Source organism: uncultured Roseobacter sp. (genome assembly GCF_947501835.1).
Taxonomy (GTDB): Bacteria; Pseudomonadota; Alphaproteobacteria; order Rhodobacterales; family Rhodobacteraceae; genus Roseobacter.
This window is the reverse complement of the sequence record NZ_CANMXR010000003.1, coordinates 227,907-283,381: the sequence shown is the minus strand read 5'-3', so window position 1 is coordinate 283,381 and position 55,475 is coordinate 227,907. Positions and strand designations below refer to the sequence as shown.

General features: G+C 59.3%; 60 protein-coding genes (2 of these 60 cut by a window edge). 27 read left to right on the top strand and 33 right to left on the bottom strand.

Features of this window, described 5'->3' with window-relative positions; genetic code table 11:
* A protein-coding gene (locus tag Q1A20_RS08130) for an alpha/beta fold hydrolase (protein WP_298973879.1) crosses the window boundary here: on the bottom strand, positions 1-344 show its 5' portion. 448 nt of this gene lie to the left of the window's left edge; only the first 344 of its 792 coding nucleotides appear in the window; the start codon lies at positions 342-344; the stop codon falls past the left edge of the window.
* A gap of 72 nt (positions 345-416) precedes the next feature.
* Between Q1A20_RS08130 and Q1A20_RS08125 the strand changes: the two genes are divergently transcribed.
* Positions 417-872 (top strand): NUDIX hydrolase, encoded by a 456-nt coding sequence (locus tag Q1A20_RS08125; protein WP_299916714.1) that lies wholly within the window; start codon positions 417-419, stop codon positions 870-872.
* Here the strand turns inward: Q1A20_RS08125 and Q1A20_RS08120 are convergent.
* On the bottom strand, positions 838-1,686 hold the full coding sequence (locus Q1A20_RS08120) for a DMT family transporter (RefSeq protein WP_299916713.1): 849 nt from the start codon (positions 1,684-1,686) through the stop codon (positions 838-840). The two genes, Q1A20_RS08125 and Q1A20_RS08120, sit on opposite strands and share 35 nt — an antisense overlap.
* Positions 1,687-1,799: 113 nt before the next feature.
* The gene (locus Q1A20_RS08115) at positions 1,800-2,519 is read right to left on the bottom strand and encodes a HAMP domain-containing sensor histidine kinase (RefSeq protein WP_299402793.1); all 720 of its coding nucleotides are present in this window, start codon (positions 2,517-2,519) and stop codon (positions 1,800-1,802) included.
* A 261-nt stretch (positions 2,520-2,780) separates the two neighbouring features.
* On the opposite strand from Q1A20_RS08115, the gene Q1A20_RS08110 reads away from it, so the two are divergent.
* Positions 2,781-3,203, top strand: a complete 423-nt coding sequence (locus Q1A20_RS08110) for a response regulator (RefSeq protein ID WP_299916712.1) — start codon at positions 2,781-2,783, stop codon at positions 3,201-3,203.
* 134 nt (positions 3,204-3,337) lie between these two features.
* On the opposite strand, the gene groL is transcribed toward Q1A20_RS08110, so the two are convergent.
* From groL to Q1A20_RS08095, 3 genes are all read right to left on the bottom strand, one after another.
* Complete coding sequence (groL, locus tag Q1A20_RS08105) at positions 3,338-4,981, bottom strand: chaperonin GroEL (RefSeq protein ID WP_298973886.1); 1,644 nt, start codon at positions 4,979-4,981, stop codon at positions 3,338-3,340.
* Positions 4,982-5,048: 67 nt separating this feature from the next.
* On the bottom strand, positions 5,049-5,336 hold the full coding sequence (gene groES, locus Q1A20_RS08100; RefSeq protein WP_298973900.1) for a co-chaperone GroES: 288 nt from the start codon (positions 5,334-5,336) through the stop codon (positions 5,049-5,051).
* A gap of 189 nt (positions 5,337-5,525) precedes the next feature.
* Positions 5,526-6,188, bottom strand: a complete 663-nt coding sequence (locus tag Q1A20_RS08095) for a DUF2161 domain-containing phosphodiesterase (protein WP_299402789.1) — start codon at positions 6,186-6,188, stop codon at positions 5,526-5,528.
* A gap of 276 nt (positions 6,189-6,464) precedes the next feature.
* Between Q1A20_RS08095 and Q1A20_RS08090 the strand changes: the two genes are divergently transcribed.
* The 8 genes from Q1A20_RS08090 (at position 6,465) to Q1A20_RS08055 (ending at position 12,666) form a co-directional block, all read left to right on the top strand.
* The gene (locus Q1A20_RS08090; RefSeq protein ID WP_298973902.1) at positions 6,465-7,178 is read left to right on the top strand and encodes a VPLPA-CTERM sorting domain-containing protein; all 714 of its coding nucleotides are present in this window, start codon (positions 6,465-6,467) and stop codon (positions 7,176-7,178) included.
* 99 nt (positions 7,179-7,277) lie between these two features.
* Positions 7,278-7,631 (top strand): MmcQ/YjbR family DNA-binding protein, encoded by a 354-nt coding sequence (locus Q1A20_RS08085; protein ID WP_299402787.1) that lies wholly within the window; start codon positions 7,278-7,280, stop codon positions 7,629-7,631.
* Positions 7,632-7,722: 91 nt separating this feature from the next.
* Positions 7,723-8,643, top strand: coding sequence for a manganese-dependent inorganic pyrophosphatase (locus Q1A20_RS08080; RefSeq protein WP_298973904.1), 921 nt, complete (start codon positions 7,723-7,725; stop codon positions 8,641-8,643).
* A 96-nt stretch (positions 8,644-8,739) separates the two neighbouring features.
* A complete protein-coding gene (locus Q1A20_RS08075; RefSeq protein WP_299916711.1) occupies positions 8,740-9,612 on the top strand; it encodes a TIGR01459 family HAD-type hydrolase in 873 nt (290 codons plus the stop codon).
* 90 nt (positions 9,613-9,702) lie between these two features.
* Positions 9,703-10,146, top strand: a complete 444-nt coding sequence (locus Q1A20_RS08070; RefSeq protein WP_298973906.1) for a MaoC family dehydratase — start codon at positions 9,703-9,705, stop codon at positions 10,144-10,146.
* 80 nt (positions 10,147-10,226) lie between these two features.
* A complete protein-coding gene (locus Q1A20_RS08065; protein WP_299916710.1) occupies positions 10,227-11,159 on the top strand; it encodes a bifunctional riboflavin kinase/FAD synthetase in 933 nt (310 codons plus the stop codon).
* Positions 11,156-11,626, top strand: a complete 471-nt coding sequence (locus tag Q1A20_RS08060; protein ID WP_298973908.1) for a YcgN family cysteine cluster protein — start codon at positions 11,156-11,158, stop codon at positions 11,624-11,626. Before Q1A20_RS08065 ends, Q1A20_RS08060 begins: the two co-directional genes overlap by 4 nt.
* The gene (locus tag Q1A20_RS08055) at positions 11,626-12,666 is read left to right on the top strand and encodes a low specificity L-threonine aldolase (RefSeq protein ID WP_299916709.1); all 1,041 of its coding nucleotides are present in this window, start codon (positions 11,626-11,628) and stop codon (positions 12,664-12,666) included. The genes Q1A20_RS08060 and Q1A20_RS08055 overlap by 1 nt, the downstream gene beginning before the upstream one ends.
* Here the strand turns inward: Q1A20_RS08055 and Q1A20_RS08050 are convergent.
* Together Q1A20_RS08050 and Q1A20_RS08045 are read right to left on the bottom strand one after the other, a co-directional pair.
* Positions 12,643-13,443 carry an alpha/beta hydrolase gene (locus tag Q1A20_RS08050; protein ID WP_299402779.1) on the bottom strand — a complete coding sequence of 267 codons (801 nt, stop codon included), beginning with the start codon at positions 13,441-13,443 and terminating at the stop codon, positions 12,643-12,645. The genes Q1A20_RS08055 and Q1A20_RS08050 overlap by 24 nt on opposite strands.
* Positions 13,440-14,039: a 2-hydroxychromene-2-carboxylate isomerase gene (locus Q1A20_RS08045; protein ID WP_299402777.1), complete on the bottom strand. Its 600-nt coding sequence runs from the start codon at positions 14,037-14,039 to the stop codon at positions 13,440-13,442. The genes Q1A20_RS08050 and Q1A20_RS08045 overlap by 4 nt, the downstream gene beginning before the upstream one ends.
* 112 nt (positions 14,040-14,151) lie before the next feature.
* Here Q1A20_RS08045 and Q1A20_RS08040 point away from each other — a divergent pair, with 112 nt between their 5' ends.
* The 4 genes from Q1A20_RS08040 to Q1A20_RS08025 all read left to right on the top strand — a co-directional run bounded on the left by Q1A20_RS08040 (position 14,152) and on the right by Q1A20_RS08025 (position 17,965).
* A complete protein-coding gene (locus Q1A20_RS08040) occupies positions 14,152-15,171 on the top strand; it encodes a ribose-phosphate pyrophosphokinase (RefSeq protein WP_298973915.1) in 1,020 nt (339 codons plus the stop codon).
* 312 nt (positions 15,172-15,483) lie between these two features.
* The gene (locus tag Q1A20_RS08035) at positions 15,484-16,740 is read left to right on the top strand and encodes a PQQ-dependent sugar dehydrogenase (protein ID WP_299403234.1); all 1,257 of its coding nucleotides are present in this window, start codon (positions 15,484-15,486) and stop codon (positions 16,738-16,740) included.
* Entirely contained in the window at positions 16,737-17,312 is a 576-nt protein-coding gene (locus Q1A20_RS08030; RefSeq protein WP_299402775.1) for a c-type cytochrome, read from the top strand. Before Q1A20_RS08035 ends, Q1A20_RS08030 begins: the two co-directional genes overlap by 4 nt.
* Positions 17,313-17,566: 254 nt before the next feature.
* Entirely contained in the window at positions 17,567-17,965 is a 399-nt protein-coding gene (locus tag Q1A20_RS08025) for a hypothetical protein (protein ID WP_298973919.1), read from the top strand.
* Positions 17,966-18,220: 255 nt separating this feature from the next.
* Here the strand turns inward: Q1A20_RS08025 and Q1A20_RS08020 are convergent, their stop codons facing one another.
* The 6 genes from Q1A20_RS08020 to Q1A20_RS07995 form a co-directional block, all read right to left on the bottom strand.
* Entirely contained in the window at positions 18,221-18,646 is a 426-nt protein-coding gene (locus Q1A20_RS08020; protein ID WP_298973921.1) for a F0F1 ATP synthase subunit epsilon, read from the bottom strand.
* Between the two features lie 12 nt (positions 18,647-18,658).
* On the bottom strand, positions 18,659-20,083 hold the full coding sequence (gene atpD / locus Q1A20_RS08015; protein ID WP_298973924.1) for a F0F1 ATP synthase subunit beta: 1,425 nt from the start codon (positions 20,081-20,083) through the stop codon (positions 18,659-18,661).
* Positions 20,084-20,104: 21 nt separating this feature from the next.
* Complete coding sequence (locus Q1A20_RS08010; RefSeq protein WP_298973925.1) at positions 20,105-20,980, bottom strand: F0F1 ATP synthase subunit gamma; 876 nt, start codon at positions 20,978-20,980, stop codon at positions 20,105-20,107.
* Positions 20,981-20,991: 11 nt separating this feature from the next.
* Complete coding sequence (gene atpA, locus Q1A20_RS08005) at positions 20,992-22,530, bottom strand: F0F1 ATP synthase subunit alpha (RefSeq protein ID WP_298973926.1); 1,539 nt, start codon at positions 22,528-22,530, stop codon at positions 20,992-20,994.
* On the bottom strand, positions 22,531-23,091 hold the full coding sequence (locus Q1A20_RS08000; protein WP_299916706.1) for a F0F1 ATP synthase subunit delta: 561 nt from the start codon (positions 23,089-23,091) through the stop codon (positions 22,531-22,533).
* 314 nt (positions 23,092-23,405) lie between these two features.
* On the bottom strand, positions 23,406-24,140 hold the full coding sequence (locus Q1A20_RS07995) for a class I SAM-dependent methyltransferase (protein WP_299402767.1): 735 nt from the start codon (positions 24,138-24,140) through the stop codon (positions 23,406-23,408).
* Positions 24,141-24,202: 62 nt separating this feature from the next.
* On the opposite strand from Q1A20_RS07995, the gene gloB reads away from it, so the two are divergent.
* Together gloB and clpA are read left to right on the top strand one after the other, a co-directional pair.
* Positions 24,203-24,970: a hydroxyacylglutathione hydrolase gene (gene gloB, locus Q1A20_RS07990; protein ID WP_299916703.1), complete on the top strand. Its 768-nt coding sequence runs from the start codon at positions 24,203-24,205 to the stop codon at positions 24,968-24,970.
* Between the two features lie 175 nt (positions 24,971-25,145).
* Entirely contained in the window at positions 25,146-27,467 is a 2,322-nt protein-coding gene (clpA, locus tag Q1A20_RS07985; RefSeq protein ID WP_298973929.1) for an ATP-dependent Clp protease ATP-binding subunit ClpA, read from the top strand.
* Between the two features lie 165 nt (positions 27,468-27,632).
* Here the strand turns inward: clpA and Q1A20_RS07980 are convergent, their stop codons facing one another.
* The 3 genes from Q1A20_RS07980 to Q1A20_RS07970 all read right to left on the bottom strand — a co-directional run bounded on the left by Q1A20_RS07980 (position 27,633) and on the right by Q1A20_RS07970 (position 31,334).
* Positions 27,633-29,540, bottom strand: coding sequence for a peptidoglycan -binding protein (locus Q1A20_RS07980; protein WP_299916701.1), 1,908 nt, complete (start codon positions 29,538-29,540; stop codon positions 27,633-27,635).
* 2 nt (positions 29,541-29,542) lie between these two features.
* Positions 29,543-30,727, bottom strand: coding sequence for a biopolymer transporter ExbB (locus Q1A20_RS07975; protein WP_298973936.1), 1,185 nt, complete (start codon positions 30,725-30,727; stop codon positions 29,543-29,545).
* A 76-nt stretch (positions 30,728-30,803) separates the two neighbouring features.
* Positions 30,804-31,334 (bottom strand): gamma-glutamylcyclotransferase, encoded by a 531-nt coding sequence (locus tag Q1A20_RS07970; protein WP_299402763.1) that lies wholly within the window; start codon positions 31,332-31,334, stop codon positions 30,804-30,806.
* 65 nt (positions 31,335-31,399) lie between these two features.
* Here Q1A20_RS07970 and Q1A20_RS07965 point away from each other — a divergent pair, with 65 nt between their 5' ends.
* A complete protein-coding gene (locus tag Q1A20_RS07965) occupies positions 31,400-32,404 on the top strand; it encodes a DUF2125 domain-containing protein (RefSeq protein WP_299402761.1) in 1,005 nt (334 codons plus the stop codon).
* Here the strand turns inward: Q1A20_RS07965 and Q1A20_RS07960 are convergent.
* Genes Q1A20_RS07960 through hisC form a run of 3 tightly spaced genes read right to left on the bottom strand, consistent with a single transcriptional unit; the run spans position 32,401 to position 35,191 of the window.
* Complete coding sequence (locus tag Q1A20_RS07960; RefSeq protein ID WP_299916698.1) at positions 32,401-33,192, bottom strand: extensin family protein; 792 nt, start codon at positions 33,190-33,192, stop codon at positions 32,401-32,403. The genes Q1A20_RS07965 and Q1A20_RS07960 overlap by 4 nt on opposite strands.
* Entirely contained in the window at positions 33,189-34,109 is a 921-nt protein-coding gene (locus tag Q1A20_RS07955; protein WP_298973943.1) for a prephenate/arogenate dehydrogenase family protein, read from the bottom strand. Before Q1A20_RS07955 ends, Q1A20_RS07960 begins: the two co-directional genes overlap by 4 nt.
* Positions 34,106-35,191, bottom strand: a complete 1,086-nt coding sequence (gene hisC / locus Q1A20_RS07950) for a histidinol-phosphate transaminase (RefSeq protein ID WP_299916696.1) — start codon at positions 35,189-35,191, stop codon at positions 34,106-34,108. The genes Q1A20_RS07955 and hisC overlap by 4 nt, the downstream gene beginning before the upstream one ends.
* Before the next feature lie 286 nt (positions 35,192-35,477).
* Between hisC and Q1A20_RS07945 the strand changes: the two genes are divergently transcribed.
* Positions 35,478-36,080: a methyltransferase domain-containing protein gene (locus tag Q1A20_RS07945; protein ID WP_299916694.1), complete on the top strand. Its 603-nt coding sequence runs from the start codon at positions 35,478-35,480 to the stop codon at positions 36,078-36,080.
* A 70-nt stretch (positions 36,081-36,150) separates the two neighbouring features.
* Here the strand turns inward: Q1A20_RS07945 and rpsD are convergent, their stop codons facing one another.
* Together rpsD and Q1A20_RS07935 are read right to left on the bottom strand one after the other, a co-directional pair.
* Positions 36,151-36,771 (bottom strand): 30S ribosomal protein S4, encoded by a 621-nt coding sequence (rpsD, locus tag Q1A20_RS07940; protein ID WP_298973950.1) that lies wholly within the window; start codon positions 36,769-36,771, stop codon positions 36,151-36,153.
* Between the two features lie 133 nt (positions 36,772-36,904).
* A complete protein-coding gene (locus Q1A20_RS07935) occupies positions 36,905-37,486 on the bottom strand; it encodes a DNA-3-methyladenine glycosylase I (RefSeq protein WP_299916692.1) in 582 nt (193 codons plus the stop codon).
* Between the two features lie 151 nt (positions 37,487-37,637).
* Here Q1A20_RS07935 and Q1A20_RS07930 point away from each other — a divergent pair, with 151 nt between their 5' ends.
* From Q1A20_RS07930 to Q1A20_RS07910, 5 genes are all read left to right on the top strand, one after another.
* Positions 37,638-38,459, top strand: a complete 822-nt coding sequence (locus tag Q1A20_RS07930; protein WP_298973953.1) for an EAL domain-containing protein — start codon at positions 37,638-37,640, stop codon at positions 38,457-38,459.
* Positions 38,460-38,628: 169 nt separating this feature from the next.
* Positions 38,629-39,804, top strand: a complete 1,176-nt coding sequence (locus Q1A20_RS07925) for an acetyl-CoA C-acetyltransferase (protein WP_299402750.1) — start codon at positions 38,629-38,631, stop codon at positions 39,802-39,804.
* A 137-nt stretch (positions 39,805-39,941) separates the two neighbouring features.
* On the top strand, positions 39,942-40,664 hold the full coding sequence (gene phbB, locus Q1A20_RS07920; RefSeq protein ID WP_298973956.1) for an acetoacetyl-CoA reductase: 723 nt from the start codon (positions 39,942-39,944) through the stop codon (positions 40,662-40,664).
* Positions 40,665-40,971: 307 nt separating this feature from the next.
* The gene (locus Q1A20_RS07915) at positions 40,972-41,916 is read left to right on the top strand and encodes a transcriptional regulator GcvA (protein WP_298973957.1); all 945 of its coding nucleotides are present in this window, start codon (positions 40,972-40,974) and stop codon (positions 41,914-41,916) included.
* Entirely contained in the window at positions 41,913-42,782 is an 870-nt protein-coding gene (locus tag Q1A20_RS07910; RefSeq protein WP_299402747.1) for an EamA family transporter, read from the top strand. The genes Q1A20_RS07915 and Q1A20_RS07910 overlap by 4 nt, the downstream gene beginning before the upstream one ends.
* Here the strand turns inward: Q1A20_RS07910 and Q1A20_RS07905 are convergent.
* The 3 genes from Q1A20_RS07905 to Q1A20_RS07895 form a co-directional block, all read right to left on the bottom strand.
* On the bottom strand, positions 42,779-42,943 hold the full coding sequence (locus Q1A20_RS07905; protein WP_298973961.1) for a DUF465 domain-containing protein: 165 nt from the start codon (positions 42,941-42,943) through the stop codon (positions 42,779-42,781). The two genes, Q1A20_RS07910 and Q1A20_RS07905, sit on opposite strands and share 4 nt — an antisense overlap.
* A gap of 111 nt (positions 42,944-43,054) precedes the next feature.
* Positions 43,055-43,795, bottom strand: a complete 741-nt coding sequence (locus tag Q1A20_RS07900; protein WP_299402745.1) for a methyltransferase domain-containing protein — start codon at positions 43,793-43,795, stop codon at positions 43,055-43,057.
* Positions 43,792-44,007, bottom strand: a complete 216-nt coding sequence (locus Q1A20_RS07895) for a DUF2007 domain-containing protein (protein WP_298973964.1) — start codon at positions 44,005-44,007, stop codon at positions 43,792-43,794. Before Q1A20_RS07895 ends, Q1A20_RS07900 begins: the two co-directional genes overlap by 4 nt.
* A 55-nt stretch (positions 44,008-44,062) precedes the next feature.
* Here Q1A20_RS07895 and Q1A20_RS07890 point away from each other — a divergent pair, with 55 nt between their 5' ends.
* Positions 44,063-45,064 carry a polyprenyl synthetase family protein gene (locus tag Q1A20_RS07890; protein WP_299402743.1) on the top strand — a complete coding sequence of 334 codons (1,002 nt, stop codon included), beginning with the start codon at positions 44,063-44,065 and terminating at the stop codon, positions 45,062-45,064.
* Here the strand turns inward: Q1A20_RS07890 and Q1A20_RS07885 are convergent.
* The 4 genes from Q1A20_RS07885 to soxR form a co-directional block, all read right to left on the bottom strand.
* Entirely contained in the window at positions 45,040-45,933 is an 894-nt protein-coding gene (locus Q1A20_RS07885; protein ID WP_299402742.1) for a 4-(cytidine 5'-diphospho)-2-C-methyl-D-erythritol kinase, read from the bottom strand. The two genes, Q1A20_RS07890 and Q1A20_RS07885, sit on opposite strands and share 25 nt — an antisense overlap.
* A 9-nt stretch (positions 45,934-45,942) precedes the next feature.
* Positions 45,943-47,640 (bottom strand): tetratricopeptide repeat protein, encoded by a 1,698-nt coding sequence (locus Q1A20_RS07880; protein ID WP_299916785.1) that lies wholly within the window; start codon positions 47,638-47,640, stop codon positions 45,943-45,945.
* A 161-nt stretch (positions 47,641-47,801) separates the two neighbouring features.
* Positions 47,802-49,451 (bottom strand): electron transfer flavoprotein-ubiquinone oxidoreductase, encoded by a 1,650-nt coding sequence (locus Q1A20_RS07875; protein WP_299916689.1) that lies wholly within the window; start codon positions 49,449-49,451, stop codon positions 47,802-47,804.
* 148 nt (positions 49,452-49,599) lie between these two features.
* On the bottom strand, positions 49,600-50,058 hold the full coding sequence (soxR, locus tag Q1A20_RS07870; RefSeq protein WP_299402737.1) for a redox-sensitive transcriptional activator SoxR: 459 nt from the start codon (positions 50,056-50,058) through the stop codon (positions 49,600-49,602).
* A 76-nt stretch (positions 50,059-50,134) separates the two neighbouring features.
* Here soxR and Q1A20_RS07865 point away from each other — a divergent pair, with 76 nt between their 5' ends.
* From Q1A20_RS07865 to Q1A20_RS07855, 3 genes are all read left to right on the top strand, one after another.
* Positions 50,135-50,515: a VOC family protein gene (locus Q1A20_RS07865; protein WP_298973971.1), complete on the top strand. Its 381-nt coding sequence runs from the start codon at positions 50,135-50,137 to the stop codon at positions 50,513-50,515.
* A 127-nt stretch (positions 50,516-50,642) separates the two neighbouring features.
* Positions 50,643-51,113 carry a transcription elongation factor GreA gene (greA, locus tag Q1A20_RS07860; protein WP_298973973.1) on the top strand — a complete coding sequence of 157 codons (471 nt, stop codon included), beginning with the start codon at positions 50,643-50,645 and terminating at the stop codon, positions 51,111-51,113.
* A 14-nt stretch (positions 51,114-51,127) separates the two neighbouring features.
* Complete coding sequence (locus Q1A20_RS07855) at positions 51,128-52,168, top strand: hypothetical protein (protein WP_299402735.1); 1,041 nt, start codon at positions 51,128-51,130, stop codon at positions 52,166-52,168.
* A gap of 5 nt (positions 52,169-52,173) precedes the next feature.
* Here the strand turns inward: Q1A20_RS07855 and Q1A20_RS07850 are convergent, their stop codons facing one another.
* The 4 genes from Q1A20_RS07850 to mobA form a co-directional block, all read right to left on the bottom strand.
* On the bottom strand, positions 52,174-52,677 hold the full coding sequence (locus Q1A20_RS07850; protein ID WP_299402733.1) for an aggregation factor core: 504 nt from the start codon (positions 52,675-52,677) through the stop codon (positions 52,174-52,176).
* Between the two features lie 64 nt (positions 52,678-52,741).
* Positions 52,742-54,814, bottom strand: a complete 2,073-nt coding sequence (gene glp, locus Q1A20_RS07845; RefSeq protein ID WP_299402732.1) for a gephyrin-like molybdotransferase Glp — start codon at positions 54,812-54,814, stop codon at positions 52,742-52,744.
* Complete coding sequence (gene mobB, locus Q1A20_RS07840) at positions 54,811-55,302, bottom strand: molybdopterin-guanine dinucleotide biosynthesis protein B (RefSeq protein ID WP_299402730.1); 492 nt, start codon at positions 55,300-55,302, stop codon at positions 54,811-54,813. Before mobB ends, glp begins: the two co-directional genes overlap by 4 nt.
* On the bottom strand, positions 55,299-55,475 hold the 3' portion of the coding sequence (gene mobA / locus Q1A20_RS07835) for a molybdenum cofactor guanylyltransferase MobA (RefSeq protein WP_299402729.1). Its footprint extends 432 nt past the window's final position; 177 of the gene's 609 nt are visible here — the last part of the coding sequence; its start codon lies off the right edge, out of view — the gene reads right to left on this strand; its stop codon occupies positions 55,299-55,301. The genes mobB and mobA overlap by 4 nt, the downstream gene beginning before the upstream one ends.

Here is a 55,475-nt window from a genome sequence, read left to right as displayed (position 1 = left end):
ATCACCACGCGACCGATCCGATCCGGGTTGGCATCCGCAACCCATTGGCGCAACAGGATCCCCCCCATGGAGTGCGTCACGAAATCAACCTGCCCCCGCGGGCCGCATTTGGCCATGGCATCGGGCAAGGTCCGGGCAACGAGCTCCGCCACGGGCGCTGTTGTCGAGGGGTAACCGGGCCGCACAACGGTATAGCCCTCGGCCATCAAAGCCGTCTCCATCAGGGCAAATGAAAACTCCGTCCGCGCCAGCCCGTGCAAGAGCACGGCACATCGCGCATTGGCTGTGGTTGCTGCCAAGACGACGGCACAAGCGGCCAAAAGAATTCTCACGGTACTGGTCATGCTCCTTCAGATAGTGTCATTGTTGGCCTTGCGAAAGTGTAACGTCACGCGCTTTTAACGGAACCTGAATTTATGCCTCCAAACCCTGTTCGCCTGGCTGCCCGCGCAGTGATTGTTCATAACGCGCGCCTGCTGTTGGTGAATGCCTGGCCAAAGGGGCGCAGCACCCTGCTTTGCGCGCCCGGCGGCGGTGTCGAACCCGGGGCCTCCTTACCGGATAATCTGGCGCGTGAAGTCCACGAAGAAACCGGCCTGCGGGTTGATGTCACGGCGCCATGTCTTGTTAACGAGTTTCACGACCCGCGCAGCGGATTTCATCAGGTGGAGGTATTTTTCCGCTGCAAGATCATCGGCGGATCCCGGATTTCAGCGGATTGGCAGGATCCGGAGAATATTGTCACGCATCATATCTGGGCAACCCAGGAAGATATGGCAGGGCTTCATTTCAAGCCAAGCAGCCTTGCCCAAGTCGCTTTTGCGGACCCCGATGCGCTTAGCTACGATCCACTTGAGACGATCGTGATGTGACGGCGATGGCGATCCCGCTGATCACCAGAACCGTCGCCATAACAACAAGAATAGATACCGGCTCGCGCAGCAAAACAGCACCGCCCAGCAACGCGATGATCGGGACACTCAATTGCACCACAGCGGCGGTATTACCCTGCAACTGGGGCAACACCCGGTACCACAAGGCATATCCAAGGCCGGACGTCACGCCACCGCAGATGATGGCTAGAGCCCAACCGATGGGCGATGAATGGGTCGCCAACCCGGCCAGTATGATGGTGAGCACCGGCAGGCACAGGATGAAGTTCGCCGTTGTCGCCGCCAGCGGATCTTCGGCGGTACGGCCCGAAATCGTGTAGGCCGCCCATCCCAAACCCGCCAAGATCATGAACCCGGCGCCAATCGGGTCTGATTGTCCCCCAGGTCCAGGCCAGAGCGCAAAAAGCAGACCACAAAACGCAAGCGATGCACCACCAAGCTGGCGCGATGTGGGTCGCGCATTGGTGGCCGCGCCATAGGCAAACATTGACATCTGAACGACACCAAAAAGGATCAAGGCGCCGAGGCCTGCGTCCAGCGTCAGGTAGGCCAGTGAAAATCCTGCCATGTAAGCCGCCAGGCTGAAAGCCCCCACGAACCGCGCGCGCGCAAACAAATGCATCCTGCCGCCCCTGACTGACAAAATCATGCTAAGTACAACCGCGCCAGCCAAAACGCGGATCAGGGCAAAGCTGCTGGGATCAATGTAGCCGCCATCGACGGCAAACCGTGTCAGAACCGAGTTCGCCGCAAAAGCGACCATGGTAAAGGAAATCAGCAAAACCAAACGCATGTATGCGCCTTAGCGGTTCTTTTGAGCAAGGCCAACTACGTGTTGGGTGTCAGATCGCTTGCGAAGGCAACCCGCGTTCACTTTCACGGGAAGACTGCTGAAATTGGTGTCGCCTATGCAACAATCCGTACTTCGAGCGTTGTGCCACGGTTCTCCGTGTTTTCTATAACCTTCGCGTCACCGTCGTAGAGTTTCGCGATTTTTCTCGCAATCGCGAGCCCCATGCCGCTTCCCTCGACTTCATCGCGCGGTTTCAGCGTTGTCATCGCGCCAAATACGCGCGCGTGATAGCCAGACGGGATGCCCGGCCCATTGTCGCGCACCGTCAACACCACCTGGCTGCCTTCGCGGTAGCAGGACACAATGATTTTGCCGACCGAACGGTCATGATGTTTGACGGCATTCGAAATCAAGGCCGTCAACAGTGTCAGCACATCCCGTTCGCCCATTGTCAGCCGCGCGCAATCGAGGGCACGCACAACCTTGAAACCAGACGGAATGCGTACTTCTTCCAGCACCTCATCTAAGGCATCGTTTAGGTCCACCTCTTCGATGGCCTGCATGCGCCCGATCCGTGAAAAGGTCAGGAGATCGACCAGCATGCGGTCCAACCTGCCGGTATGCTTGTTCATGAGATCGATGCTTTCGGCGACAGAGCCATCAACTTTAACGCCTGCTTCCGCCAGATCATCTTCGATCCATTGCGGTAATTCGATCAGAGCACGGACAGAATTGCGCACATCGTGACTGATCAAATAGATGAAATCCTCAAAGTCCTGCGACCCCGCAGGCAAAGATGTTTCGATGTCGTTGATGGCAATATTGCGGGTCATGAAGTCGCGATCCTCAGAAGTGTCTTTTGCCGTACGCTAGCATCGCCCGCTGAATACACCGTTAACAGGTGACACTTCGGGGAGAGGCAAATCAAATCGGGTGACGTGGCCGCAGGACCTGCCCCTTTGCATGCATTTTTGCGATCTGAAACTGGCAATCATCCGTAAACAGGTTGTCAGGTATAATCCTGCAACGCCTGGCGCACGACCGGAGCCTAAGAACGACTTGGCCAGAATTAGACAGCCGCAGAGGATCACGATGTGATAACAGACGCGACATTCCTGCTGGTGGACGACGATGCGGTCGCCATTCTGGCCGTGCGGCGCGCGTTGAAAAGGCTGAAGATCACCAGCGCTACACTTACGGCAAGCGACGGCCAGGATGCTTTGGCTGTGCTGCGCGACGCTGAATCCGCAGAAAATAGCGCTGTGGTCCCGTTTATCGTCATCCTGGATTTGCAGATGCCGCGCATGGGCGGTTTGGAATTCCTGGATGCGCTGATTGGTGACGAGCGCCTGCAAGATGTCATGGTTCTGGTTTTTGCGCCTCCGGAAATGCACCACCTGATCAAATCCAGATATGGCCAACACGTTCGCGGTTTTTTGGACAAGGACAGGACCGAAGAGACGTTGGCGCAGGCGCTGACCAAACTTCGGGACAGCAGTGCGACCGTTTCGGGATAGGTGACCAGAACCCTCTCGATGCGAACAGCAAACGCTTTGAAACCATCCAAAGTCGCCGCTTGATTGACTGATCCTGGCCATAAAAAAGGGCCCGCCAGAAGGCGAGCCCAATTCTTTCACCAGATCGGCGTGGCTTACATCATGCCGCCCATGCCGCCCATGTCGGGCATGCCACCGGCAGGTGCCGCGCCTTCTTTTGCAGGCTTATCAGCAACCATAGCTTCGGTGGTGATCAGCAGACCGGCAATGGATGCCGCGTCCTGCAGCGCTGTGCGCACCACTTTGGCCGGGTCGATCACACCGAAGGCAAACATGTCGCCATACTCTTCGGTCTGAGCGTTGAAGCCAAAGGCTGCGTCGTCGCTTTCGCGGATCTTGCCCGCGACAACGGAACCGTCCACACCAGCGTTTTCAGCGATCTGACGCAGCGGTGCTTCCAGTGCCTTGCGCACGATGGAGATGCCGACGCTCTGATCGTTGTTTTCGCCAGCGAGGCCTTCGAGTGTCTTACCGGCCTGAACCAGTGCAACACCACCGCCCACAACGATGCCTTCTTGTACGGCAGCGCGTGTTGCGTTCAGCGCATCGTCCACACGGTCCTTGCGCTCTTTCACTTCCACTTCGGTCATGCCGCCAACACGGATCACAGCAACACCGCCTGCCAGTTTGGCAACGCGCTCTTGCAGCTTCTCACGGTCGTAATCGGAGGTAGTTTCTTCGATCTGCGTGCGGATTTGCGCCACACGTGCTTCGATTTCAGCCTTCTCGCCGGACCCATCAACGATGGTGGTCTCATCCTTGGTGATCTGAACTTTCTTGGCCGAGCCCAGCATGTCCATGGTCACGGATTCAAGCTTCATGCCCAGATCTTCGGAGATCACCTGACCGCCGGTGAGGATCGCAAGGTCCTGCAACATGGCTTTGCGGCGATCGCCGAAACCAGGTGCTTTGACCGCTGCGATTTTCAGACCGCCGCGCAGTTTGTTGACCACCAGGGTTGCCAGCGCTTCGCCTTCAACGTCTTCTGCAACGATCAGGAGTGGTTTTTGCGACTGGATCACTTGCTCCAGCAGCGGCACCATTGGCTGCAGCGAAGACAGCTTCTTTTCGTGCAGCAGCACGATGCAATCTTCCAGCTCAGTGGTCATCTTGTCAGCGTTTGTGACAAAGTAAGGCGACAGGTAGCCGCGGTCGAACTGCATGCCTTCGACAACGTCTGTTTCTGTTTCCAGACCTTTGTTTTCTTCGACGGTGATCACACCCTCGTTGCCGACTTTCTGCATCGCACCAGCGATCTGGCTGCCGATGTCGGCTTCGCCGTTTGCGGAAATCGTACCGACCTGTGCAACTTCGTCGCTGTCGGATACGGGGCGCGACGCGGATTTGATGGCTTCGATCACGGTTGATGTCGCGGTGTCGATCCCACGCTTGAGGTCCATCGGGTTCATGCCAGCGGCGACAGATTTCATGCCTTCCTTGACAATCGCCTGGGCCAGCACGGTCGCGGTGGTTGTGCCGTCGCCCGCTTCGTCAGCTGTGCGCGAGGCCACTTCTTTGACCATCTGTGCGCCCATGTTCTCGAACTTGTCTTCAAGCTCGATCTCTTTGGCAACGGAAACACCGTCCTTGGTGATGCGCGGCGCGCCGAATGATTTGTCCAGAACCACGTTGCGGCCCTTTGGACCAAGCGTGACTTTGACCGCGTCTGCAAGGATGTTCACACCCTTGAGCATACGGTTACGGGCATCGGTGTCGAATTTGACGTCCTTAGCAGCCATGTTGTTTTCTCCTCTTGAGAATATCTAGTTTGAGTTCAGCGAGTGAAGGTCAGAGCAGCCGGAGGGCTTACTCGATGATCCCCATGATGTCGCTTTCCTTCATCATCAGCAGTTCTTCGCCGTCGAGCGTGACTTCTGTGCCGGACCATTTGCCGAACAGGATCTTGTCACCGGCCTTCACGGCCATTTCGATCAGCTCGCCGCTGTCTTTGCGGGCACCCTCGCCACAAGCAACAACTTCACCTTCGGAAGGTTTCTCCTTCGCGCTATCGGGGATGATCAATCCGCCAGCGGTTTTTTCTTCGCTTTCCGTGCGGCGTACCAGCACGCGGTCATGAAGCGGTTTCAATGCCATCTTTGCAGCTCCTTAAGGCTCAAAGTTTCTCCCATTGGATTCAGGCGATACTCTTTTTCGCCCAAAACGTTATCACTCACCTCTATCGAGTGCTAACGCGGCATAGCTAGGCACCATCCGCCAGTGAGTCAACAGCGCTATTTGGAAAAATGTGCGGGTTTATGCACAGCCCTAAGATCCCAAGGGCCGCTAGGTGTCTTCCCAGCTATACGCCCAATGGACAAGGCCCTCACGCCCGGCGGCGGTGAGCGCGTAAATACCCTTGGACACACGTTCAAACCATCCGTAGTGATTGTCCGCCATCAGGCGCGTCGCCGTCGCAACCCCAGTTGCTTTCGCAACCTCCGAGCCCTTGCTTGCCCCCTGTTCGGCGAGATGTGCGGCGCAGCGCAACGCGTCCTGTCTGTATGAAGTCACCAATCCCAAACGGGTCTGGCCACCTGCGTTCGGATCCCCCCGGCGCCGCGCAAACTCTTTGATAAGGGCGGTTTTGCGTCTGGTCGATTTACGCGGCGCGTAGGGCCCCGGATCACAATGTACCTCCACGAAACCGTCTTTCAGCCGCACGGTCATGACGCCTAACCCCAGCCTGCGGGCCATCGCGATGGTCTGCTTGCGGGACTTCTGGCCCCGCTTTCCGGCCTTTCGCTCGAACACCATATAAACCGCATCCGTTATAGATAATCGCTCAACGCATTGGTGGAACAAGGCCAATGACGGCGCCAGCTTTAACTCCACGACAACCAAATCGCTTTCGCCGCGCATCGCCACGACATCCGCCGCGCCAACCTCGGCCTTGACGTCATAGCCCTGGCTTTCGAGCAGCCTCTTGATCGGCGGATAGAGATCCATTTCCCGAGGCGCGTTCGATGGGGGATTTTTCGACCTTGGAATGATTCGTTCCCTTCGCGGATTTCGCAGACCGGCCACCCGTTTCAGGAGGGTATTCTCGCCTCGCGAGAGCCATTCCCGGCAGGGTCGAAAATTAACCTTAAGTGCCACAGATTTCACGGCATTAAACCCACCTCCACGCTATGAACAAGGCATGATGTCATGCTAGCGTCCGTTCACTAAAACAACATAATGCCAAAACGACGGCAAAAAAAACGGTGTAAAGAGGGTACCAATATGAAGATTAAGACACTCATCTCCGCAGTGGCGGCGGTCGTGATTTCCGCGACGGCGAGCCATGCTGCGGTTTTTGACGGTAAATATCGCGCAACATCTGCCGTCGGCAATGGCGCAGACCACAGCGTGTGGTTGCAAGGCGGGCTGGGAACGGTCCACGGGCAATTCTTCGGGTCCGACTTCGATTTCGCTCCGGCTGCGGGCAAGCTGATGTTGAACAGTGACGACAGCGGGTATCTGAAGGGCCGGGCACAGTCGCAGAACGATGCGACAAGTGGTTTTGACGTGATGTTCAATTTCGGGTCGGTGCCCGGCACGGAAAACCCGGTTTTCAAGAATGAGGGTGTCGATCCCATTGGTCCGATCCGGCTTCTGGATATGACCGGCGGCATGCTGGTTGGGTTTGGCAAACTGGCCGGTTTGAACCTGAACGCGGTGCTGAAGCCAGCCAACTATCAATTTGCGGTTCAAGTTGGTGAAGGCGCCAACAACAAGAACCAAAAGCTTGGCCAGGCCTTCTGGTTCTCGCTCTCTGCGGGCAAGGGCTGTACATTGTGTGACGAGAACGCTCAGATCCGCCGCTTGCAAACGTCCAGCTATCGTGGCGACGTGAACATTGAGCTGGCGCCAGTGCCGCTGCCTGCGGGTGCTTTGTTGCTGCTGACCGGTCTGGGCACCGTGGGTGTGATGCGTCGGCGACGCAAAGCAGCGTAAGCGCCCCACTTTAGCCAACAACAGAATGTCGCGCTGCCTTCGGGGGGCGCGACTTTCGTTTGAGATGACAGAAACCGCACCGCGTCCTATCCTGGCCAGATGACACGCGATGACTTCAACGCCTTTTGCGCGGCGCTCCCTGCAACAACCCATGTGGTGCAGTGGCGCAACGCCGATGTCTGGAAGGTGGGCGGCAAGGTTTTTGCCATTTGCGGCTGGAATGACGGGCAGGACGCCTTTACCTTCAAGGCCTCCGATCTTGCATTCGAAGTTCTGCAAGATACGCCCGGCGTGCGCCCCGCCCCCTATATGGCCTCGCGCGGGTTGAAGTGGCTGCAACACTATGCGGCACCTGGCCTCTCAGACAGTGAGCTTCAAAATCACCTTAAAGCATCATATGACATGGTCATCGCCGGATTGACCAAGAAGAAACGCGCCGAATTGAAGCTGTGATGCTGCGCCGCAGCAGAGGCGGGGTGACACCAGTGATGCCCGTGTTATAAGGCGCGAAATTTTTAGTTCCGCAACTGTAGGATTCCCCAGTATGACAACCCTCGTTTTTGGCCACAAATCTCCAGATACCGATAGCACCGGCTCGCCCATCATCTGGGCGTGGTATCTGAACCAGATCAAAGGCGTCGATGCCAAGCCGGTCCTTCTGGGAGAGCCAAACACCGAAGCGCTGTTCGTCTTGGACCGCTGGTCGCTGGACAAGCCCGAGATCATCTCGGAGGTTGCCGCGGACACGCCTGTGGTGATCGTGGACACGAACAACCCCGCGGAACTGCCGGACAACATCAATGATGCCGATATCCAGGGCATCATTGATCACCACAAGCTGGTGGGCGGGCTGGAAACCAAAGGTCCCATCGACATCCGCATCGAACCTCTGGCCTGCACGGCCACAATCATGTGGAAAATGATCGGCAAGGATCTGGCGCAGATGCCGCAGAGCATCCAGGGCGCGATGCTGTCGTGCATTCTCAGCGACACGCTGGAGTTCCGCAGCCCAACCACGACCAATGAAGACAAGGCCGTGGCCTGGGATCTGGCGCAAGCGCTGGATGTTAATATTTCCGAATATGCCGCAGAGATGTTCGCCGCGAAATCCGATGTTTCGGCCTTTTCCGAAGCCGAACTGCTGCGTATGGACAGCAAGGAATACGAAGTTGGCGGCAAGCAGTTCCGCGTCTCCGTCTTGGAGACGACCTCGCCTAAAATGGTGCTGGATCGCAAAGATGCGTTGATGGCGGCGATGCCCGGGGTCGCCGATGAGGACGGCGCAGATCAGGTCTTGCTGTTTGTCGTCGATATCCTGCAGGAAGAAGCGACGCTGATGGTCCCGAATGACCTTGTGAAATCCGTGGCTGAAAAGAGCTTTGACGCAAGCGTGGATGGCGACACGGTCGTTCTGCCCGGCATCATGAGCCGCAAGAAGCAGATCATTCCGAACCTGAAGGTCTGAATCCCGGCCCGCGGCTCTGGCGGTGGGCTTTTCAACAGGCGGGCCGGTCGTGGGTTGATCGACCGTGCCTGACAGCAGCAACGGAGCGGGCCGGACATGACACGCATCATCACCTCTCTCAGCGAGATCTCCGCGCAATATGACGCGCTCTTCGTCGATCTGTGGGGGTGCGTTCACAACGGCGTCTCCGCCCTGCCCGATGCGGTCGCCGCCCTGAAAGACTATCGCGCATCCGGCGGCAAGGTTGTCCTGGTGACAAACTCGCCCCGCCCCCGCGCAGGCGTCCAAAAGCAACTGGTGGCTTTTGGTGTGCCGGACGACAGTTGGGACACCATCGCCACCTCGGGCGACAGCGCGCGCTCAGCCATGTTTCGCGGTGTGGTGGGGGAAAAAGTCTGGCACATTGGCTATCCGGACGATGAACGGTTCTTTGAGCCCATTGGGGTGGTGCAAAACCCTGTGAACGTGCGCGCCGTGCCTCTGGAAGAGGCAGAGGGTATCGTCTGCACGGGCCCGCGTGATCCGCTGGCCGACCCCGACGATATGCGCCCCGAGTTTCTGATGGCCAAACAGCGCGGGTTGAAGCTGCTCTGCGCCAATCCCGACATCGTTGTCGACCGGGGCGAGCAACGAGAATGGTGTGCGGGCGCACTGGCGCAACTCTATACTGACATGGGCGGTGAGAGCCTCTACTTCGGTAAACCGCATCCGCCGATCTATGATCTGGCGCGCCGCAGGCTCTCCGCGCTCGGCACGGATGTGCCCGACAATCGCATTCTGGCGATCGGGGACGGCGTGCTGACGGATATCGCAGGGGCCATGGGGGAGGACATCGATTCGCTGTTCATCTCCGGCGGTCTCGCCGCGGCAGAGACCAAAACAAACAGCGATCCTGATCCTGACGCGCTAAAGGACTATTTAAAAAGGGAAATGTCCAACCCGACCTATACGATAGGGTTCCTGCGCTGACCTATTTTTTCCTTGCTTTTCTGCAGTTGCGAAGTAATAAAGTTTCAACCGCTACATCGTAATGATCAGAAAATTACCGGAAGGGTCATCATGTTGGACAATCTGCCCCGCGGCACCATCTGCATCGAGGACATTGAAATGGGCATGTCGCGCCACCTGCAAAAGGTGGTGACGGACGAAGACATCGAGATGTTTGCCCAGATTTCGACCGACCGGAACCCGGTGCATCTGGATGATGACTACGCCCGCGACACGATCTTTGAGGGGCGTATTGCCCATGGGATGCTGACCGCGGGTCTGATCTCGGCGGTGATTGGCGAGCAACTGCCCGGGCACGGCACTGTCTACATGGGCCAGTCCCTGAAGTTTCTGGCACCGGTCCGTCCGGGCGATCTCGTCTACGCCGAGGTGAAGGTCATCGACATCGAAATGGCCAAACGCCGGGTCAAGCTGGAATGCCACTGTTCGGTCGACGGCAAGAAAGTCCTGATCGGCGAGGCCACCGTGATGGCACCGTCACGCAAGTTCGACTGACCTCCCCCCTGCGGCGCCACCACCCTTTCTGACAGGTCAGAGCGCTTGCGTGTCTTGCGTGTCGAGGCTACGCAAGGCGGATGAGGATTATCCGCGACTACCAATTTGTTGACCCCGAAAACCGCGGCGCCAGCGCGGCGATTGGCAATTTTGACGGGGTGCATCTGGGCCACCAATCGGTGATCGATCTGGCCCGGCAGGTTGAACCTGATGCGCCGCTGGGGATTGTCACGTTTGAGCCGCATCCGCGTGTGCATTTCGCCCCCCACGCCGCCCCCTTTCGGCTGATGAGCCGTGAAGCCCGCGCCAGCCGCCTGGAAAAACTGGGGGTGCAACGGCTCTATGAGTTGAACTTCAACGCCGCACTGGCGGCGCTCACCCCCGAAGAGTTCGCCCGCAAAGTCATTGCCGATGGGTTTGGCCTGAAACATGTGATCGTGGGCGCTGATTTCTGTTTCGGCAAGGGGCGTGCCGGTACCATTGATGATTTGCGTCAGTTTGGCCGAGACATGGGTTTTGGCGTCACAATTGCGCCACTGATCGAGCAGTCGGACAAAACGGTCTCCTCCACGGCGATCCGCAAGGCGCTGAGCGATGGCGATCCCCGGCTCGCAGCGGATATGCTGTGCCACTGGCACCGGATCGAAGGACCGGTGGTCGGCGGCGAACAGCGCGGGCGCGAGTTGGGCTATCCCACGGCCAACATGTCCATCGAAGGGCTGCATCCGCCCGCGTTTGGTGTCTATGCGGTGTTGGTCGACGTGCTGGAAGGCCCGCATCAGGGCAGCTACCACGGCGTTGCCTCCATGGGGGTCCGCCCGATGTTCGGGGAAAATCGCCCCAACCTGGAAACCTTCATCTTTGACTTTCAGGGGGACCTCTACGGCACGCCGCTGTCGGTTGCGCTTGTCGAGCATCTCCGCCCCGAAGAAAAGTTCGACAGTCTGGACGCGCTGATTACGCAAATGGACGCGGATAGCGCGCAGGCCCGCCGCATTTTGGGGGCGCTGTGAGCGATCCCATCGACCGTAGCGGCCTGAAAGACAGGTTCTGGGAGCGCAAACCGCTGACCAAGATGTCCCAGAAGGAATGGGAATCGCTCTGCGATGGCTGCGGCAAATGCTGCCTCAACAAACTCGAGGATGAAGAAAGCGGTGCCGTTGCGCTGACCCGCATTGCCTGCCGCCTGCTGGACGACAGCACTTGTCGCTGTGCGCATTATGAAAACCGCCATCAGTTCATCCCTGAATGCATCGTTCTGAAACCTGACAATCTGGACACGCACGCCTATTGGATGCCTGAAACCTGCGCCTACCGGCTGCTGTGGCAAGGGGATCCCCTGCCCGACTGGCACCCGCTGATCAGCGGCACGGCGCAATCGGTACATGACGCGGGCGTGTCGGTGCAGGGCTGGACGCTCAGCGAATTCGACATCCCCGAAGACGAGTGGGAAGAGCATATCATCGAGGAGCCTGTCTGATGTTTTTTGCCTCCGACAACGCGGGGCCTGCGCTGCCGCAAGTGATGCGCCGCATGGCGGAAGCCAACACCGGCTATGCGATGCCCTATGGCGCGGATCCGGTCATGGAGGAGGTCCGGCAGCAGATCCGCGATATCTTTGAAGTCCCGGAGGCCGCCGTATATTTGGTTGCCACGGGCACGGCCGCGAACGTGCTGGCGCTGGCCTGTTATTGCCAGCCCTGGCAGACGGTGTTCTGCAGCCGCATCGCGCATATTCAGGAGGATGAGTGCAACGCCCCTGAGTTCTACACCGGCGGCGCCAAGCTGTGCCTCGTGGACACACCCGACAAGATGACACCCGGCGGATTGCGCACCCGGATCAAGGCGGAAGGCGTGCGTGGCGTGCACGGGCCGGAACGCGGGGCCGTCTCGATCACCCAGGTGACGGAACGCGGCAGTGTCTACACCTTGGACGAACTCCAGGCCCTGACTTCGGTGGCCAAAGGCTTCGACCTGCCGGTGCATCTGGATGGCGCGCGTTTCGCAAATGCGCTGGCGGCGCTGGGATGCTCAGCGGCGGAGATGACGTGGAAAGCAGGCGTTGACGTGGTCAGTTTTGGCGGCACGAAAAACGGCTGTCTGGGCGTCGAGGCCGTGATATTCTTCGACCCTGAAAAGGCGTGGGAGTTTGAGCTGCGGCGCAAACGCGGGGCGCATCTCTTCTCCAAACACCGGTTCCTGTCGGCGCAGATGGCCGGGTACCTGCAGGATAACGCGTGGCTAAAGGCCGCCGGAAACGCGAATGCCAACGCCGCCCGGCTTACCGCTGGACTGCGCGCGGCGGGCGCAATATTCGAACACGAACCGCAGGCCAACATGATCTTTGCCCGCTTTGCCCGCCGGGTGCATCAGCGCCTGCACGATGCGGGTGCCGTCTACTACATCTGGTCAGGCACGCTCGCGGGCGATGACCCGGACGAGTTGCTGACGGCGCGGCTGGTGTGTGACTGGTCGATGACGCCGGAGCAGATCGACCTATTCCTCAGCCACTTCGAGTAGTGCTGCAATCTCTTGCGCTACCGCGCCGGGGTGGGTGATCGGCGACATATGCCCGGCGCCTGCAATGATCGCGCGTCGGGCATTGGGCAACCGGCGCGCGAGACTGGCATTGACCGCGCAAATGATATCGGCGGTTTGGTCCCCTTCGATCAGAAGGCAGGGCATCGCGGCCCGTTCGAGCCGCCCCGGTGTCATCAGCCCCGCGGCGTCATCGATGATCACAGGCGACTGACCGGGGACGACATACATGCGGTCCGCAAGATAACGGCGCGTCGTCTCCGGCATCTCGTCCCATTTGGTGCCGTCGCCCCAGAACCGGTTGAAAAGGCGAGCGGCCTTTGCCGTGTCACCTGCCGAAAGAGCCGTAAAATAGGGTTCTGCCTCGACCTCATGCGCCTGCATCCGCTCGGGCGTGTCCTTGATGGCAGCCGCAAAGAATACCGGCTCGATTAGGGTCAGGCTGCGCACCCGTTCCGGATGCTCCACCGCAAGGCGCAGCGCGACCGTGGCGCCAAATGAATGACCGATCACATCCCGGCGCGTCGGCAAATGCGTCCGTGCGGCCATCATGCATAGGTCATGCAGATCAACCGTGCCGTCCCAATCGTCGCTCTTGCCATGACCGGGCAGGTCGATCGCCGTAAGCGTCACGCAGTCTTCCAGCGCCTTGCCGACGCCCCGCCAGGCGCCAGCATGCGCCAGAGTGCAATGGATCGCCAGCGCCTCTCTCGCCCCATGCCCAAAGGTCCGGGCATGGGTGAAATGGCCTGATGTCATATCTTTCCGGCGAGATGCGCATCCAGATCGGCAATCCGGTCCTGCCCCCAGAACCGCTGCCCGCTGTCGGTGATGTAAAAGGGCGAGCCGAACACGCCACGCTCCACCGCCTCTTCCAGGTTGGCCGCATAAGTTTCCGCCCCGACCAGCAGCCCGCTGTCCGCGAGCCCGGCATCAAACCCGGCCTCCTGCAGACAGGACCGCACCACCGCATCCTCGGCGATGTCCTTGTCCTCCGCCCAGACCGACCGGCAGATCGAAAACATGAGCTTGCCCAGATCCCCACCGCCCGCGTTCTGCGCCGCAATAAAGGCATAGGACGACGGGGCCGCGTTGGTGGGCCAATGGGCGGGCTTCAGGTTGAACGGCATGTCCAGCAGCTTGGCCTGCCGCACCAGTTCCTGCGCGCGATACGCGACCCGGCTGGGATGGCGATCCTTGGGTGGTGTGCCTCCGGTCCGAGCGAAGAGCGCCATGATGTCGAGCGGCTTGTAGGTGATGGAGGCCCCGTGTTTTTCCGCCACCTTTTCGGCGCGATTCCCGGCAAGGTAGGCATAAGGAGACAGCGTTGAGAAAAAGAGGTCGATATGTGCCATTTTGCGGCTCCTTAGAGGTGTGAGGTTCTTTGCCGATTGGTAAGGCCGTGCTAGGTGAAGTCAACATCACGAATCTGTCACATTTGCTCGACGCAACCCAGGATCGCCCCCCATGCCAGAATTCCAAGAACCGAAACTGATCGCCGGTAATGCCAACATGCCATTGGCCAATGCCATCGCCCGGCGGATGTCGATGCATCGTGGCAAACAGGTGGGGCTTGTGGATGCAAGGGTTGAGCGGTTCAACGACGGTGAAATCTTTGTCGAAGTCTTCGAAAACGTCCGGGGCGAGGACATGTTCATCGTCCAATCCACCTCCAACCCCGCCAATGACAACCTGATGGAACTCCTGATCATGGCGGATGCGCTGCGCCGCTCTTCTGCCTCGCGGGTCACAGCTGTTTTACCCTATTTCGGCTACGCGCGGCAGGACCGCCGCACCAAGGCCCGCACCCCCATCACCGCCAAGCTGGTCGCAAATATGCTGGTGGGCACTGGCATCGAACGGGTCCTGACCATGGATCTGCACGCGGCACAGATCCAGGGTTTCTTCGACATCCCTGTCGACAACCTCTATGCCTCGCCGATCTTCGCGCTCGATATCAAGGACGCGTTCAAAAACAAGATGAACGAGCTGATGATCGTCTCCCCGGACGTCGGCGGCGTAGCGCGCGCGCGCGAGTTGGCCAAGCGCATCGGATCGCCGCTCGCCATTGTGGACAAGCGCCGCGAAAAGCCCGGCGAAGTTGCAGAAATGACAGTGATCGGCGATGTGACCGGGAAAACCTGCCTGATTGTGGATGATATCTGCGACACGGCCGGTACGCTCTGCAAAGCGGCGGAGGTGTTAATCGAGAACGGCGCCAAGGAAGTGCACTCCTATATCACCCACGGCGTGCTGTCCGGCCCCGCAGTGGAACGTGTTACCAAATCGGTGATGAAATCCCTAGTGATCACGGATTCGATTGCGGCAACAGAGGCTGTGAAGAACGCCAAGAACATCCGCATCGTGCCCACCGCGCCCGTTTTCGCTCAGGCGATCCTGAACATCTGGAGCGGCACCTCCGTCTCTTCCCTGTTCGAGGCGGAAACGCTGAGCCCGATCTACGATGGCATGTACGCCGCTGAGTAATCTCGGTCAGGGTTCGCCAGCCAAAAAACGCTAGCGACGGCACCCGGCGGGAGAACAGCGCGCGACGATCTGCGCGCCCCTGGGGCGTTCTCGGATCCAGGCGCTGCTACCTCAATATCCCATCTCGACACGCCGTGCCTAAGTCCGGTTTTCCCAATCGAAAAGACCGACCAAAGTCGGTGTGCGCATCGTGCGTGCAACACGCGGTGGTTGTTGACAGGTCGGCTTTGACTACGCTGTTATATCGGATGCGGGGCGTTGCGGGTCCGCAGTGTGGGGTGTGTAGCCGCAATTCAATCAACTGGGAGGATGATCATGAAGCTACTGAAACTTGCTGCTGGACTATTGCTAAGCACGGGGCTGGCCAGCACGGCCAGTGCGCAGGATAACATGGACAAGCTGTCCAATATGCAACGCACCGACGCGACATTCACAATGATCGATCAGTCCGGAGACCGGGCAGATGCGCTCAAGAACATTATTCCACATATCACGGTCCCGGACGGGTTCGAGGTCAGCCTCTATGCGGTTGTGCCGGACGCGCGCTCCATGGCGGTGGCGCCACAGGGCACGGTGACATTTGTGGGCACGCGCAAGGACAAGGTCTGGTCCGTGGTGGACCGCGACCGCGACCGCGTGGCCGATGAGGTCAAGGATTTCGCGCCCTCGATCACCTTCGACATTCCAAACGGGCCCTGCTTCTCGAAGGATGGCTTCCTGTTCATCGCCGAGCGCAACCGGGTGCTGAATTTCCCGGCGGCGGAGTTCTTCTTTGAAGGGCCCGATCCGGCGGTGGCCGTCGTGGTCGAGCAAGGCGATCTGGTGCCGGTGGAGGAAGAGAGCTTCAACCACACCGCGCGGGTCTGTGACGTGGGCCCGGACGGCAAGCTCTATATCTCGCTGGGACAGCCGCACAACGTTCAGCCAGCGGAGAAGGTCGAGATGTACGACAAGATCGGCATCGGCGGCATCATCCGCATCAACACGGACGGCACGGGACGCGAGGTCTTTACCCGTGGGGTGCGCAACTCGGTGGGGCAGGATTTCCACCCCGAGACAGGTGAGCTGTGGTGGACCGACAACCAGGTGGACGGCATGGGGGATGACATCCCGCCGGGCGAGCTGAATCGCCAGACCGAGGCGGGCCAGCACTTTGGCTTTCCCTGGACCAACAGCCGTGTCGAGATCATGTCCGAAGCCGAGCATCCACGTCCCGAAGGCGTCACCTTCATCGAACCGCAGCTGGAGCTGACCGCCCATGCCGCCGATCTGGGCATGAAGTTCTACGAAGGGTCGAGCTTCCCCGATGCCTATCAGGGCGGCATCTTCTGGGCGCAGCATGGCTCGTGGAACCGCACGACGCCGGTGGGCGCGCGGGTGATGTTCACGGCGCTGGATCCGGAGACCGGCGATGCGGTCGAAGCGCAGGTCTTTGCCGATGGCTGGCTGAACGAGGAAACAGGCGAATATCGCGGGCGGCCGATGGACATCGCCTTCCTGAAAGATGGCTCGATGCTGGTCTCGGATGATTTCGCCGGTGCGATCTGGCGGATTGCTTACACCAAATGAGGCTTGCAGGCCTTCTGGTGCTCGGCGTGGGGTTACACGCCGGGCCCATTTTTGCGGATATCATCGGTGACCGGGACGCCGGGCGCCAAATCTCTGGTCAGTGCCGGACCTGTCACGGGTCAGATGGGTTTGCCACCATTCCGATTGCGCCGCATATCGGCGGGGAACCCGAAGCCTATCTGCGCGCGCAGCTGACCGCCTTTCGAGATGGCACGCGTGAGCATGAGATGATGACCATCGTTGCCGCCAACCTTTCAGATCAGCAGATCGCCGATCTTGCGGCCTGGTACGCGGGGCATTCTGCAACGGCGGAGTTGACTGCGGACCCAGCGGGTGCCCCGGAGGCTTGCGTCGCCTGTCACGGAACAGATGGCATTCACCTTGTCGACGATGCGCCCAATCTGGCGGGAGAGACCAATATCTACATCGACACACAGCTCAAAGCCTTTCGAAGTGGGCAGCGGACACACGAGGTGATGAGCGAGGTGGCCGCAGAGCTCACCAACGAAGAGATCCGCGCCTATGCCGATTGGTACGCCGCGGTGAAGCTCTACATCGAGACGGTGGAGTAAGAGCGACCAACGCGCGGTGGGTGATCCTGCGCACTTTCGCGCGGAGCGCCCGTAAACCTGTGATTGATAGACCCGCAAGTCGCGCGCCGCACTGTAACACCTTATTTTTTATTGCGCTTTCTCAATCGAGAGAAGATACATCGCCACTCTGTCGACTCGACCCGCATATTCAAAAGTGAAGCGAAGAGAAAAAAGCGAGGAATAACCGCTCATCCCACCCGTTCTCCCCACACGCAACTTGAATGGAGAGACAGATGAAAACCCTTCTTATCGCTGGTCTGACCAGCCTTGTTCTCGCGAGTACTGCCGTCGCCGGCAACACCAGCCAGAAATCCACATACACCCAGATGACCGGGCAAGAGATCAAAAGCGCGCTTGTCGGAAATTCCCTGCGCGGCGTAGACCGGTCGGGAAAATACGTTATCCACTACAGTTCCGACCGGAAAATGAAGATTGTTTACAACAAAAAACGGATCGAATCCGGTGTCTGGCGGATCAAGGGCAACAAGTATTGCCGCCGCTGGGCGAAGCTTGGCGGCGGCAAGGAACGCTGCGTGACCTTCCATCGCAACGGCAACAAGATCGTCTGGGTCCAGACGGGCAAGATTACCGACCACTCGGTTCTGCTGCGCGGCAACCCCGCCAGATTGTGATGCGGCACATTTCAACGGCCCCTGGCAACAGGCAGTAGGCATGGCATCGGGTCTGGCAACACAGAGTATGATCCCGCTTTATGGCTCCCACCCGGAACGTCGTCGCACACCATTTACGACCGCAGCTGCGGTACCGGACATCGTGAACATGGGCCCAGAGAATCGGACCCATCCAATGCGGGTCGCGACGAGCAAAAATGGAAAGACCCCGCCGTGCAATGCGAGCGGGGTCTTTCGTCTGTAATCAGGCGTTGTTCAGCGTGCTGAGATGCCGATGTGATCACCTACCGCCACCATATCGGCGAGCAGTTTGGCGGCATCGTCGACCGGACCGGGTTCGTTCTCAAAGGCTGCTTTGGCGTTGTTCAACGCGTCTTCGGCCTCTTTGACCATTTCGGCCAGATGTTCTGCCGTCACCTCGGCGCGTGGCAACGCGCGCTCGGCCAGAACCGTGACACCGGCTGCCGTGATCTCGGCAAAACCACCGGTGACGACATATTCCGACGTCCCATCCGGGCCTTCGGTGCTCAGCAGGCCGGGGCGCAGCGTAGTGATGGTGGGCGCATGGCCCGCCATCGCTGTCATATCGCCATCAGCGCCCGGGATCTGGACCGACACGACCTGCGCAGAGGCAAGCCGCCGCTCGGGCGAGACCAGGTCAAATTGCGTCGTATCTGCCATCAATCCGGCTCCTTAAGCAGCGTCAGCCGCCATTTTTTCAGCTTTCGCTTTCACTTCCTCGATGCCACCAACCATGTAGAAGGCGCCTTCGGGCAGGTGGTCGTATTCACCGGCCACAACCGCCTTGAAGCTTTCGATGGTGTCAGCGAGCGGCACCTGCACACCATCAGACCCGGTGAAGACCTTCGCCACGTCGAAAGGCTGGCTGAGGAAACGCTGGATTTTCCGAGCGCGGGCCACGGTCAGCTTGTCCTCTTCGGAGAGTTCGTCCATGCCGAGGATCGCGATGATATCTTGCAGCGACTTGTAGCGTTGCAGGATCCCCTGAACGTCACGGGCAACCGCATAGTGCTCGTCACCCACAACCGCAGGGTCCATCAGACGCGATGTGGAATCGAGCGGGTCCACGGCGGGGTAGATGCCCAGCTCGGAGATCGCACGGGAAAGAACCGTTGTCGCATCGAGGTGCGCAAAGGAGGTCGCAGGCGCAGGGTCGGTCAAGTCATCCGCAGGCACGTAGACCGCTTGCACGGAGGTGATCGAACCGGCTTTGGTCGAGGTGATGCGTTCCTGCATCGCGCCCATGTCGGTGGCCAGTGTCGGCTGGTAGCCCACAGCGGAAGGGATACGACCCAGAAGGGCGGACACTTCGGAACCCGCCTGCGTAAAGCGGAAGATGTTGTCGACAAAGAACAGAACGTCGGTCCCGGACTGGTCGCGGAACTGCTCGGCCAGTGTCAGACCGGTCAGCGCCACACGCATCCGCGCGCCTGGAGGCTCGTTCATCTGACCATATACGAGGGCCACCTGGGAGTTCTCCAGGTTCTCGGGGTCGATCACGTTGGATTCGATCATCTCGTGGTAGAGGTCATTCCCTTCACGGGTCCGTTCCCCCACGCCCGCGAACACCGAATAACCGGAGTGCACCTTGGCGATGTTGTTGATCAGTTCCATGATCAGAACGGTCTTGCCCACACCGGCACCACCGAAGAGGCCGATTTTGCCGCCCTTGGCGTAGGGGGCCAGCAGGTCGATCACCTTAATGCCGGTTTCCAGCACTTCGGAGGTGGTCGATTGTTCGGCAAATTCAGGCGCGTCCTGGTGGATGGAGCGTTTCTCATCCGCGTTCACCGGGCCCTTTTCGTCCACCGGTTCGCCCACCACGTTCATGATGCGGCCCAGTGTGGCGTTGCCCACCGGGATCGAAATCGGGCCATCTGTGTCGGTCACGGTCTGGCCGCGCACAAGGCCTTCGGTGGCATCCATCGCGATCGCACGCACGGTGTTTTCACCAAGGTGCTGGGCCACTTCGAGCACCAGACGGTTGCCGTTGTTGTCGGTTTCCAGCGCGTTGAGGATCTCCGGCAGGTGATCTTCGAATTGAACGTCAACGACCGCGCCGATGACCTGAGTTACTTTGCCGACTGCATTTGCCATGTCGTTTCTCCGGTTTGTTCTTTAGAGCGCTTCCGCGCCCGAAATGATTTCAATCAGCTCGTTGGTGATGACGGCCTGACGTGAACGGTTGTACTGGATGGTCAGCTTGTCGATCATCTCACCCGCATTGCGTGTCGCGTTGTCCATCGCAGACATCCGCGCGCCCTGTTCCGACGCGCCGTTCTCCAGCAAGCCCGCAAAGATCTGCGTGGCCACCCCGCGCGGCAGCAGATCCGCAAGGATCGCTTCTTCGGAAGGTTCATAGTCGAAGAGCGTTGAGGCCTCGTCGCCCTCCTCCGCTTCGAAGGATGCCGGGATGATCTGCTGTGCGGTCGGGATTTGCGTGACCACATTCACGAACTTCGAATAGAAGAGCGTGGCCACGTCGAAATCGCCGCCATCAAACCGGCCGAGCACGTCTTTGGCGATGCCTTGAGCATCGACGTAGCCGACGCGCTTGACCTCCGTCAGGTCGACATGGCCGATGTAGTACTGGCCATAGTCCCGCTTCATCTGGTCGCGGCCTTTTTTGCCGACGGTAAGGATTTTGACCTCTTTACCTTCGCCCAAAAGCTTGTCCGCGTGGTTGCGCGCCAGTTTCGCGATGTTCGAGTTGAAGCCGCCACAGAGGCCGCGCTCCGATGTCATGACAATCAGCAACTGCACCTTGTCGCTGCCAGTGCCCGACAGCAATTTGGGGGCAGAATCCGACCCACCGACCGACGCCGCCAGCCCCGCCATCACGGCGTTGAACCGCTCCGTGTAGGGGCGCGACTGCTCGGCAGCCTCCTGCGCGCGGCGCAGCTTGGCCGCTGCAACCATCTGCATGGCCTTTGTGATCTTGCGGGTCGATTTGACCGACTCGATCCTATTTTTCAGGTCCTTAAGACTGGGCATGGGCCTACCTCTTAAGCGAAATCAGCGGCGAATTCGTTGAGAGCAGCCTTGATGCTGTCAGCGAGGTCGTCTTTCACCTTACGGTCGTTATTGGTGATGTCGTCCAGCAGCGCCTGATGCTTTGAGCGCAGATGCGCCAGCATGCCAGCCTCAAAACGACCCACGTCCTTGACGTCAACCTTGTCGAGGAACCCGTTGGTGCCTGCGAAGATCACGCAAACGATTTCCGCGTTGGTGAGCGGCGAGTATTGCGATTGCTTCATCAGCTCGGTCAAACGCGCGCCGCGTGCCAGCAACTGTTGGGTCGAGGCGTCGAGGTCGGAGCCGAACTGCGCGAAGGCCGCCATTTCACGATACTGCGCGAGGGACAGTTTTACCGGGCCGGCGACCGAAGACATCGCCTTGGTCTGCGCCGAGGAGCCCACACGAGACACCGACAGACCGGTGTTCACGGCCGGGCGGATGCCCTGATAGAAGAGCTCGGTTTCAAGGAAGATCTGGCCATCGGTGATCGAAATCACGTTGGTTGGAATAAAGGCCGACACGTCACCGCCTTGGGTTTCAATGATCGGCAGGGCTGTCAGCGAACCGTTGCCCGCATCATCGCCAAGTTTCGCGGAGCGTTCCAGCAAACGGGAGTGAAGATAGAAAACGTCACCTGGATAGGCTTCACGGCCGGGCGGACGGCGCAGCAGCAGCGACATCTGGCGATAAGACACGGCCTGTTTGGAGAGGTCATCGTAGATGATCAGCGCATGACGACCATTGTCGCGGAAGTGTTCGGCCATCGCCGTCGCAGCATAAGGTGCGAGGAACTGCATGGGCGCAGGCTCGGACGCCGTGGCGGCGACCACGATGGAGTATTCAATCGCGCCGGTTTCTTCGAGCTTCTTGACCAGCTGCGCCACGGTGGAGCGCTTCTGACCCACGGCGACATAGACGCAGTAGAGCTTCTTGCTCTCATCGTCGCCTGCCCCGTCGTTGTAGGATTTCTGGTTCAGGATTGCATCGAGCGCCACGGCGGTTTTGCCGGTCTGACGGTCGCCGATGATCAGCTCCCGCTGGCCACGGCCAATTGGGATCATGGAGTCGACCGCTTTAAGGCCAGTCGCCATCGGTTCGTGGACTGATTTGCGCGGGATGATGCCCGGCGCTTTCACGTCCGCAACCGAGGAGGTCTTGGCGTTGATCGGGCCTTTGCCGTCAATCGGATTGCCCAGACCGTCCACAACGCGGCCCAACAGCTCGTCACCGGTCGGCACGGACACGATGGAGTTGGTCCGCTTGACGGTGTCACCTTCTTTAATGTCGCGGTCGGAGCCAAAGATCACCACACCGACGTTGTCGGATTCAAGGTTCAGCGCCATGCCCTGAATACCGCCGGGGAATTCGACCATCTCACCAGCTTGAACATTGTCCAAACCGTATACGCGCGCAATCCCGTCACCGACGGAAAGCACCCGGCCAACCTCGGCCACTTCGGCTTCTTGACCGAAATTCTTGATCTGGTCCTTCAGGATCGCAGAAATCTCTGCTGCTTGGATACCCATTTATCCGACCTCTTTCATTGCATTCTGGAGGGAATTCAGTTTCGAGCGGATCGACGTGTCGATCATGCGCGAACCAACTTTAACAATAAGACCGCCGATGAGGCTTTCATCCACGGTCGCATTGAGTGTTACGGTTTTGCCTGTCGAGGCCTTCAATGACTTGGCCAGCTTGTCGGCCTGCGTTTTCGTCAGCGCCTTGGCCGAGACGACATCCGCGGTCACTTCGCCTTTTTCCGCAGCAATAATATCGCGCAGGGTTGCGACCAGTTGCGGCAGCACAAACAAGCGGCGGTTCTGCGCCATCAGCGCCAGCGTGTTGGCAAGCGTGTCCGACAGTTTCATTTTCTTGGAAAGGGCTGCGATGGCCGCGCCCTGTTCTTCGCGAGAGTAGATCGGCGAGTGGATCAAGGCGCGGAAATCTTCGCTGTCTGCAAGGGCGCCCTGTAGCGCGTCGAGGTCGGTCTCCAGCACTTTGATGGCTTTTCCATCGCTGGCAATTTCGTAGACTGCGGTGGCGTAACGCCCGGCAATGCTCGTGGAAATCGAAGCTGGTTCTGACACATCCACCCTTTCGATAGTCGGCCCCGGATATGCGAAAAAGTCGCGTCACCGAGAGTGTTGGCGCGGCTTGAATTAACTCAAGACGTCGAAATCAGCGGTGATGTAGCAGAGAGGATCACACCCCGCAACATGAGATAGTGAACCGCGATTTTGCGTCTTTTCCCATGATTTCAGCGGCTTGGCCCAGGTGCGACCGTTTGGCCCCTCAGAAAGTTTGCAAAATGGCGGCGTTATTAACGGATTTTTCGATTCCCAAGCCACAAAATGTGCCGTTTTGCGCACCCATCGCTGCCGTAGGGGTGATCGTTTAATCGCTAAACCGGCTTGGCCGTGGGTTCCAAAACGGCGCTTGCCCGCAATTTGCGCAGCGGCTCCACCTTGCCCTTGGGCGGATAGACCAGTTTCGTGGCTTCGACCATGAAAGCGCCGCCGGCCATCATCGTTGGGACACGCCGCCCGAATTTTTCAAAAGCCGGGCCGAATTTCATCCACCACCGCTTGGTCGAAGGCACCTGATAAAGCGCGCCCGCATGGCGCTCCGGCAAAAACTGATGCTTGCGCAGTTGCGTTTCCAATTGTCCGGGCGAATAGGGCCTGCCATAGCCAAAGGGCGTGCGGTCCCGCCGCGCCCAAAGCCCGGCGCGGTTGGGGACAATGAAGAGGGCACGCCCCCCTGGCCCCAGGACGCGCCAGCATTCTTCCAACAGATCAGACGCCCGTTCAGACGTTTCGAGCCCGTGCAAGACAACCAGCTTGTCCACATGCCCGGTTTCCAGCGGCCATTCCGTTTCCTCGGTCAGTACGGAGACATTGGGCTGGCCCGGCGGCCAGGGCATCACCCCCTGTGGTCCGGGCATCAGTGCGATCACGCGGCGCGCGTCTTTCAGATAGGGGCGCAACAGGGGCGCCGCGAACCCGAACCCGACAACGGTTTGTCCTTTTGCTTCGGGCCATATCTCCCGCATGCGCGCCTGCAGGCTCGCTTGCGCCGCCCTTCCAAGGGCGGAGCGATAATAGAAATTGCGCAGATCCTGCACGTCCAGATGCATTGCAGCCCGCCCCGGTATCGGTCACTCTGGTCAGAGTGTCGCAAAAGCCAAGGAAAATGACCATGCCCCTCGAGATCGTGACCATCCCCTGCCTTTCGGACAATTACGCCTTTTTGGTGCATGACGATTCGACGGGCAAAACCGCCCTTGTGGATGTGCCTGAGGCCGAGCCCATCCTGCACGCACTGTCCTCCCGGGGATGGCGGTTGGATGAGGTCTGGATCACCCACCACCATGATGACCACGTGCAAGGGCTGGGCCGCGTGCTGCAGGATCACCCGGCCTCCGTCACAGGGGCCGCTGCAGATGCGCACCGCTTGCCGACGCTGAACCGCCGCGTTGGTGATGCTGAAACCTTCGATTTCGCCGGACACCCGGTTCAGGTGATGGATGTGTCTGGTCACACCGTCGGTCATATCGCCTATTACATTCCCGACGCGGCGGCCGCTTTTACCGCCGACAGCCTGATGGCGCTGGGATGCGGACGCCTCTTTGAGGGGACGGCAGATCAGATGTGGGCCAGCCTGAGCAAATTTACCGCCCTCCCCCCGGAGACCCTGATTTGTTCCGGACATGAATACACCGCGTCCAATGCTAAGTTCGCATTAACCATTGATCCTGATAATCCTAGCCTTATATCCCGGAATGAAGAGATCGTTGCGGCGCGCGCTGCAGGGGTTCCCACCGTTCCCTCGACTTTGGCGCTGGAAATGGCAACAAATCCGTTCTTGCGCGCTGACGACCCTGACATTCGCCGCCTTTTGGGGCTCCCAGATGCATCGAACGTTGAGGTTTTTGCTGAAATCCGCACCCGAAAGGATGCATTCTAACGCCCAAATCACAGCCTTTCATGTCGTCTTCACACAATTTGTGACTGAGAAAACGAAGAAAAAACTTGAAGCCGGGCTGCGATCAACCAAACTCTAATACTATGAGGCCATGGTCGGCTTACGGATCGGCAAGAATCAGATCCTCCACCGACCCCGATCAGAAGGAGCGCTTATTGTGCCTTCATTTTCGACCACACTAGAACAGGCAATCCATTCTGCTTTGGCCCTTGCCAATGCACGACGGCATGAATTTGCGACACTTGAGCATCTCTTGCTGGCATTGATTGATGAGCCGGATGCGACCCGCGTGATGAAAGCCTGCAGCGTCGACATCGACGATCTGCGCGCCACGCTTGTAGAGTTTGTTGACGAGGACCTGAGCAATCTGGTCACCGACGTTGATGGCTCCGAAGCGGTGCCCACGGCCGCCTTCCAGCGCGTTATCCAACGCGCAGCCATTCACGTGCAATCCTCGGGGCGCACGGAGGTGACGGGCGCCAACGTGCTGGTTGCCATTTTCGCAGAGCGCGAGAGCAATGCGGCTTATTTCCTGCAAGAGCAGGATATGACGCGCTATGACGCGGTCAATTTCATCGCGCACGGAGTGGCCAAGGATCCCGCGTTTGGAGAACAACGCCCCGTTTCGGGCGCGCCCGAGCATGAGGAAGAGGCGCAGGGCGTCACCGAAGGCGAGAAAAAGGAAAGCGCGCTTGAGAAATACTGCGTGGATTTGAACGCCAAATCCCGCGAAGGTGATATCGATCCGCTCATCGGGCGGGATGCCGAGGTGGAGCGCTGTATTCAGGTGCTCTGCCGTCGCCGCAAAAACAACCCGCTTCTCGTAGGCGACCCCGGCGTTGGCAAGACTGCAATTGCGGAAGGGCTGGCACGCAAGATCGTTGCCGGAGAGACGCCGGAGGTTTTGGAAAATACCACGATCTATTCGCTCGATATGGGCGCATTGCTGGCGGGCACGCGGTACCGCGGTGATTTTGAGGAACGTCTGAAAGCTGTTGTTGCTGAGTTGGAACAACACGAAGACGCGGTGCTGTTCATCGATGAGATTCACACCGTGATTGGTGCCGGTGCAACCTCGGGCGGCGCAATGGATGCGTCAAACCTGCTGAAACCCGCTTTGGCAGGCGGAAAACTGCGGACCATGGGGTCGACGACCTACAAGGAATTCCGTCAGCACTTTGAAAAAGATCGCGCGCTGAGCCGTCGGTTCCAGAAAATCGATGTCAATGAGCCGTCTGTCGAAGATGCCGTGAAAATCTTGCGGGGTCTGAAACCCTATTTCGAGGATCATCACTCGGTCAAATACACGGCCGATGCGATCAAATCCTCCGTGGAACTTGCGTCACGCTACATCAATGACCGGAAATTGCCGGACTCGGCAATCGATGTGATCGATGAAGCCGGTGCGGCGCAGCATCTTGTTGTCGCCGCGAAACGGCGCAAAACAATCGGCACGAAAGAGATCGAGAATGTGGTCGCCAAGATTGCGCGTATTCCGCCGAAGAACGTCTCGAAAGACGATGCCGAAGTACTCAAGGACCTAGAGAACTCGCTCAAACGGGTGGTTTTTGGTCAGGACAAAGCGATCGAGGCACTGTCATCGGCCATTAAACTGGCGCGCGCAGGGCTGCGTGAACCTGAAAAACCGATTGGTAACTACCTCTTTGCGGGCCCGACCGGCGTTGGCAAAACCGAGGTGGCGAAGCAACTGGCCGATACCCTTGGGGTGGAACTGCTACGGTTCGACATGTCCGAATACATGGAGAAACACGCCGTCAGCCGCCTCATCGGCGCTCCTCCGGGCTATGTTGGATTTGATCAGGGTGGCATGCTGACCGATGGTGTGGATCAGCATCCGCACTGTGTGCTACTGCTTGATGAGATGGAGAAGGCCCATCCGGACGTCTACAACATTCTGTTGCAGGTAATGGATCACGGTAAACTGACCGATCACAACGGACGCACGGTGGATTTCCGCAATGTCGTTCTGATCATGACCTCGAACGCAGGTGCGGCGGAGCAAGCCAAAGAAGCCATCGGTTTTGGCCGCGACCGTCGCGAGGGCGAGGATACCGCCGCAATCGAGCGCACTTTCACGCCGGAATTCCGCAACCGGCTTGATGCTGTGATCAGCTTCTCGCCTCTGCCGAAGGAGGTTATCCTCCGCGTCGTCGAGAAGTTTGTGCTGCAGTTGGAAGCCCAGTTGATGGATCGCAACGTGACCATCGAGCTGACCAAACCGGCAGCGGAGTGGCTGGCCGATAAGGGCTACGATGCAAAAATGGGCGCGCGACCGCTTGGCCGTGTCATTCAAGAGCATATCAAAAAGCCATTGGCCGAAGATTTGCTGTTCGGCAAGCTGGCCAAGGGTGGCATTGTCAAAGTGGGCGTCAAAGGTGGGGAAATCGATCTGAAGATCGAAGGCCCGGACAAACCGCGCCTTTCCGGCGATAAGCCACCTTTGCTAACGGCCGAATAAGGGTCATCTAAAAACAAGACAAATCCCGTTGTGATCGTTCGCGGCGGGATTTTTTTCGAGCGACTGAAATCGCCTTACCTAGCTGACGCAGCGTTCGACACACACCGCACATTGAATGACTGCGGGCACCTCGCCATCACGTCTGCACCTCCCAAACGACCGAATCTACTTTTCCGTGAACTTCAGCTCGATCCGGCGATTCAGCGCGCGGGCTTCTTCGGTATCGCCTATCGCAACCGGCTGATATTGCCCAAAACCGTTTGCGGCCAGCCTGTTTGGTGGAATGCCCAAGGCGTTCACCATGTATTTCACTACCGACAGCGCTCGCCCCTGACTGAGTTCCCAGTTGTCCGAAAACTCACCAAAGCCCGACAGGGGCAGGTTGTCCGTATGACCGTCTACGCGGATGATCCAATCAATCTCCGGCGGGATTTCATCCGCGACACTGGCAATGATCCCCGCGACCTTGGCGACTTCGCGCTGCCCCTCCTCGGAAAGGTCTGCCCGCCCCGGCGCAAAGAGCACCTCTGAAGAAAAAACAAACCGGTCGCCTTCGATGCGCACTCCTTCCTGTCGTCCCAACACGTCGCGCAATCTGCCAAAAAACTCGGAACGGTATTGCTCCAGATCCTTGGCTTCCTCCGCCAACCGGGCAGCCTCTTCCTGCAGCCTGATCCGCTCTTTTTCCTCGAGTGCTGCGCGACGACGTTCTTCAGCCGCAACGCGGGCCAGCGCCGTGTTCAGATCAGACCCCAGTGATTGGAGTCGGACTTGAGAGGCCGCATCTCTTGCCACCGCATCATCCAGGAGGGATTGCAGATCTCCCAATTGCGTGCGCAACGCTGCGACCTGTTGGTTCAGAAGTTCCGTTTGGCGTTGGGCTTCGGCGCTGATCGCTTCCTCCTGCGACAATGCCCGGCGGGCCTCTGCCAGCAGGGCGGCGCGCCGTTCGGCATCGGTGCTGGTATCCTCGGCAAGCGTTTCCGCCGCCAGCTTTGCAGCAAGCGCAGTGGCGAGTTGTTCGCGCAAGCGTTGTTGTTCCGCTTTGAGATCTGCTTGCTGCGTTTGCAGCGCCTGCTGATCAGTTTCGGCCTGTGATTGCGCCGCTTCCAATTCGGCACGCAACTCAGCTTCCGCTGCGCGCAGAGCTTCCGCTTGCTCTGAAGCGGTCGCGGCAGTACCCTCCAACCCATCGATCCGGAGCAAGGCGGCAGCCAGTTGGCTATCGAGTTCGTTCTCAACCGCGCGTGCCGCAGCCAGAAGCGTCAACGTGTCTTCCGCTTCCTTGCGCTGCGCCTCCAGCGCCAGGGTCATCGCCGTCAACTCAGCATCCGCATCCGCCAATCGTGCGCGCAGGGCCTCTGCGGCGGCAGCTTCCGCCAGCCTTGCGGCCTCTTCTTCGCTAAGCGCTTGTTCCGCATCCCCCAATTCTGCCGTTAACTGATCGACCTCACCCTCCGTCGCGGCATTTCGGGCCCGCAAGTCAGCGACCAGCGCGTCCAATGCTTCACGGCGGGCAGCAGCAAGACGGGCGGCTTCAGCCTGCGCGTCTATTTCCGTGCGTGCGGATGCCAAGGCGAGGTTGAGCGCCTCCTGCTCGCTCAGCAATTCCGCTTGTGTCTGCTCCAACGCATCGCGGGTTTCTTCCAATGCGGCAACATCTCCAAGCGCCGTATCGCGCTGCGCGAGCAGCGCCGCGACCTGTGCCTCAAAACTGGTGATCTGGGTTTGCGCTTCGCTCAAGGCTGCGGCCTGGGCGTCCCGCGTGGCGGTCAGCGTCGCGATACGGGTTTCCGCGTCGGTCAGTGACGTGCTCAATGCGCCGACGCGCGCTTCGAGATCATCATTGGTTTGCCGTTCAAGCCCAAGGGCCTGCGCCAATGCAGCCACTTCCCCGGCAAGCTGGTCCAATTCGGTTTCCTGTCCGGTGATCCGCTCCGTCAACACAAATTGCACCACCATGAAGATGGTCAGCACGAACATCAGCACCAACAGCAGACCCGTCATCGCATCGACAAATCCGGGCCAGATCGAAGCCTGAAAGCGTGTGCCCGTACGTCGCGACAGCGCCATGATCAGCTATCTCCGGATCTGATCTTGACGTTGGAGCGGGTTCGGCCCGACCGGAGTGCTTCGGTCAGTCTGGAGAGATCCATGCGCAGCTCGGCCACGCTTTCCTGACGCCCGGCGGAGATCTCTTCGAGAATCCGCAGCATTTGCACGTCGATCGACCGCAACCGCATGCGGCTTTCTGCGTCGATCCCGTCGCCGTGGCCTTGATTTTCGATGGCAGAAATCAGCCGCTCCTGCCCTGCGGCAACACGCTCAAGAGCCGCGCTTGCAGGGTCCATCCCATCCATTTTCTGGGTCATCCGTTCGATGGAAGTCGCCAAGGTGCCCAGATTTTCATTCACCTCGGTGCGGCTGACATCCGATTGCTGGAACATCAGTTGCAGTCTTTCCATCTGCTCGACCATATGCTCCACCACATTTGCCAGCGCACCCTGATCACCCGCAGCCTCATCGCCCGAAGAGAAACCCACACGGGTGATGGAACTCAACCATTCTTCCAACTCGCGGTAAAAACGGTTCTGACCATGCCCGGCGAACAATTCCAAAAGACCGACAATCAAGGACCCCGCGAGACCCAACAAGGAGGATGCAAACGCCACGCCCATGCCGCCCAATTGCGCCTCAAGCCCGGTCATCAACCTGTTAAAGACTTCCACACCGCCTTCACCGTCTTGCGGTGCAAGGCTACGGATGGTGTCGACCACCGCAGGCACTGTCGTTGCCAACCCGTAGAATGTACCCAAAAGGCCCAGGAAAATCAGCATGTTGACGATGTAGCGGGTGATTTCACGCGCTTCATCGATGCGGGTGGCAACGGAATCCAGAATGGAACGCGTAGAGGTCGCGCTGACCTGCATCCGCACGCCGCGCGCGCGCAGCAAGGACGCCAGCGGGGCCAGAAGTTGAGGCGCCTGAATGCTGGCATCCTGCTGATCTGACGCAAAACGCTCGATCCACCTCACCGACCCGATCAGCTGAAAGACCTGATAGAAACAGGCCAGCACACCGATGAAAAAGACGAAGATGATAAACCCGTTCAGATAGGGATTGGCCTCGAACACCGGCAGCACCCGCGGTAGCGCCAGAAAGCCACCGAACCCGCTCAGCGCCAGCACAATCAGCATGAGCGATATCTGCCGCACCGGCTGCGAAAAAACCGGTCTTGCCTCCTGGTCTGGCAATGCCATGCGCAATTGCTCCCCGCGCCTTATTGTTCTGCTCTCGCGGCAGCTTACACTGAAAACCGGCCCCAGCGCCAAGGATTTATGCGGTCAGGTGCCGGACCCGCTGGCTCAACCATTCAAGGTCAGGATCGTGCAGACCGATCTCTGTCAGATGAGCGGCGGTGTTGTAGAGGTATTCGGTGTTTGGCCCCATGCCGCCCCTGGCCCGGGCGATCACCTGAGCCTGTTCTTCCAGCGGCATCCCCCCGCAATATTGCGCATGTTCGGGGTTGATCACATAGCACAGCGCCTGAACCCGACGACCATCGACGAGATCGATATCCAATTCCCGTTCAAGATAGGCCGAAGAGATCAATTCCCGCTCGCGCAGATAGCTCAGCGTCTGCGCCTCTTGCCCGGCGGCAACCGCCAGACCCACGCCTTCGCAGGCGTGCGCGGGCTCTTCATCCAGCGCCAGCACCAGCCCCGGGTTCTCTTCGGTGCCACGGTGATGAATGGACCACATGCAGAAAGAGCGCGCATAGCCGGGCAAGGTTCCCACGACCTGCTCGGCCACATCAAAACCGGGATTCCACAACAGGCTGCCGTAGCCGAATACCCACATTGTCATCGTGCTGGTTCTCCTTGGCTGCATTGCGTAAACCTCAAATCGGCGGCAAGGGAAAGGGCTCTGTCATGCGACGTTTCATCTGGCTGGCGGTTCTGGCGGCGGTGGGCTGGAGTATCTGGTGGACCGTGGCGACGCTGGGGTTGGTACGCGGCATCGACGGCTGGTTTGCCACGCGGCAATCTGAGGGCTGGCAGGCGGAGACCTCCGCGATTGCCTTTGAGGGCTATCCTTTCGACATTCTGCTCACTCTCAAAGATCCCGCCTTGGCGGACCCCGAAACCGGGGTCGCTTTTGAAGCCTCCGCCCTGACCCTGCAGGCAAAGCTTTGGGCGCCGGGCTCGATGACGCTCGGCTTGCCGGACGATCCCATTTTGCTGGCCAATCCGGAGGATCGCTATCGCCTGCTGACGCAAAAGGGACAGGCGCGTCTGTCGGTCAAGACCAACGCAGCGCTTGAGTTGGAAGACATGATGGCTGCTGCAGATGCCTGGTTGTTGAGCAGGGATGCGGGCGACCTTCTATCCGGTGGCGCATCCGAGGCCGCGGTCCAGCAAGATGCCGAGGACCCCGCAACCTATCAGTTTGATCTGAATGTGGACGCCCTGCGCCCGGGCGAGGTGATGCGCGATACGCTGTTCATCCCCGAAGATTGGCCGGTGAATTTTGATCGGTTGACGGTGCAGGCCCGGGTGCATTTTGACCGCCCCTGGGATGTCACAGCGCTTGAAGTCTCCCGCCCGCAGCCGCGCCGGATCGTCATCAACGAAGCCGAAGCAATCTGGGGCGAACTTCGATTGCGATTTGCAGCGGGCTTGGAGGTGGACGAGGTCGGAAACGCCAGCGGGACGGTGAATGTGCAAGCGCGCAACTGGCGGGCCATGCTGACGCTGGCGGAAACCGGCGGCGTCCTCCCGTCGGCCTTGAAGCCGCAGATTGAACAGGCGCTGTCGACCTTCGCCGGGCTGTCCGGCAACCCTGAGGCTCTGGATCTGACCCTGACACTGCGCGAAGGTTTTGTCTCTCTGGGCTTTTTGCCTCTGGGACAAGCCCCGCGCCTCATCCTGCGTTAACGGCAATAGGATCCGCTGCGGTAGCGTGCGGTGTCGAAATGGAAATGGTCGCGGTGATGGCTGTCGGCATTCGGTCCCAGCACCGTGCCAAACGGGCCGCAGGCCCCCCGGTGCATGTCGCGCAACGCCTGACCGTAGTCCCGCGCCGTCCAGCCCGTCAAAACGGTGATCATCGATCCGTCACGCAACTGAAAACCCGAAATGTCGATCGCACGGCCCTTGCCATGTTCGGAAATGCGCGCGCCCTTCTTGTTGTTCCGGGTCCGGCAGGCGTAGTGCGCCGCGACACGCAGGCCTTTCAGCCCGCCGCCCTTCTTGCTCAGGGCGGGTTTCGCCGCGTCGTTGATCCACGATTTCAACGCCTGCGCCGTCCCGCAATCCATGACCGCCCTTTGGCTGAGCGTCACATCGGACACCGACCGCACACGCACCGCTTGGGTGACGCCACACCCTATGACCCCGCTGGTCACACGGCCCACGACCTCACCCTGAATGTCCGGATCGCCGCATATGGCACCTTTGGCCCGCAGCTTTTGATGCTTGCGGATCACACGGCGCACCGCCCGTGTCCGTTCCTGCGGGCGCAGAGAGACGCGCGGCACATCCCCGCGCACCGTTGCCGCCATGGCCTCGGGCGAGCGCTCGGGCGCTGATATCGCACCCGAACTCTCCAGATTCAGAGGCAACGCGCCTGTCGTGGGTCGGCTGACGGGCCGTTTTGACGTATCAGGGGCATTGGCAGCGGCACTACCTGCCGCAAGCACGCAAATGAGCAGCAGAAGCCTCACGAAGACGCCTTGCCCCGTCCGAAATCCGGGGCGTCGGTATCCTGACCCGCTTCGATGATCCCACGCCGGATCGCCCGTGTACGGGTGAAATAGTCATGCAGATGTTCGCCGTCACCGGTCCGAATGGCGCGTTGCAGGGCAAAGAGCTCTTCGGTGAACCGTCCCAGAATTTCCAGCGTCGCATCCTTGTTCGTCAAGAACACGTCGCGCCACATGGTCGGGTCACTCGCTGCAATCCGTGTGAAATCGCGAAACCCGGCAGCGGAGTATTTGATCACCTCGCTGTCGGTGACACGGCGCAGATCATCGGCCACGCCAACCATGGTATAGGCAATCAGATGCGGCGCATGGCTGGTGACGGCCAGCACCAGATCATGGTGATCGGCCTCCATTTCCTCGACATTGCTGCCCATCCCTTCCCACAGCGCGCGCAGTTGTGCCACGGCCTTCGGGTCAGACCCTTCGACAGGCACCAGCAGAAGCCAACGATTGTCAAAGAGCTCCGCAAAGCCCGCTTCCGGCCCGGAATGCTCGGTCCCAGCAATCGGGTGCCCGGGAATAAAGTGAACATGATCCGGCAGATGCGGAGAGACGTTGTCAATCACATCGCGTTTGACGGAGCCTACGTCTGAAAGGGTCGCGCCCGGTTTCAAGTCATCTGCGATCCCCGCCACGACACTGCCCATCACGCCCACAGGCACGCAGAGCACCACCAGATCAGCATCCTGCACCGCCTCGTTCGCGGTGTCGCACACCCGGTCACACAGGCCGATCCGTCGCGCCGTGTCCCGCGTCTCGGCGCTACGCGCATAACCCGTGATCTCGCCCGCGAGCCCCTTGCGTTTCATCGCCCAGAACATCGAGGAGGCAATCAATCCCAGTCCGATCAGAGCGACGCGGTTATAAATCACGCTCATTCTGCCCCCTTGAAGGACCCAAGCGCCTCCAGCACCCGGGTCACGTCCTCTGCGCGACCCACGGTGATCCGCAATGCTTCCGGGAAGCCGTAGCCCTTGACCAGCCGCACCAGAATACCCGCGGCTTTCAGATGTGCATCGGCGGCGAGGGCCTCTACCTCACTGGCAAAACGGGCCATTACGAAATTGGCGTGGCTTTCATCACAGGCGATGCCCAACTGGTGCAGACCGCCGGTCAGTCGGGCACGCTGTTCCGCGTTTTCCTGCAAACAGGTCTCGACAAAGGCGCGGTCGCGCACTGCGGTCTCGGCACCCGCCAGCGCGACGGACGACATGTTGAACGGGCCCCGTATCCGGTTGAGCACATCGATGATATTTTGCGGGGCGTAGCCCCAGCCAACGCGCAATCCACCAAGCCCATAGAGCTTGGAGAAGGTCCGCGTCATGACGACATTTGCGCGTGCTTCGACCAAGGACGCGCCGCCGTCATAGCCATGGAAGAACTCCGCATAGGCGCCGTCGAGCACCAGCAGGCAATGATCCGGCACCGCATCGGCCAGATGCGTCAGCGCGTCCATGTCAAGCGCGGTGCCCGTGGGGTTCGCCGGGTTCGCGATGTAGATCAGACGCGTGGCATCGCTTATTCGATCGATCAGGGCATCGACATCAACGCACCGATCCTTTTCCGGCGCAACCACGGGTGTCGCGCCCGCCGAGAGCGCAAAAATGCGATAGAGCGAGAACCCGTGTTCGGTATAGAGCACCTCGTCCCCCGGTCCGGCAAAGGCCATGGCCAGCAGTGTCAAAATCTCGTCCGACCCGACGCCGCAGATGATGCGTTGCGCATCCAGCCCGTGCACCTCGGCGATGGCCTGCCGCAGCTTCATATGATCCGTGGACGGGTAGCGGTGCAATCCGGTTGCAGCCTCCGTGACGGCGGCAATCGTCTTGGCGCTTGTCCCAAAAGGGTTCTCGTTCGAGCTGAGCTTGAGCGGATCGGTTTGCCCCTCGATCTGCGAGGCACCACCCTGGTAAAGGGCGATGTCCATAATGCCGGGCTGGGGGCGGATAGCTTGTGTCATCGGGTCGTCTCCTGTCTGGCGGACATTAGCGAGGTGCAGCGTGGTCTGCCACCGGAAGTTTGCCGATGCGTCACGATGCCGAAAAGTGCCCTGCTTTAGCCGCATTGGCGCAATTCTGGCCGCATGCCCATGTGATGCACCCCTGAGCATCCATCCGGGCTGGAAAGCCTTCCTGAAAACCACTCAGGCGCCATTGTTTCCTCAAACGCACAGGCACACACCGCGGCGCGGACTTGCCGCTCCGCCCACCCTGTGACAGTCTTTTGATATGCCGCATGATACCGCTTTGCTTGATCGCCGATACGCCAGTGCCGCGCCTAGATGGTCCGACCGTATGCGCCTGTTGGGCTATTACGATGGCTATCTGGGGTTTCTGTCTCACCTGCCCCATGCTGCCCGAAGGGGGGGCCATGTCATCGATATCGGTGCAGGCACCGGCGCCATGGCCGAAGCCTGGGTGGCCGTAAACGGCGCGCCCGAACGACTTGCATTGCTTGATCCATCCGCCGCAATGCTGGCAAGCGCTGAGACAGCTTTGACGGCGCGTGGTGTGGATGCGGACTATCTGATCGAAGGTCTGAACGCCGAGACCGCGGGGCAATTTGATGTCTTGCTGGCCGCACATGTAATCGAACACTTCAAAAGCCCGCAGCAGGCGTTAAGACATATGCGACGCCTGGCACGCCCAGGTGCCCAATTGTGGCTGTCCGTTTCCAAACCCCATTGGTGCAGCGTATTGATCTGGCTCCAATGGCGACACCGCACGTTCAGGCCCGCAGAGATCGACCAAATGCTGCAAAGCGCCGGGTTTGTCGCGGAACAGCATTATGCCTTCCCCGCAGGCCCACCCTCGCGGACCAGCTTTGGCGTGGTCGCACGCGCGGTTTAGCGGTCATCGCACAGAAAAAGGCCGCGCCAGATTTCTCTGACACGGCCTTTTGATTAATATCGCGAAACGCTTAGTTTTTCGCGTAGAATTCGACGACGAGGTTCGGTTCCATCATGACCGGATACGGCACATCGCCCAGCGCCGGGGTGCGCACGAATTTTGCGGTCATCTTGGAGTGGTCGGCCTCGATATAGTCCGGCACATCGCGCTCAGGCAGCTGCGTTGCTTCGAGCAGCACGGCCAGTTGCTTGGAGCGGTCACGCACCTCAATCACATCACCTTCCTGCACGCGGTAGGACGGGATGTTGACCTTCTTGCCGTTCACTTTCACGTGGCCGTGGTTCACGAACTGGCGCGCCGCGAAAACGGTGGCCACAAATTTTGAGCGGTACACAACGGCGTCCAGACGACGCTCCAGCAGACCAATCAGGTTTTCACCGGTATCGCCTTTGACACGCTCAGCTTCGGAATAGATGCGACGGAACTGCTTTTCGGTCAGATCACCGTAGTAGCCCTTGAGCTTCTGCTTGGCGCGCAGCTGAATACCGAAATCGGACAATTTGCCTTTGCGGCGCTGACCGTGCTGGCCGGGGCCATATTCGCGGCGGTTAACCGGGGATTTCGGACGCCCCCAGATGTTTTCGCCCATACGGCGGTCGATTTTATACTTGGCAGACGTGCGTTTGGTCACGGCTGATCTCCTTCTCAAGATGCCCGGATGGGCGATGAAGGGCGTTGTCCTCTGGTTTAAACCTGACAGGCATTCCCTTGCGGGGGCCACCAACACCAATGAAGCCGCGCTTATACGCCTGTATCTGTCGGAGTCAACGGGTCTTTGCCAGCGCGATTTCGGCAACCTCGGCGTGGCGATGGCAGGTCACCAGGTGGTCGTTGACCATCCCCACCGCCTGCATGAACGCGTAAACGATCGTTGGCCCACAGAATCGAAACCCTTCCTTTTTCAGATCCTTGGAAATCTGCTTGGAGAGCGGGGTAAAAGCAGGCACCTCTTCCAGCGTCTTCCAGCTATTCTGCAAGGGGATGCCGCCCATGTAATTCCATAAAAACTGATCAAATCCGCCCCGCGCTTCAAGGTTTTGCCAGACACGCGCGTTGGAAATCGTGGCTTCAATCTTGCCGCGGTGCCGAATAATGCCTTTGTCCGCCAACAACCGCTCAACCTCCACCGGTCCCCACTCCGCAATGAGGTCGGGCTGAAAGCCAGCAAAGGCTGATCGGAAATTTTCCCGCTTTTTCAAAATGGTGAGCCAGCTCAACCCCGCCTGAAACCCATCCAGCACCAGCTTTTCCCAAAGCGCCCGACTGTCATATTCCGGCACACCCCAGTCCGTATCATGGTATTTCAAATAGATTTCATCGGGTCCTGCCCAGCCGCACCGCTCCATGCTCGTTGCCCCTGTTTACGTTAACTTTCAAAGCATTAAACCACGATTCAAATTAGAACAAAATGAGAATATTTACCGAGTATTAGGGGTTTTGGTCACAAAGTGGCGGCACGACTTGAGCGAGGACCAGATGCCCGGACCGAGAAAAAGAATGTTGGCGGATATTCCGGCTGGCGCGGAAAATCCGCTGTCCTTCGCCCTGTCGCGGCGCGATCAGAATGTCACGCAAATGGTTGCAGAGGCGATCAAGCACAAACAGGTCATGTTGGCCTACCAGCCGGTCATGCAATCACGCGCGCCGGATAAGGTCGCCTTTTACGAAGGCCTGATCCGCGTCCTGGATGCGACCGGGCGCGTCATACCGGCCTCTGATTTCATGAATACCATCGAGAATACGGAACTTGGGCGTCAACTGGACACACTCGCCCTGGGTATGGGGCTGCGCGCATTGCACGAAAACCCCGATCTGCGTTTGTCGATCAATATGTCGGCGCGCTCAATCGGATATCGGCAATGGAATCGCACGCTGGACCGGTGGCTCTCGCGCAATGGCATGATCGCTGAACGCCTTATTCTCGAAATCACGGAAAGCTCTGCGATGACCGTGCCGGAGCTTGTGGTCGATTTTATGGACCGTCTGCAGATCGAGGGTATTTGCTTTGCCCTCGACGATTTTGGTGCCGGTTACACCGCCTTGAGTTACTTCAAGGATTTCTACTTCGATGTGCTGAAAATTGACGGGCAATTCATTCAGGGCATTGCAACCGATCCCGATAATCAGGCGCTGACAGCCGCGCTTGTGTCCATCGCACGTCATTTTGACATGCTGACCGTGGCTGAATTTGTCGAAAACAAGCAGGATGCCGAAACGCTTATAGAGCTTGGTTTGGACTGCTTGCAGGGATATTACTTCGGCGCTGCGACCACCCGCCCCTATTGGCTGGGCAACGCTGCAGCCAAAAGCGCTGTATAAGCTCACAAGGGCGCATACATGGCGCTTGCACCTAATGTCACATTTCCATTGGTTGCTGCTGCGCAGCGAATAAGATAAGCATTTTCCCATCATCGGTGGGGGTGCCGGGCCTTGGTTTTCAGGTGTGCGTGAGGCGTCCCTTCCCAGAAATGGCAAAGGACACATCTCTATGACGAACGTCGTTATCGCATCCGCGGCCCGCACTGCTGTTGGCAGTTTTGGCGGATCTTTCGCAACCACCCCTGCTCATGATCTTGGCGCTGCCGTGCTGAAAGAAGTCGTTGCGCGCGCAGGTGTCGATGCATCGGAAGTTTCTGAGACCATCCTCGGTCAGGTTCTGACGGCGGCTCAGGGTCAAAACCCGGCGCGTCAGGCTCATATCAACGCCGGTCTGCCACAGGAAAGTGCAGCCTGGACGATCAATCAGGTGTGTGGATCCGGCCTGCGGGCCGTCGCTCTGGCCGCTCAGCATATCCAATTGGGTGACGCCGACATCGTTGCCGCAGGCGGCCAGGAAAACATGACCTTGTCGCCGCATGCCGCTTCCCTGCGCGCCGGTCACAAAATGGGCGACATGAAATATATCGACACCATGATTCGCGACGGCCTCTGGGACGCTTTCAACGGTTACCACATGGGTCAGACCGCCGAAAACGTCGCCGAGAAATGGCAGATCAGCCGCGATCAGCAGGATGAATTCGCCGTCGCCTCGCAAAACAAGGCCGAAGCGGCTCAAAAAGCGGGTAAGTTTTCTGATGAAATCATGGCCTTCACCGTGAAGGGCCGCAAAGGCGATACCGTTGTGGATCAGGACGAATACATCCGCCACGGCGCAACCATCGACGCCATGCAAAAACTGCGCCCGGCTTTCACCAAGGACGGCTCTGTTACGGCCGCCAATGCCTCCGGTTTGAATGATGGCGCAGCTGGCGCTTTGATGATGTCCGCCGATGAAGCCGAAAAACGCGGCATCGAACCGCTCGCGCGTATCGCAAGCTACGCCACCGTCGGCCTGGACCCTTCCATCATGGGCGCAGGGCCGATTTACGCGAGCCGGAAAGCGCTGGAGAAAGCCGGTTGGAAGGCCGAAGACCTTGATCTGGTTGAGGCTAATGAGGCCTTCGCGGCACAGGCCTGCGCGGTGAATAAAGACATGGGCTGGAACCCGGAAGTCGTTAACGTCAACGGTGGTGCCATCGCTATCGGCCACCCGATTGGCGCATCCGGTGCGCGCATTCTGAACACGCTGCTTTTTGAAATGAAGCGGCGCGATGCCAAAAAAGGCCTGGCAACATTGTGCATCGGCGGCGGCATGGGTGTCGCCATGTGCCTCGAGCGCCCCTGATCAATACTCGGGCGGCGCTTTAAAGCGCCGCCCGATACATTTTTCCTACCTTCAGTACGATTCCGCTGCGCAATAAAGTTGCGCAACACGAATTGAATGCGTAACAAGATTATCAGAAAATCAAAGGAGAATCCTATATGTCCCGCGTCGCACTTGTCACCGGAGGCAGCCGAGGCATCGGCGCTTCGATTTCCAATGCGCTGAAAGACGCAGGCTACTCTGTCGCCGCCACATACGCTGGCAACGACGAAGCAGCAGCGAAGTTCACCGATGAAACCGGCATCAAGACCTACAAATGGAACGTCGCGGATTACAACGCCTGCAAAGACGGCATCGCGGGCGTGGAGGCGGATCTGGGCCCGATTGATGTGGTCGTCGCCAATGCAGGCATCACGCGCGACGCGCCGTTCCACAAAATGACACCGGAGCAGTGGCAAGAGGTGATCGACACCAACCTGACTGGCGTTTTCAACACCGTCCATCCGATTTGGCCCGGCATGCGCGAGCGCAAATTTGGCCGTGTGATCGTGATCAGCTCGATCAATGGCCAAAAGGGCCAGTTCGCGCAGGTCAACTACGCCGCCACTAAAGCCGGAGATTTGGGCATCGTGAAGTCGCTGGCACAAGAAGGAGCGCGGGCTGGCATCACCGCAAATGCGATCTGCCCGGGGTATATCGCAACCGAAATGGTGATGGCCGTACCCGAGAAGGTGCGCGAATCGATCATCGGTCAAATTCCCGCCGGTCGGTTGGGCGAGCCGGAAGAGATCGCACGTTGCGTCGTATTCCTCGCCTCCGACGATTCCGGGTTCATCAACGGCTCGACAATTTCCGCCAATGGGGCGCAATTCTTCGTCTAGGCACTTGTCGTCAGAACCAAAAAAGGGCCGGTTATCTCAACCGGCCCTTTTTGCATCCCGTAAGTCGGCTGCAGTCCGTCAGCGGGAAGAGGAGAACAACCAGCTCCATGCGTCTTTCATGGCCTGTGCCCGTTCTTCATGGGCGCGCTGCATTGCGTTACGTGTGGCGGTATCTGTTGCGGCTTCAAACATCGTTCAAGTCCTCGTAGTGGCATCAGTTCATTTGATCTGAATTTACTATGTCATTCGCAAACAAAACCGACAAACGAGACTTTTCATCTATTCAGATAAGATATACTTAAGTGAAATGATAGAACGCCTTCCACCGCTCACAGCGTTACGCGCTTTTGAGGCCGCAGCCCGGCACATGTCCTTTGCCAAGGCTGCAGACGAGCTATCCGTGACACCCGCTGCCCTAAGCTTTCAAATCAAATCACTCGAAGAGCATTTGGGCGCACCATTGTTTCGCCGATTAAATCGCGCGGTCGAATTGACGGAGGCGGGGGTGGCTCTGGCACCCGGCGCCGCCGACGGTTTTCAAACCCTCTCAAACGCTTGGCGCGCGGCGCAGCGCCTGCAGGACAATCAAACACTGACCGTCACCGCCGGGCCCGCATTTACCGCCAAATGGCTTGCGCCCCGGCTCTACGAATTTGCCCAGGCGCATCCGGACATTGAGCTGCGGTTTTCCGCGTCGTTGAAAATCATGGACTTCGGGCGCGACGCGATTGATGTCGCCATCCGCTTTGGCAGGCATGACGACGCGGGTCTCTACTCGTTGCCCCTGGCAAAGGAATGGGTCGCGCCGGTAATGACGCCAGCCCTCGCGGCTCAATTCCCGGACACGGAAAGCCTCATGTCCGCGCCTTTGATCTTTGATGACTCTATCAGCTTTCTGCGCCCCAGCTGCGATTGGAAAGCGTGGTTCGCCACGATGGGGTATGATTTTGACCCGCAGCACGGCCCTCATTTCAGCCAGGCCGACCATGCAGTGGATGCGGCCTTGGCGGGCGTTGGAGTGGTCTTGGGGCGCCGTGCCCTTGTGGTCAAAGACATCGACGAAGGCCGGTTGGTCGCCCCTTATGGGACCGCGCTGTCAACCGGTGCGCGGTTCCGATTTCTCTGTCCGGAAGGCACGGAAAACCGGCCTCAGGTCAAAGCGTTTCGAGAATGGATGTTGCGCGAAATCAGCAAAACGACCTACATCACCGAAGCCATCCAAGTTGTTGACCCGATAGAAAGCCTCGCATGACCAAGCCTCAGGCCACGCTGGTCGGATTTATAGCCGTCATCCTTTGGGCGCTTCTGGCGCTCCTCACCGTGGGCTCTTCCCCAACACCGCCATTCTTGCTCAATACCATATGCTTTACCATCGGCGGGACCTGTGGATTGATCTGGACAGCGCTTTCCGGTGGTCTACGCGTGCTCCGCACCGTGCCGCTGAAGGTATATTTTTTCGGCACGCTGGGGTTGTTTGGCTACCACGCGCTGTATTTCTCCGCGCTGCGCCTCGCCCCCGCTGCGGAGGCAGGATTGATCGCGTACCTCTGGCCATTGCTGATTGTTGTCCTGTCAGGACTGCTCCCAGGCGAACGGGTGAAACGAGGCCACCTTCTCGGCGCGATCATCGGCTTCGCAGGCGCCGCTTTGATCATTTCAGGTGGTGGCGGTGGCTTTCAGGCCGAATTTCTCAGCGGCTACCTGCTGGCACTGATCTGCGCTCTGACCTGGTCGAGCTATTCTGTGCTGTCACGTCTGGTCGGTGAGGCGCCAACACAGTCCGTGACGGTCTTTTGCCTCGCGTCCGCGGCGTTGTCGCTGCCACTGCACCTGATGTTTGAGCAAACAGCCATGCCAGTAACCGCGGTTGCCTGGGTTTCCACAATACTTCTGGGGCTCGGGCCCGTGGGGCTTGCATTCTTTGTCTGGGACATTGGCGTCAAGCACGGAGACATACAGTTATTGGGAGCGGCATCTTATGCAGCGCCGCTTTTGTCTACGTGCGTTCTTGTAGTGGCTGGTGTTGCACCATTGTCAGCGACCCTTGGGATCGCGGCCATCCTGGTGACGAGCGGTGCCGTGATTGCGGCCCGGGCCAGCCTGACGTCGGGAAACTAGCTCGACAGTCGCGTTATTTCTTCCTTGAGGCGTAGTTTTTGTTTTTTCAGGTCAGCGATTGCAAGGTCGTCGATGCCGGGTGCGCGTTGCGCCTCTTCTACGGCTTCGCTCAGTGTCTGATGTTTTTTCTTCAGCTGGTCGACATGCGCAGTAACGCTCATTCATTCCTCCTGTTTGCTACGGTACGGCACAAGTTGAACACACCTTGCGATTCAAGTCACGCCGCATTCGCAGAATGCACACACTACCCGTTAAAATTGTATTAACGGCGTTCAAAACCGCAGCGCCGCCCCTTCCCGCAGCACGGATTTGACCAGGGGAACATAGCTGTCGGCGTCCTGCAGGTGCCGCGGGCCTTCGTGGAGAATCAATGGCGCATGCAGTTTGAAGGCCGCGCGCCCGTTTTTGCGCGCACGGATGATCACCAGCTCTGCGCGGCGCCCGATGCGTGGGCTGATCGGCAAAACCTCGATGCTGCCCATGTGCCGCGGCAGGGCGGCCAGGATTTCAGGCAACCGCTCTGCGCGGTGAATGAAGTGAATAAACCCCTTTGGCTTCACACGTTTGGCCGCGACCTTCACCCAGATGAGCAAAGGGGTGTCTTCACCCAATGCGGTTTCGCGCCCGGCATCATCGGCAGCGCGGCCCGCCGTACGATCAAAATAGGGTGGATTTGCAATGACATGATCGAATTGGCGGTCACGCAGATCCAGCGGCAAATCGTTCAGATCCGCCACCACGACCTCTAGCGCACCGCCGCCGTTGCGCTCGGCCAGCCGGGCATAATCTTGCTGCAGCTCCACGCCCGTGAGCGACAAGCCGGAAACCCGCGCGCCCAGACACAATGCCGCAGCCCCGACACCGCAACCAAGGTCCAGAATGCTTTGCCCGGGCACGGCTGGCACGCTCGCGGCCAGAAGGACCGGATCGACCCCCGCGCGATACCCGGTTTTGGGCTGCAAGAGCTGCACCTGACCGCCCAAAAAGTCGTCCCGCGTCAGCGCATCATTCATTTGCCCAGCGGAATTTCATTGTCGCGCATTACGCGCATCGCGGCGGTGTGATCATCGGACCGGACCATCAACCGACGCGGGAATATTCCGATGCCCCCTTCGAGCACGCTCATGTTTACGTCCAATTCAAAGCAGTCTATATCCTCGCCCTGAAGAAGGGCCGTGGCAAAGGCGATGATCGTTGGGTCTGTGCTGCGCAAAAGTTCCTTCATATCAGGGATGTAAAGGCAAGCTGACGGTCATGTCGAGCGTGCAAACGGGAAGTTGATGTTGCAGACTGAAAATTCGCAAAAACCCCATGATCGGATGGCGGCCTTTCTGGCCGATGATCTGGCCGCGGTGAACACTTTGATCCGCACGCGCATGGCGTCTGAGCATGCCCCGCGTATTCCCGAAGTGACCGCGCATCTGGTTGATGCGGGCGGCAAACGTCTGCGGCCAATGCTGACGCTCGCAGCCGCGCATATGTGTGGCTATGAGGGGCCCTATCACATCAATCTTGCGGCGACCGTGGAGTTCATTCACACCGCAACGCTGCTGCACGATGATGTCGTCGATGAAAGCGGCCAGCGGCGCGGGCGTCCGACGGCGAACCTGCTGTGGGACAATAAATCGTCGGTTCTGGTGGGTGATTATCTCTTCGCACGCAGTTTTCAGTTGATGACGGAAACCGGCTCATTGCGCGTGCTGGACATCCTGTCGAATGCCTCCGCGACGATTGCCGAAGGCGAGGTTCTGCAGCTCACGGCCAGTCAGGATCTGGGCACAACAGAAGACATCTACCTCAAGGTGGTCCGTGGCAAGACCGCGGCACTGTTTTCTGCGGCCATGGAAGTTGGCGGGGTGATCGCTGATGCACCCGAAAACCAGGTGCGGGCCCTTTTTGACTATGGCGATGCTTTGGGCGTGGCCTTTCAGATTGTTGATGATCTTCTGGATTTTCAAGGGGATGCCAGTGCAATCGGGAAAAATATCGGTGATGACTTCCGCGAACGAAAGCTGACCATGCCCTTGATCAAGGCGGTTGCGAAAGCAGATGCAGAGGAGCACGCTTTTTGGGTCCGCACCATCGAGAAGGGCAAACAAACCGATGGCGATCTGGACCACGTTCTGGCTCTTTTGCAAAAACATGATGCATTGACTGATACGGCCACTGCGGCCCGCACCTGGGCGGCGCAGGCAAAGGATGCACTTGCGCCCCTTCCCGATCACGAGGTCAAAAAGATGCTAAGCGATCTGGCCGATTACGTGGTTGAGCGGATCAATTGAGGACGCGCGCGCGCCGATTGTGAGCCAAGCCGCGCGGCTATAACCCACCAGTCTGGATGGGTCTGCGCCATGGCGAGCGCGGCACGCTCGGCGCCTTCCTGATCCGGGAACACCCCAAAACAGGTTGCGCCCGACCCTGACATGCGCGCCAGCAGGCAATCCTGCTGAGACGCCAAAACGGTTTTCACCTCGGCAATCGATGGCTCCAGCGACATTGCCGGGCCTTCCAGGTCGTTGCGCTGTTCGGCAAGCCAGGCGACCAGGGTCTGCGCGTTTTTGAAGGTCGGAAGTGTCTTTGGCATGGGCGGATGGCTCTTTTGAACCAGCGCCTTGAAGACCGACGGCGTTGATACTGCACGTCGCGGGTTTGCTAAAACCGCGTGTAGCGGGGGCAGCTCCGGCAGGGGGTCAACCTCTTCACCAATCCCCCCCACGCGCGCGGCGACAGAGTGCAGGCACATCGGGATATCCGCGCCAAGCGCCAAAAGCTCAGCGGAGCGGTCGACGCCCTCCAGGATGGCTAACAGCCCGCGATAGGTCGCAGCCGCATCCGCCGATCCACCACCAATCCCCGAAGAGACCGGCAGATCCTTGATCAAATCAAACCCTGTGCCCTCCAGCCCGTCAAACAACCGCGCGACCTGCAGGATAAGGTTATCACCGCCCCTGGGCACGGCATTGGCCTCAGATCCCCCGACGGTCATCGAAAGTGCATCGCCCGGGGCAATGCGCAGCCTGTCGCCGACATCTGCAAAAACCACGAGGCTGTCGATCAGATGGTAGCCATCTGCGCGCTGACCGGTAACATGAAGCGTCAGATTGATCTTGGCCGGCGCAAAGACCTCAACAGCCGGACGCTGATCAGCCATGGCCTTGTGTCACTCCCTGGCGACTTCCAGAGGGGTGGCGCCCTCTTCCGCCAGCACCGCATCAAGGCCAACTTTCAGCTTGCGGCGGATGCGGTCGGGCTTGGCTTCGCTCAGAGGATCATTCTCATCCACGAAAGACAGCGCACGCGCCCATTGGAACTCCGCTTCGCGCTTGCGCCCCACCGCCCAATACACATCGCCAAGATGGTCGTTCACCACCGGATCAACCGCCATCAGTTCGACGGCGCGTTCCATGTGCGGCACCGCCTCTTCGTAGCGCCCCAACCGGTAGAGCGCCCACCCCAGAGAATCGATGATGTATCCGCTGTCCGGGCTGGCCGCGACCGCGCGCTCGATCATCTCCAGCGCTTCGGTTAACTGTTCCTGCCGCTCGACAAGCGAATAGCCAAGGTAATTCAGCACCTGTGGCTGGCCTGGGTTAATCTCCAGCGCGGCGCGAAAATCGGCCTCCGCCTTCTCCCAGTTTCCCTGCCGTTCGTGCGAAATTGCCCGGGCATAGAGCAGGAACCAGCTTGGCCCGCCACTGTCCTGCGCCAGTGCTGCAGCCTTGTCATAAGCGACAACGGCTTCTGCAAACCGGTCCTCGCGCCGCAGCGCATCCCCCAGCGAGGAGTGAACGCTCGCCAGTGTCCCATGACTGCGGGCAAGTTGTTCCAGCACCTCAATCGCAGCCTCGGGTTTGCCGGATTCGCGCAAGGCAGCGGCCCGCCCCAGTTCAGCCGCATGATAGGAGGGATCGTTCGCTGGCACGCGCTTGTAGATGTTGATGGCCTGATTGTATTGCTCAAGCGATTCAAAAATCTCAGCGGTCAGCAACAGCGCGTCAACGTGATCGGGCCGCAGGTTGAGCGCGACCTGCACATAGAGGATGGTGTATTCCGGGCCCGCCTCGGACATCAACGCAGCGGCCACAGAAAAGAAAACCTCCGCAAACCCGTCTTGAACGGAGTTTACATGCTGAAACGGCAGCGGTTCCTCGCTGTTCAGAGCGGTGATGATCTCTTCGATTTCAGGATCGGTGGCACCGCTGAACATACGCTGCAACAGCTCCAGGGCTTCCTGTTCTTTTTCCAGTTGCGACAGGATTTCCACACGCGCCAGAACGCCGCGTCGGGTCTGAATGATCGTACCGGTTGTGTCCGCTGCGAAAATGGCCTCTGCGCCTTCAAAATCGCCAACAGACGCCAGCGCCATCGCCTTGTGATAAAGCGCAAAGCCTTGCAGGCCGGGCTGCGCTGAGATGGCATTAAAAGCCGCCAGCGCTTCGGAAACCTTGCCCGTGCCCATCAAGGCCCATGCCTTCACCAGACCGTCAACAAGCGGCCCGATGCCTTGTTCGTCGGTTGGCTCGAACTGCAGCAGGGCCTCATAGTCTTCCTGTATGATCCGGTGCGCTGTCATTACCAGTTCTGCAACCTGACTGGGGCGATCTGTCGTGAGCAGGGTTTCGGCAACCGGCATAGCGCGATCCACGCGCCCCAATGCCAATTGCGAGACCACAACGCTCTCCATCAGCTCCAGATTAAGCGGATCGCGCGCCAGTGCCTGCGTGAAATAGGAGGCGGCCTGGTCGAAATCACTCTGCATCGCGGCAGATCGCGCCGCCAGATACGCACCTGCATTCGATTGGGCGGCGAGGGGTGCCGCAACGGCCACTGACAGGGCAATTGCGGCCACAGATGTCATCAATTTTTGGAACACGGATGCACGACCTCTTTGAAGACGGATTTTTCCCATAGGCTAACAGGTTCAGCCTCAAGCGCAATGCTGCGCGGCCATATCTGGCTGACGCACCCCGCCTTTCTGCGGGATGGCGGATTATCGATCAAAAAGTGGCCCGCCCAACCCTACATGTTCGGGTAATTGGGCCCATCCCCGCCCTGCGGCGTGGTCCAGACGATGTTTTGCGCCGGGTCCTTGATGTCACAGGTTTTGCAGTGCACGCAGTTCTGGAAGTTGATCACAAAACGCGTGTCCTTGCCCTCTTCTTCGACGAATTCATACACACCCGCCGGACAGTAGCGCGCAGAAGGGCCTGCATATTTGGGCAGATTGCTCTGCACCGGCACTTCGGCGTTTTTGAGCGTCAGATGCGCAGGCTGGCTTTCTTCGTGGTTGGTAAAGGAAAATGCCACGTTGGTGAGCCGGTCAAACGACAGTTTTCCGTCTGGCTTCGGATATTCGATCGGCTGATGTTTGGCGGCCTCTTCGGTCGCCTCGGCATCGGATTTGCCATGCCCCAGCGTGCCGAAGATCGAGAACCCCAGGGTGTTCGTCCACATGTCAAAGCCACCCATCACCAGGCTGGCGGTCAGGCCGTATTTGGACCAGAGCGGTTTGACATTGCGCACCTTGCGCAGGTCCTGACCGATTTTGCCGCTGCGCACTTCGGTCTCATAGGCCGTCAGCTCATCACCACCACGCTCCGCCGCAATGGCCTCGATTGCCGCCTCTGCCGCGGCGATGCCAGAGAGCATCGCGTTGTGGTTGCCCTTGATGCGCGGCACGTTGACCATGCCCACCGAACAGCCCAACAGGGCCACGCCGGGTGCCACCATCTTGGGCATCGACTGGAATCCACCTTCCGAGATCGCGCGGGCACCGTAAGCCACGCGTTTGCCGCCCTCCAGCAGGCTCGCCACCATCGGATGATGCTTGAAGCGCTGGAATTCCATGTAGGGAAAGAGATGCGGGTTGCGGTAGTTCAGGTGCACAACGAAACCCACGTAAACCTGATTGTTCTCAAGGTGGTATATGAAGGAGCCGCCCCCTGCGTTGCCGCCCAGCGGCCAGCCCATCGTGTGGGTCACCGACCCTTCCTTGTGCTTGGCGGGATCAATCTCCCAGATTTCCTTCATGCCGAGGCCGAATTTTTGGGGCTCATGCCCGGCGGACAGGTCGTATTTGTCGATCACCTGTTTGGAGAGGCTGCCGCGTACGCCTTCGGATAGGAACACATATTTGCCGTGCAATTCCATGCCGGGCTCATATCCATCGCCCTGGCTGCCGTCGGCATTCTTGCCAAACTCACCAGCCACCACGCCTTTCACTTCGCCGTTCTCGCCGTAGACGAGCTCGGAACAGGACATGCCCGGGAAAATCTCGACGCCCAGCTCTTCCGCCTGCTCCGCCATCCAGCGACAGACGTTCCCCATGGAGACGATGTAATTGCCGTGGTTGTTCATCAGGGGTGGCATCGGCGCATTGGGAATCCGCAAATGACCTGCTTCACCGAGCATGTAGAAATTGTCCTCGACCACCGGCACGTTCAGCGGCGCACCCTTCTCTTTCCAGTCCGGGATCAGTGCATCCAGCCCCACCGGATCGAGCACCGCGCCAGACAGGATATGCGCACCAACTTCGGAGCCTTTCTCCAGCACCACAACGTTGCACTCCGCGTCCAGCTGCTTGAGCCGGATCGCTGCCGACAGGCCCGCAGGACCCGCACCAACGATGACGACATCGTATTCCATCGCTTCGCGTTCAATCTCTGACATTCCCGGCTCCCTTATAATCTTCGGGGCGCGGCACCCGCCGCGCAACAATCGTTCGCGATTGGCTAAACCACGTCACACCCCAATGCAATCGCAACTGGGCGTCATATAGGTGTGAAAACGATGAATTCATCGCGGAAAAGCGCGGTTTTTAGTCACGCTTTGGCTTGTCCCCCATCAAGTAACGCGGCCCGGGCCCTTTTTCGCCCGCGCGGTCGGTCGGATTATAGAGCGCGCAGTTGGGCAGGCTGAGGCATCCGCACCCGATGCAACCATCCAGGCTGTCACGCAGGCGCGTCAGGGTTTCGATCTTTTGGTCCAACGTTTCCCGAAATCCACCGCTGATCTTTGCCCAATCCGCCTTGGTCGGGGTACGCCCGCCAGGCAGCCGGTCAAGCTCTGCTCTGATCTGGGGTAGGGTGAAGCCAAATTGCTGTGCAATCATGACAAAGCTCAGGCGCCGCAGGTCCGAGCGCTGAAACCGGCGCTGTCCCCCGGCATTACGCCAAGGGTTAATCAACCCCTGCGCTTCGTAATATCGGATGGCAGAGACCGCCAGACCCGTGCGCTCTGCCAGTGCACCAATAGAAAGACCTTCGTTCACACGCATAAAAAATCTCTTGACCTAAAGTTAGGTTTAGAAATTACAGTATCTGTGATCAAGGATTATTGAAAGGAGAAAGCCAATGGCTGCAATGCTTGAGCACGCAAATTACACGGTCTCGGACGGTGATGCGACAGCCGCATGGATGTGCGACCTCTTTGGCTGGCACATCCGTTGGAAAGGGCCATCGATCGATGGCGGCCAATCCATTCATGTGGGCACGGATACACAGTACCTGGCGCTCTACACGCCCGGAAAGGGCACCGCTGAAAAGTCCAACAGTTATCTGACCAACGGTGGGTTGAACCACATTGCCGTGGTCGTCGACGACATCGATGCAATGGAACGGGCCGTTACCGACAAAGGATTCACCGCCGGAAACCATGGGGATTATGAACCGGGACGGCGGTTTTACTTCCACGATCACGACAATATCGAATATGAGGTGGTGCAATACGACTAACCCGGCACCTGCCTATCCGGCACGGACCCCTTGCATTTTGCCTCACCTTTAGGTCAGGTAGTTGCCAACTCTCACCTGCGGCCCCCGGCGAACCCCGGCGGGCCGCATCATTTCGTGGACGATACCGATGGATAAAATCCCCATGACCCGCAAGGGCCACGCCGATCTGGAAGCGGAACTGAAGCAGCTGAAATCTGTGGAGCGTCCCGCCATCATCAAGGCCATTGCGGAAGCCCGCGAGCATGGTGATCTGTCCGAAAACGCCGAATACCATTCCGCCCGCGAAAAGCAGTCCTTCATCGAGGGCCGGATCAAGGAGATCGAAGGCGTTCTGGGGCTGGCGGAGGTGATCGATCCCGCAAAGATGAGCGGCACCATCAAGTTCGGCGCAACGGTCACGCTGGTCGATGAGGACACCGACGAGGAAAAGACCTGGCAGATCGTCGGAGAGCACGAAGCCAGCATCGAAAAAGGCCTGCTGAACATAAAATCGCCTATTGCGCGCGCCCTGATTGGCAAGGATGAAGGCGACAGCGTAGAAGTGCGCACTCCGGGCGGTGAGAAGTCCTATGAGGTGCTCAAAATCGTCTATGCCTGACAGGACCTGCAGACATGGCTGACACGACTGAACAATCTGACATGCCGGAGGCGGCGGCCCGCCCGACCCCTCTGGGCATCTACGACCGCCCTCAATCCGAAGGCATCACCAGCATCGAGGTTGTCGCCCTGGCGCTCTCAGCCATCTGGTTGCTGGCCTCCGTTATTTTCTTTTTGGTCGTGCCAAATGATACGGAAGAAAGCGGCGGCGGGCTTAAATTTCTGATGACGATGCTGGCCGTTTTCATGCCGGTTGCGATGATCTGGGTCGCGGCGACCGCGGCGCGATCCAGCCGGGTGATGCGCGAGGAAAGCCAGCGTCTGCAGGCGGCCATCGACGCGATCCGCCAGACCTATATCGCGCAAAGTCAGAGCGGCGTCATGGGACCGGAACCGGCGACGGTCGCACGCAAACTGGATGAAATTGCCGCCGCAACCCGCAAGACCGAAACCGTTCTGGCCACCTTCACATCACGTCGCGAACAAGATCGAGCAGCGGCCCCCGCGCCTGCGCCCGTGAACGACGCCCCGCGTGACGACCAGCCCGCGCTCGCATTGGGCACGCAGGCGGCGGATATCGCGCCCCCCCTGGCGACAGAGGATTTCATCCGCGCGTTGAATTTTCCCGAAACGGCGGAGGACGAAGCGGGGTTTGCCTCCCTGCGCCGCGCGCTGAAAGATCGCTCCGCCGCGCAGCTTATTCAGGCGGCGCAAGATGTGCTGACCCTGCTGAGCCAGGACGGCATCTACATGGATGATCTGCAACCGGATCGCGCCAGGCCGGAGATCTGGCGCCAGTTCGGTCAGGGTGCGCGCGGGCGACCCATCGCGGCCCTGGGCGGTGTCAGGGATCGGTCGTCATTGGCGCTAACCGCCGGACGCATGAAGCAGGATCCGATCTTTCGCGATGCCGCGCATCACTTCCTGCGCCGCTTTGATAAGACATTCGCCGAATTCGAGCACAGTGCCACAGATGGCGAGATCTCGGCACTGGCAGAAACCCGCACGGCGCGGGCCTTCATGTTGCTGGGGCGCGTCGCAGGAACATTCGACTAAGCGCTTTAGGTGCAAACCTTCGCGCGGTTCTCCTGATCAAACGTCGCGTTGAGCATGGTACCATCGGCAAGATTGAAAACCACGCTTGCGCCTGAGATTTCCGCGCCGGTCACCCGGATCTGACCAAGATCGGATTGCGCGCGCTGATCATCCACATCGATGGTGAAACCAGCACGCTGCCCGGTGGACATCTCGTTCAGTTGAACCTCCAATTGCTCTGCGCCATCCGCCACATCGACATGCTGCATCTCGCCCTCCGGTACAAAGGGCTGGAAGACTTCGACACCATTACCGCCGGCGGCGGTATCAAAAACCAGGCCCCCCGCCGAACTGCTCAAATCGATCCGCAGCCCGGTCAGAAAAACGCCCGTCGCGGTATGGATGATTTCAAACCGATCACGGGGCGCGCTTTCTGTGAATTTCACCGTGAGCCCCTGCATGCATTCCGCCTGAGCACCGGTTGCGAGGAGCGCTGCAAGCGCTGTTGTCAAAAAAGTCGTTCTATACATGCGGTCCACCATCATTTGTCGTCAAAGGGTAATCTTAGGGCGCAACAGGGGATTGGAAAGTGGCCTACAAACCGAAGCTGCCAAACGGAATATACCTGACCAGCGTTCCGACCTCGATTTCCGCCGCCGCTTCGGGAAGTTCCACAAAGCCATCCGCCCAGGATAAGCCACTGATCCGGCCCGATCCTTCGGAAGCAAAAACCTCCGCCTGCCCGTTTCTGATCCGGGCGCGCAGGTATTCGGTACGGCCTGCTTTCTTGCGCTTGGAGAACGCGGCGGGCACATCGAACCCTTGCGGCTCTTGCCAATGCTGACCGGCAAGGCGAGCCATCGCGGGGGCTGCGAAGACCAGCGCGCAGGTCATCGCGGCAACCGGATTGCCCGGGAGCCCGAAAACCGGTGTCTGCGCCCACATACCTAAGGCAAGGGGCCTGCCGGGTTTCACTGCAATGCGCCACAGCGTCATTGCACCAGCCTCTTTCAGCAGCGCCGAGACATGGTCTTCATCCCCCGCCGAGGCGCCACCGCTGGTGAGGATCAGATCGGCCTGCGCCGCAGCCCTGGAGAGGCTTTCAGCCAGCAGCTCCCGGTCATCTGTAACCTGTCCCATATCAACCGGCGCATGGCCAAGCGCGCGGATCAGCTCCAGCAGCATGGGACGGTTGGCGTCAAATATCTGCCCCGGCGCCGCCGCGCCGCCAGCCTCCACTAGCTCGGCCCCTGTCGACAGGACAGCGACCCGCAAGACGCCGTGAACCGACACGTCCACAGTCCCGATGGCCGCCAGCACTGCAGCCTCCGCCGGGCCAATGCGGGTGCCTTTTTTGAGCGCGATGGCGCCCTCGACGACGTCTTCCCCCGCCCGTCGGGTATTGGCGCCTGCTTTGATCGGTCCGCGAAAGGCAATAGTCGTGTCACTGACGGTCACATCTTCCTGCAACACCACCGTATCCACCCCTGCAGGCAGGGCAGCCCCGGTCAGAATGCGCACTGCGTGGCCATCAGGGACCGCACCTGGCACATCGCCTGCAGCAGCGCGCCCTGCGGCCAGGGGCATCTGGTGCACTCCCGCTGGTTTGCCACCGGCAAATCCGTAGCCATCCACGGCGGTATTGGGCAACGGTGGATTGGACCGCCGCGCGACCACATCCTCGGCGAGCGCACGGCCTGTCGCGTCCGAGACAGGGACAACCTCTACCGGGGTGACCGGAGCCAGGCGCGCTTCCAACATATCGAGGGTCTCACGCACCGGCGTCCAATGCACGCCGGGTGGCAGGGCAAAACAGTCATTGGTTAGTTTCGGTGGCTGCAACGCGGCGTGCTTTAGCTGCGCCTCATGACCCAACCCGAAAATCCAGCCTTCTTCCGGCGCGTCGACCTCCAAAATGCGGTGCAGCGTTTCCACATCAAGGTTCGAGACCAGGCGCGCCACCTCGCGCACTTGCCAGGCATCCTTGATCTCACCTTCGGGACCTGCGCCAAGCGTCAGGGACGGCCAGATTTCGACAAAGGCAACTTCTCGGTCCAGAGGTTCGAACGGCCAGATCGCCGCGTCGAAGCGTTTTTTCAGACGCGACAGCACGGGCAACCCCATCAAGACCTGCGAACCGACCGCACCCGTGCCACCCAATTGCCAGCAGGAAAATGATCCCTTGGCCGCTGTTTCGGCGATCCGCTTCTCCGGAAAGGGGTTTTCATACGCGTCCTTGCGCCGGGGCAGTCCGGCGATATCCCGTTTGAGACCGTTAAACCAAAATGGCCCCTGACCGCCAAATTGCAGGTTGATGGATGCCGCAAGATCAAACCGGTTGTTGGCCCGCGGGCTGTCCTCGACCCGGTCCTCCAGCCAGTCCCAGACCGCGAAGGGGTCATCGCTTCCGGTCAGCGCCCTGGCGAAACCTGCAGGATAGCCAAAGGGAAAATCGAACCCGGCGAGGACTCGGCGACCTGCCCGCCGTTCGGCCTCAAAAAACGCTGCAAGCCAGGTTTCTGCCTCGGTACGGTTTCGCAGGTATACCGGGTCTTCTTCTCGCCCCAACTGGGCGACACAGGCCCAGATCGCATCCTGTCGCGGGGATTTGCCTGTGTCATTGCCGCCTGACCAATCGACCATGACGATGGTGTCAAAGCCGCTCACAAACCCACCTCAGTAAGGATGAAATCTGCGATCCCCGCAGTGTCATTCAGGTCAAACACGGGTCGGTCGAATGTCAGATCCGTATCGCTGGCGACGGCGCGGATGGTGCTGTCCTCGGTCGCGATCAACGGGTTCCCCGTCTCCGCCCGGTGCGCCTCGATCTTGTGATGCGTGTCGCGTTTATACCCCTCGATCAGCACCAGATCGACCGGTGACAGCCTAGAGAGCAAATCCTCCAACGTCGGCTCCGAGGCCTCGCGCAGCTCATGCATCAGGGCAAATCGCTTGGCCGACGCCAGGAGCACCTCCGTCGCACCCGCTTGCCTGTGCCGATAGCTGTCCTTGCCGGGCTGATCCACATCGAACACGTGGTGCGCGTGCTTGACGGTTGATACGGAATAGCCACGGCTGCAAATCTCGCTCACCAACCGCTCCATCAGCCCGGTTTTGCCAGCGTTTTTCCACCCCACGATCCCATAAAGCTTCATATCAGCGTCTCCGCTCTGGCCAGGTCCTCGGGTGTATTTACATTGAAAAACGGATCAAAGCCGGCGACGGGAAACAGCGCCTCGCCCGCGTTGTGTTTGTCCGTCCAGATCACCACTTTGCGTAATCCGTCCTGCAGAGCGGCCCGCAGGTCCTCCCGCAGGGCCACCGGCCA

Bases quoted from the DNA above. Each gene is read 5' to 3' on its own strand.
- Q1A20_RS07965 (WP_299402761.1), top strand. From the start codon at position 31,400: ATGCGACGTTTCATCTGGCTGGCGGTTCTGGCGGCGGTGGGCTGGAGT.
- Q1A20_RS07980 (WP_299916701.1), bottom strand. From the start codon at position 29,540: ATGGCGCTGTCGCGACGTACGGGCACACGCTTTCAGGCTTCGATCTGG.
- Q1A20_RS07955 (WP_298973943.1), bottom strand. From the start codon at position 34,109: ATGAGCGTGATTTATAACCGCGTCGCTCTGATCGGACTGGGATTGATT.
- Q1A20_RS08020 (WP_298973921.1), bottom strand. From the start codon at position 18,646: ATGGCAGATACGACGCAATTTGACCTGGTCTCGCCCGAGCGGCGGCTT.
- atpD (WP_298973924.1), bottom strand. From the start codon at position 20,083: ATGGCAAATGCAGTCGGCAAAGTAACTCAGGTCATCGGCGCGGTCGTT.
- Q1A20_RS08040 (WP_298973915.1), top strand. From the start codon at position 14,152: ATGCCAGAATTCCAAGAACCGAAACTGATCGCCGGTAATGCCAACATG.
- Q1A20_RS08010 (WP_298973925.1), bottom strand. From the start codon at position 20,980: ATGCCCAGTCTTAAGGACCTGAAAAATAGGATCGAGTCGGTCAAATCG.
- Q1A20_RS07880 (WP_299916785.1), bottom strand. From the start codon at position 47,640: ATGACATCTGTGGCCGCAATTGCCCTGTCAGTGGCCGTTGCGGCACCC.
- Q1A20_RS08095 (WP_299402789.1), bottom strand. From the start codon at position 6,188: ATGGATCTCTATCCGCCGATCAAGAGGCTGCTCGAAAGCCAGGGCTAT.
- Q1A20_RS07915 (WP_298973957.1), top strand. From the start codon at position 40,972: ATGATAGAACGCCTTCCACCGCTCACAGCGTTACGCGCTTTTGAGGCC.
- soxR (WP_299402737.1), bottom strand. From the start codon at position 50,058: ATGCGTGTGAACGAAGGTCTTTCTATTGGTGCACTGGCAGAGCGCACG.
- Q1A20_RS07875 (WP_299916689.1), bottom strand. From the start codon at position 49,451: ATGTCAGAGATTGAACGCGAAGCGATGGAATACGATGTCGTCATCGTT.
- Q1A20_RS08125 (WP_299916714.1), top strand. From the start codon at position 417: ATGCCTCCAAACCCTGTTCGCCTGGCTGCCCGCGCAGTGATTGTTCAT.
- atpA (WP_298973926.1), bottom strand. From the start codon at position 22,530: ATGGGTATCCAAGCAGCAGAGATTTCTGCGATCCTGAAGGACCAGATC.
- Q1A20_RS08070 (WP_298973906.1), top strand. From the start codon at position 9,703: ATGTTGGACAATCTGCCCCGCGGCACCATCTGCATCGAGGACATTGAA.
- Q1A20_RS08065 (WP_299916710.1), top strand. From the start codon at position 10,227: ATGAGGATTATCCGCGACTACCAATTTGTTGACCCCGAAAACCGCGGC.
- Q1A20_RS07855 (WP_299402735.1), top strand. From the start codon at position 51,128: ATGGCTGACACGACTGAACAATCTGACATGCCGGAGGCGGCGGCCCGC.
- greA (WP_298973973.1), top strand. From the start codon at position 50,643: ATGGATAAAATCCCCATGACCCGCAAGGGCCACGCCGATCTGGAAGCG.
- Q1A20_RS07935 (WP_299916692.1), bottom strand. From the start codon at position 37,486: ATGGAGCGGTGCGGCTGGGCAGGACCCGATGAAATCTATTTGAAATAC.
- Q1A20_RS07970 (WP_299402763.1), bottom strand. From the start codon at position 31,334: ATGACAATGTGGGTATTCGGCTACGGCAGCCTGTTGTGGAATCCCGGT.
- groES (WP_298973900.1), bottom strand. From the start codon at position 5,336: ATGGCATTGAAACCGCTTCATGACCGCGTGCTGGTACGCCGCACGGAA.
- Q1A20_RS08030 (WP_299402775.1), top strand. From the start codon at position 16,737: ATGAGGCTTGCAGGCCTTCTGGTGCTCGGCGTGGGGTTACACGCCGGG.
- Q1A20_RS07975 (WP_298973936.1), bottom strand. From the start codon at position 30,727: ATGGCATTGCCAGACCAGGAGGCAAGACCGGTTTTTTCGCAGCCGGTG.
- Q1A20_RS08045 (WP_299402777.1), bottom strand. From the start codon at position 14,039: ATGGCACATATCGACCTCTTTTTCTCAACGCTGTCTCCTTATGCCTAC.
- Q1A20_RS07910 (WP_299402747.1), top strand. From the start codon at position 41,913: ATGACCAAGCCTCAGGCCACGCTGGTCGGATTTATAGCCGTCATCCTT.
- Q1A20_RS07925 (WP_299402750.1), top strand. From the start codon at position 38,629: ATGACGAACGTCGTTATCGCATCCGCGGCCCGCACTGCTGTTGGCAGT.
- groL (WP_298973886.1), bottom strand. From the start codon at position 4,981: ATGGCTGCTAAGGACGTCAAATTCGACACCGATGCCCGTAACCGTATG.
- Q1A20_RS07905 (WP_298973961.1), bottom strand. From the start codon at position 42,943: ATGAGCGTTACTGCGCATGTCGACCAGCTGAAGAAAAAACATCAGACA.
- Q1A20_RS08050 (WP_299402779.1), bottom strand. From the start codon at position 13,443: ATGACATCAGGCCATTTCACCCATGCCCGGACCTTTGGGCATGGGGCG.
- Q1A20_RS08085 (WP_299402787.1), top strand. From the start codon at position 7,278: ATGACACGCGATGACTTCAACGCCTTTTGCGCGGCGCTCCCTGCAACA.
- Q1A20_RS07900 (WP_299402745.1), bottom strand. From the start codon at position 43,795: ATGAATGATGCGCTGACGCGGGACGACTTTTTGGGCGGTCAGGTGCAG.
- Q1A20_RS07885 (WP_299402742.1), bottom strand. From the start codon at position 45,933: ATGGCTGATCAGCGTCCGGCTGTTGAGGTCTTTGCGCCGGCCAAGATC.
- mobB (WP_299402730.1), bottom strand. From the start codon at position 55,302: ATGAAGCTTTATGGGATCGTGGGGTGGAAAAACGCTGGCAAAACCGGG.
- hisC (WP_299916696.1), bottom strand. From the start codon at position 35,191: ATGACACAAGCTATCCGCCCCCAGCCCGGCATTATGGACATCGCCCTT.
- Q1A20_RS08075 (WP_299916711.1), top strand. From the start codon at position 8,740: ATGACACGCATCATCACCTCTCTCAGCGAGATCTCCGCGCAATATGAC.
- gloB (WP_299916703.1), top strand. From the start codon at position 24,203: ATGCCCCTCGAGATCGTGACCATCCCCTGCCTTTCGGACAATTACGCC.
- Q1A20_RS08080 (WP_298973904.1), top strand. From the start codon at position 7,723: ATGACAACCCTCGTTTTTGGCCACAAATCTCCAGATACCGATAGCACC.
- Q1A20_RS07890 (WP_299402743.1), top strand. From the start codon at position 44,063: ATGTTGCAGACTGAAAATTCGCAAAAACCCCATGATCGGATGGCGGCC.
- Q1A20_RS08055 (WP_299916709.1), top strand. From the start codon at position 11,626: ATGTTTTTTGCCTCCGACAACGCGGGGCCTGCGCTGCCGCAAGTGATG.
- Q1A20_RS07895 (WP_298973964.1), bottom strand. From the start codon at position 44,007: ATGAAGGAACTTTTGCGCAGCACAGACCCAACGATCATCGCCTTTGCC.
- Q1A20_RS07865 (WP_298973971.1), top strand. From the start codon at position 50,135: ATGGCTGCAATGCTTGAGCACGCAAATTACACGGTCTCGGACGGTGAT.
- Q1A20_RS07995 (WP_299402767.1), bottom strand. From the start codon at position 24,140: ATGCATCTGGACGTGCAGGATCTGCGCAATTTCTATTATCGCTCCGCC.
- Q1A20_RS08115 (WP_299402793.1), bottom strand. From the start codon at position 2,519: ATGACCCGCAATATTGCCATCAACGACATCGAAACATCTTTGCCTGCG.
- Q1A20_RS07850 (WP_299402733.1), bottom strand. From the start codon at position 52,677: ATGTATAGAACGACTTTTTTGACAACAGCGCTTGCAGCGCTCCTCGCA.
- Q1A20_RS07930 (WP_298973953.1), top strand. From the start codon at position 37,638: ATGTTGGCGGATATTCCGGCTGGCGCGGAAAATCCGCTGTCCTTCGCC.
- Q1A20_RS08025 (WP_298973919.1), top strand. From the start codon at position 17,567: ATGAAAACCCTTCTTATCGCTGGTCTGACCAGCCTTGTTCTCGCGAGT.
- Q1A20_RS08120 (WP_299916713.1), bottom strand. From the start codon at position 1,686: ATGCGTTTGGTTTTGCTGATTTCCTTTACCATGGTCGCTTTTGCGGCG.
- phbB (WP_298973956.1), top strand. From the start codon at position 39,942: ATGTCCCGCGTCGCACTTGTCACCGGAGGCAGCCGAGGCATCGGCGCT.
- Q1A20_RS08090 (WP_298973902.1), top strand. From the start codon at position 6,465: ATGAAGATTAAGACACTCATCTCCGCAGTGGCGGCGGTCGTGATTTCC.